This is a genomic window from Marinobacterium aestuarii, assembly GCF_001651805.1.
Taxonomy (GTDB): Bacteria; Pseudomonadota; Gammaproteobacteria; order Pseudomonadales; family Balneatricaceae; genus Marinobacterium_A; species Marinobacterium_A aestuarii.
In genome coordinates this window covers 3,340,479-3,397,610 of the sequence record NZ_CP015839.1, presented here as the reverse complement: position 1 = coordinate 3,397,610, position 57,132 = coordinate 3,340,479, and the positions used below count along the sequence as shown (strand labels likewise).

General features: G+C 59.0%; 51 protein-coding genes (2 of these 51 running past the window's edge). 27 read left to right on the top strand and 24 right to left on the bottom strand.

From position 1 onward, the window contains the following. Positions 1–482, bottom strand: partial view of a hypothetical protein gene (locus A8C75_RS14835; protein WP_067383988.1) — the 5' portion only. It extends 109 nt beyond the left edge of the window; the window shows 482 of its 591 coding nt (coding positions 1–482); it begins with the start codon at positions 480–482; the stop codon falls past the left edge of the window. Between the two features lie 307 nt (positions 483–789). Here A8C75_RS14835 and ftsH point away from each other — a divergent pair, with 307 nt between their 5' ends. Continuing rightward, positions 790–2,670 (top strand): ATP-dependent zinc metalloprotease FtsH, encoded by a 1,881-nt coding sequence (gene ftsH / locus A8C75_RS14830; protein ID WP_227819939.1) that lies wholly within the window; start codon positions 790–792, stop codon positions 2,668–2,670. Positions 2,671–2,879: 209 nt separating this feature from the next. Next, positions 2,880–3,248: an SPW repeat protein gene (locus A8C75_RS14825; RefSeq protein WP_067383982.1), complete on the top strand. Its 369-nt coding sequence runs from the start codon at positions 2,880–2,882 to the stop codon at positions 3,246–3,248. A gap of 169 nt (positions 3,249–3,417) precedes the next feature. Here A8C75_RS14825 and A8C75_RS14820 read toward each other — a convergent pair whose 3' ends face one another. The 5 genes from A8C75_RS14820 to A8C75_RS14800 all read right to left on the bottom strand — a co-directional run bounded on the left by A8C75_RS14820 (position 3,418) and on the right by A8C75_RS14800 (position 8,048). Beyond that, positions 3,418–3,906 carry an STAS domain-containing protein gene (locus tag A8C75_RS14820; protein WP_067383979.1) on the bottom strand — a complete coding sequence of 163 codons (489 nt, stop codon included), beginning with the start codon at positions 3,904–3,906 and terminating at the stop codon, positions 3,418–3,420. A gap of 1 nt (position 3,907) precedes the next feature. Further along, positions 3,908–5,038, bottom strand: a complete 1,131-nt coding sequence (locus A8C75_RS14815; RefSeq protein WP_067383976.1) for a PP2C family protein-serine/threonine phosphatase — start codon at positions 5,036–5,038, stop codon at positions 3,908–3,910. Continuing rightward, entirely contained in the window at positions 5,007–5,414 is a 408-nt protein-coding gene (locus tag A8C75_RS14810) for a response regulator (RefSeq protein WP_067383973.1), read from the bottom strand. Before A8C75_RS14810 ends, A8C75_RS14815 begins: the two co-directional genes overlap by 32 nt. A gap of 16 nt (positions 5,415–5,430) precedes the next feature. After that, positions 5,431–6,912, bottom strand: a complete 1,482-nt coding sequence (locus A8C75_RS14805) for an ATPase domain-containing protein (protein ID WP_067383969.1) — start codon at positions 6,910–6,912, stop codon at positions 5,431–5,433. Positions 6,913–7,109: 197 nt separating this feature from the next. After that, complete coding sequence (locus A8C75_RS14800) at positions 7,110–8,048, bottom strand: LysR family transcriptional regulator (RefSeq protein ID WP_067383965.1); 939 nt, start codon at positions 8,046–8,048, stop codon at positions 7,110–7,112. Positions 8,049–8,203: 155 nt separating this feature from the next. Between A8C75_RS14800 and A8C75_RS14795 the strand changes: the two genes are divergently transcribed. Next, positions 8,204–9,667: an NAD-dependent succinate-semialdehyde dehydrogenase gene (locus tag A8C75_RS14795; protein WP_067383961.1), complete on the top strand. Its 1,464-nt coding sequence runs from the start codon at positions 8,204–8,206 to the stop codon at positions 9,665–9,667. Next, positions 9,637–11,040 (top strand): aminotransferase, encoded by a 1,404-nt coding sequence (locus A8C75_RS14790; RefSeq protein ID WP_335624663.1) that lies wholly within the window; start codon positions 9,637–9,639, stop codon positions 11,038–11,040. The genes A8C75_RS14795 and A8C75_RS14790 overlap by 31 nt, the downstream gene beginning before the upstream one ends. Before the next feature lie 715 nt (positions 11,041–11,755). Here the strand turns inward: A8C75_RS14790 and A8C75_RS23145 are convergent. Together A8C75_RS23145 and A8C75_RS14785 are read right to left on the bottom strand one after the other, a co-directional pair. After that, entirely contained in the window at positions 11,756–12,070 is a 315-nt protein-coding gene (locus A8C75_RS23145; protein ID WP_084784090.1) for an HNH endonuclease, read from the bottom strand. Between the two features lie 96 nt (positions 12,071–12,166). Then, positions 12,167–12,973, bottom strand: a complete 807-nt coding sequence (locus tag A8C75_RS14785; RefSeq protein ID WP_067383955.1) for a hypothetical protein — start codon at positions 12,971–12,973, stop codon at positions 12,167–12,169. A gap of 366 nt (positions 12,974–13,339) precedes the next feature. On the opposite strand from A8C75_RS14785, the gene A8C75_RS14780 reads away from it, so the two are divergent. Continuing rightward, entirely contained in the window at positions 13,340–13,573 is a 234-nt protein-coding gene (locus A8C75_RS14780; protein ID WP_067383952.1) for an META domain-containing protein, read from the top strand. Between the two features lie 45 nt (positions 13,574–13,618). On the opposite strand, the gene A8C75_RS14775 is transcribed toward A8C75_RS14780, so the two are convergent. The 3 genes from A8C75_RS14775 to A8C75_RS14765 form a co-directional block, all read right to left on the bottom strand. Continuing rightward, positions 13,619–14,326, bottom strand: coding sequence for a sulfite exporter TauE/SafE family protein (locus A8C75_RS14775; RefSeq protein ID WP_067383949.1), 708 nt, complete (start codon positions 14,324–14,326; stop codon positions 13,619–13,621). Between the two features lie 46 nt (positions 14,327–14,372). Continuing rightward, complete coding sequence (locus A8C75_RS14770) at positions 14,373–15,836, bottom strand: amidohydrolase family protein (protein ID WP_067383946.1); 1,464 nt, start codon at positions 15,834–15,836, stop codon at positions 14,373–14,375. A 101-nt stretch (positions 15,837–15,937) separates the two neighbouring features. Further along, positions 15,938–17,308, bottom strand: a complete 1,371-nt coding sequence (locus tag A8C75_RS14765; protein WP_067383943.1) for a uracil-xanthine permease family protein — start codon at positions 17,306–17,308, stop codon at positions 15,938–15,940. A gap of 367 nt (positions 17,309–17,675) precedes the next feature. Between A8C75_RS14765 and A8C75_RS14760 the strand changes: the two genes are divergently transcribed. Together A8C75_RS14760 and A8C75_RS14755 are read left to right on the top strand one after the other, a co-directional pair. After that, positions 17,676–18,719, top strand: coding sequence for a LacI family DNA-binding transcriptional regulator (locus tag A8C75_RS14760; protein ID WP_067383940.1), 1,044 nt, complete (start codon positions 17,676–17,678; stop codon positions 18,717–18,719). 157 nt (positions 18,720–18,876) lie between these two features. Continuing rightward, a complete protein-coding gene (locus A8C75_RS14755; RefSeq protein WP_067383937.1) occupies positions 18,877–19,350 on the top strand; it encodes an META domain-containing protein in 474 nt (157 codons plus the stop codon). Between the two features lie 24 nt (positions 19,351–19,374). Here the strand turns inward: A8C75_RS14755 and A8C75_RS14750 are convergent, their stop codons facing one another. Further along, on the bottom strand, positions 19,375–20,745 hold the full coding sequence (locus A8C75_RS14750) for a formimidoylglutamate deiminase (RefSeq protein WP_227819938.1): 1,371 nt from the start codon (positions 20,743–20,745) through the stop codon (positions 19,375–19,377). Between the two features lie 163 nt (positions 20,746–20,908). Between A8C75_RS14750 and A8C75_RS14745 the strand changes: the two genes are divergently transcribed. Both A8C75_RS14745 and hutG read left to right on the top strand, forming a co-directional pair. Beyond that, positions 20,909–21,493, top strand: a complete 585-nt coding sequence (locus A8C75_RS14745) for a HutD/Ves family protein (protein ID WP_067383934.1) — start codon at positions 20,909–20,911, stop codon at positions 21,491–21,493. A gap of 176 nt (positions 21,494–21,669) precedes the next feature. Next, entirely contained in the window at positions 21,670–22,461 is a 792-nt protein-coding gene (gene hutG, locus A8C75_RS14740; RefSeq protein ID WP_067383931.1) for an N-formylglutamate deformylase, read from the top strand. 138 nt (positions 22,462–22,599) lie between these two features. Here the strand turns inward: hutG and A8C75_RS14735 are convergent, their stop codons facing one another. After that, positions 22,600–23,493 (bottom strand): AraC family transcriptional regulator, encoded by an 894-nt coding sequence (locus A8C75_RS14735; protein WP_067383928.1) that lies wholly within the window; start codon positions 23,491–23,493, stop codon positions 22,600–22,602. Between the two features lie 345 nt (positions 23,494–23,838). Between A8C75_RS14735 and A8C75_RS14730 the strand changes: the two genes are divergently transcribed. The 9 genes from A8C75_RS14730 (at position 23,839) to xylB (ending at position 35,086) form a co-directional block, all read left to right on the top strand. Beyond that, positions 23,839–25,152, top strand: coding sequence for an ABC transporter substrate-binding protein (locus A8C75_RS14730; RefSeq protein WP_067383920.1), 1,314 nt, complete (start codon positions 23,839–23,841; stop codon positions 25,150–25,152). A 204-nt stretch (positions 25,153–25,356) separates the two neighbouring features. Continuing rightward, a complete protein-coding gene (locus A8C75_RS14725; protein ID WP_227819994.1) occupies positions 25,357–26,199 on the top strand; it encodes a carbohydrate ABC transporter permease in 843 nt (280 codons plus the stop codon). A gap of 9 nt (positions 26,200–26,208) precedes the next feature. Then, positions 26,209–27,042: a carbohydrate ABC transporter permease gene (locus A8C75_RS14720; protein WP_067377134.1), complete on the top strand. Its 834-nt coding sequence runs from the start codon at positions 26,209–26,211 to the stop codon at positions 27,040–27,042. Positions 27,043–27,112: 70 nt separating this feature from the next. Next, positions 27,113–28,222, top strand: coding sequence for an ABC transporter ATP-binding protein (locus tag A8C75_RS14715; protein WP_067383917.1), 1,110 nt, complete (start codon positions 27,113–27,115; stop codon positions 28,220–28,222). 138 nt (positions 28,223–28,360) lie between these two features. After that, complete coding sequence (locus A8C75_RS14710) at positions 28,361–29,836, top strand: mannitol dehydrogenase family protein (protein ID WP_067387354.1); 1,476 nt, start codon at positions 28,361–28,363, stop codon at positions 29,834–29,836. Positions 29,837–29,838: 2 nt separating this feature from the next. Further along, positions 29,839–30,519 carry an HAD family hydrolase gene (locus A8C75_RS14705; protein WP_084784258.1) on the top strand — a complete coding sequence of 227 codons (681 nt, stop codon included), beginning with the start codon at positions 29,839–29,841 and terminating at the stop codon, positions 30,517–30,519. A gap of 35 nt (positions 30,520–30,554) precedes the next feature. Further along, the gene (gene tal, locus A8C75_RS14700) at positions 30,555–31,547 is read left to right on the top strand and encodes a transaldolase (RefSeq protein ID WP_067383911.1); all 993 of its coding nucleotides are present in this window, start codon (positions 30,555–30,557) and stop codon (positions 31,545–31,547) included. Then, positions 31,544–33,589: a transketolase gene (tkt, locus tag A8C75_RS14695; protein WP_084784088.1), complete on the top strand. Its 2,046-nt coding sequence runs from the start codon at positions 31,544–31,546 to the stop codon at positions 33,587–33,589. Before tal ends, tkt begins: the two co-directional genes overlap by 4 nt. Before the next feature lie 3 nt (positions 33,590–33,592). Continuing rightward, positions 33,593–35,086: a xylulokinase gene (gene xylB, locus A8C75_RS14690; RefSeq protein WP_067383905.1), complete on the top strand. Its 1,494-nt coding sequence runs from the start codon at positions 33,593–33,595 to the stop codon at positions 35,084–35,086. A gap of 30 nt (positions 35,087–35,116) precedes the next feature. Here the strand turns inward: xylB and A8C75_RS14685 are convergent, their stop codons facing one another. The 3 genes from A8C75_RS14685 to A8C75_RS14675 form a co-directional block, all read right to left on the bottom strand. Further along, positions 35,117–35,587, bottom strand: a complete 471-nt coding sequence (locus tag A8C75_RS14685) for a Crp/Fnr family transcriptional regulator (RefSeq protein ID WP_067383902.1) — start codon at positions 35,585–35,587, stop codon at positions 35,117–35,119. Positions 35,588–35,644: 57 nt separating this feature from the next. After that, the gene (locus A8C75_RS14680; protein WP_067383899.1) at positions 35,645–36,460 is read right to left on the bottom strand and encodes an MBL fold metallo-hydrolase; all 816 of its coding nucleotides are present in this window, start codon (positions 36,458–36,460) and stop codon (positions 35,645–35,647) included. Positions 36,461–36,572: 112 nt separating this feature from the next. Beyond that, complete coding sequence (locus A8C75_RS14675) at positions 36,573–37,181, bottom strand: TetR/AcrR family transcriptional regulator (RefSeq protein ID WP_067383895.1); 609 nt, start codon at positions 37,179–37,181, stop codon at positions 36,573–36,575. Between the two features lie 108 nt (positions 37,182–37,289). On the opposite strand from A8C75_RS14675, the gene A8C75_RS14670 reads away from it, so the two are divergent. Then, positions 37,290–38,471, top strand: a complete 1,182-nt coding sequence (locus tag A8C75_RS14670; protein WP_067383892.1) for an efflux RND transporter periplasmic adaptor subunit — start codon at positions 37,290–37,292, stop codon at positions 38,469–38,471. Beyond that, the gene (locus A8C75_RS14665; RefSeq protein ID WP_067383888.1) at positions 38,468–41,587 is read left to right on the top strand and encodes an efflux RND transporter permease subunit; all 3,120 of its coding nucleotides are present in this window, start codon (positions 38,468–38,470) and stop codon (positions 41,585–41,587) included. Before A8C75_RS14670 ends, A8C75_RS14665 begins: the two co-directional genes overlap by 4 nt. A gap of 10 nt (positions 41,588–41,597) precedes the next feature. Here A8C75_RS14665 and A8C75_RS14660 read toward each other — a convergent pair whose 3' ends face one another. Next, positions 41,598–42,257, bottom strand: a complete 660-nt coding sequence (locus A8C75_RS14660; protein ID WP_067383884.1) for a YoaK family protein — start codon at positions 42,255–42,257, stop codon at positions 41,598–41,600. A gap of 200 nt (positions 42,258–42,457) precedes the next feature. On the opposite strand from A8C75_RS14660, the gene A8C75_RS14655 reads away from it, so the two are divergent. The 4 genes from A8C75_RS14655 (at position 42,458) to A8C75_RS14640 (ending at position 45,087) form a co-directional block, all read left to right on the top strand. Continuing rightward, entirely contained in the window at positions 42,458–42,919 is a 462-nt protein-coding gene (locus A8C75_RS14655) for a methyltransferase family protein (protein ID WP_067387353.1), read from the top strand. A 72-nt stretch (positions 42,920–42,991) separates the two neighbouring features. Then, on the top strand, positions 42,992–43,783 hold the full coding sequence (locus A8C75_RS14650) for an EcsC family protein (RefSeq protein ID WP_227819937.1): 792 nt from the start codon (positions 42,992–42,994) through the stop codon (positions 43,781–43,783). 310 nt (positions 43,784–44,093) lie between these two features. After that, positions 44,094–44,375: a sll1863 family stress response protein gene (locus A8C75_RS14645; protein WP_227820020.1), complete on the top strand. Its 282-nt coding sequence runs from the start codon at positions 44,094–44,096 to the stop codon at positions 44,373–44,375. Positions 44,376–44,562: 187 nt separating this feature from the next. After that, positions 44,563–45,087 (top strand): gamma-glutamylcyclotransferase family protein, encoded by a 525-nt coding sequence (locus A8C75_RS14640; RefSeq protein WP_084784087.1) that lies wholly within the window; start codon positions 44,563–44,565, stop codon positions 45,085–45,087. Between the two features lie 24 nt (positions 45,088–45,111). Here the strand turns inward: A8C75_RS14640 and A8C75_RS14635 are convergent, their stop codons facing one another. Both A8C75_RS14635 and gltA read right to left on the bottom strand, forming a co-directional pair. Further along, positions 45,112–45,894: an FMN-binding negative transcriptional regulator gene (locus tag A8C75_RS14635; protein ID WP_227819936.1), complete on the bottom strand. Its 783-nt coding sequence runs from the start codon at positions 45,892–45,894 to the stop codon at positions 45,112–45,114. A gap of 23 nt (positions 45,895–45,917) precedes the next feature. Next, complete coding sequence (gene gltA, locus A8C75_RS14630; RefSeq protein WP_067383870.1) at positions 45,918–47,189, bottom strand: citrate synthase; 1,272 nt, start codon at positions 47,187–47,189, stop codon at positions 45,918–45,920. Positions 47,190–47,990: 801 nt separating this feature from the next. On the opposite strand from gltA, the gene A8C75_RS23140 reads away from it, so the two are divergent. Continuing rightward, a complete protein-coding gene (locus tag A8C75_RS23140) occupies positions 47,991–48,320 on the top strand; it encodes a TspO/MBR family protein (RefSeq protein ID WP_084784086.1) in 330 nt (109 codons plus the stop codon). Positions 48,321–48,522: 202 nt separating this feature from the next. On the opposite strand, the gene A8C75_RS14620 is transcribed toward A8C75_RS23140, so the two are convergent. Next, on the bottom strand, positions 48,523–49,563 hold the full coding sequence (locus tag A8C75_RS14620) for an IS5 family transposase (RefSeq protein ID WP_067383867.1): 1,041 nt from the start codon (positions 49,561–49,563) through the stop codon (positions 48,523–48,525). Positions 49,564–49,747: 184 nt separating this feature from the next. Between A8C75_RS14620 and A8C75_RS14615 the strand changes: the two genes are divergently transcribed. Beyond that, positions 49,748–50,029 carry a hypothetical protein gene (locus tag A8C75_RS14615; protein ID WP_067383864.1) on the top strand — a complete coding sequence of 94 codons (282 nt, stop codon included), beginning with the start codon at positions 49,748–49,750 and terminating at the stop codon, positions 50,027–50,029. Positions 50,030–50,797: 768 nt separating this feature from the next. On the opposite strand, the gene A8C75_RS14610 is transcribed toward A8C75_RS14615, so the two are convergent. After that, complete coding sequence (locus A8C75_RS14610; RefSeq protein WP_067383861.1) at positions 50,798–52,051, bottom strand: IS256 family transposase; 1,254 nt, start codon at positions 52,049–52,051, stop codon at positions 50,798–50,800. Positions 52,052–52,709: 658 nt separating this feature from the next. Here A8C75_RS14610 and A8C75_RS14605 point away from each other — a divergent pair. Further along, the gene (locus A8C75_RS14605; RefSeq protein ID WP_067383858.1) at positions 52,710–53,450 is read left to right on the top strand and encodes a hypothetical protein; all 741 of its coding nucleotides are present in this window, start codon (positions 52,710–52,712) and stop codon (positions 53,448–53,450) included. 170 nt (positions 53,451–53,620) lie between these two features. Here the strand turns inward: A8C75_RS14605 and A8C75_RS14600 are convergent, their stop codons facing one another. The 3 genes from A8C75_RS14600 to eno all read right to left on the bottom strand — a co-directional run. Further along, on the bottom strand, positions 53,621–55,243 hold the full coding sequence (locus A8C75_RS14600) for an NADP-dependent glyceraldehyde-3-phosphate dehydrogenase (RefSeq protein ID WP_067387348.1): 1,623 nt from the start codon (positions 55,241–55,243) through the stop codon (positions 53,621–53,623). A gap of 352 nt (positions 55,244–55,595) precedes the next feature. Further along, positions 55,596–56,357: a triose-phosphate isomerase gene (gene tpiA / locus A8C75_RS14595; RefSeq protein ID WP_067383856.1), complete on the bottom strand. Its 762-nt coding sequence runs from the start codon at positions 56,355–56,357 to the stop codon at positions 55,596–55,598. 35 nt (positions 56,358–56,392) lie between these two features. Continuing rightward, on the bottom strand, positions 56,393–57,132 hold the 3' portion of the coding sequence (gene eno / locus A8C75_RS14590; RefSeq protein WP_067383853.1) for a phosphopyruvate hydratase. 556 nt of this gene lie beyond the right edge of the window; the window shows 740 of its 1,296 coding nt (coding positions 557–1,296); the start codon falls outside the window, past its right edge — the gene reads right to left on this strand; the stop codon is at positions 56,393–56,395.

Below are 57,132 nucleotides of genomic sequence, written 5' to 3'. Positions count from 1 at the left end.
GCGCTGAAATTCAGCTCCTTGCAGGCACCCAGCGCAAGAGGTGTCAGCCAGGACACCACAGAAACTACCGAGGCGCTCAGCATGGCCATCTGTCGGTGTCGGCTGCAGCCATGGAACAGAGTCTTGCCAATCCGGGCTTCTATATGGGGCAGGATGAAGTGGTGAATCAGCATGCCGTTCAGGGTCAGAATGGCGACGATAATGATTTTCGCCCAGACCTTTGGGTTCTGCAGACCCTGTTCGAAATAGGCGAGATAGTGCAGCAAATAGCCTATGCCTGACACCCAGAGCAGGGCCAGTCCCAGGCTTACGACGCGGGTTGACTGGCGCAATATATCGAATTTTTCCCGGCTTATGCTGCGCCTGTGGAAGAAATTGAAAATGATCAGATCCAGCAGCAAGGCGCCGCCAATGCCCAGAGCCAGGCCAAACAGGTGGGTGATCTTGATCAGGGTTTTCAGCTCGAAATGGATATCAAACATATCTGCCTTCTGTGCTTTTGCGCTTGCTATTGTTTTTTTAAATGGACTCAGCGCTGCCAGGTGCGGCTCGTCCATGAAGGCGGCAGCAAACTAAGGCGGGAAAATATACAACAATAAAAGAATAATGCAAATCGTTATCGTTTAGATTCAATATCAATTTAATCCTTGGTTATAAGGCTTGTAAGTTGATTGTGACCGTTGCAGCGCAATAGGCGGATTCGCTGTCAACTACACTGACAAGATCAGTGTTATCACAAAAAAGTACATTCAAATGGCCGACAAACAGCCTGGTAATACACCGTCAGGAATGAGCCCAGTGCTGGGGCCGAGTTCCGGTGCGCGCCTGATCATCTGGTTCCTGACGGCCTTGTTGCTCTCCTTTTTCTGGCTTGATACGGCAAAACGCCAGCATCAGGCCGATCTGTCCTATACCGCCTTCAAGGATAGGGTGCGGGCTGAGCAGGTGGTCAGCATTACCTTGCAGGGGCAACAGGTCAGCGGCACCTTTAGAAAACCTGAGCCAGGCTCGCAGGCGACGGGAAACCGGACGGTGAAGCAGTTCGTCACGACTCTGCCACCGATTGACGATCCCGAATTGATGCCATTGCTGGAGCAATATGATGTCGAGGTGCGCGTGCGGTCGGAGAGCGGCAGCTGGTGGGTGCGATTGCTGATCGGGCTGGTGCCCTGGCTGCTGATTATAGGTCTGTTCTGGTATGCCAGTATCAAGATGCAGGAGCGCATGATGGGTGGCAGCGGTGCCGGCGGGATTTTTGGCTTTGCCAAGTCCAGGGCCAAGCGGTTCGAGAAAGGGCAATCCAGAGTGACCTTCGACGATGTTGCCGGACTGGAAAATGCCAAGCAGGATCTGTGCGAAATCAGTGACTATCTGCGCGATCCCAGCCCCTATCGACGCCTGGGCGCCAAGATTCCGCGGGGTATTCTGCTGATGGGACCGCCAGGCACCGGCAAGACATTGCTGGCCAAAGCTGTGGCCGGCGAAGCCAATGTGCCCTTTTTCAGCATAAGCGCGTCCGAATTTATCGAGATGTTCGTGGGGGTCGGGGCATCGCGGGTGCGGGACATGTTCCAGAGCGCCAAGAAAGAGGCGCCTGCCATCATCTTTATTGATGAGATTGATTCGATCGGGCGCGCCCGCGGCACGGGGCTCGGCGGTGGCCACGACGAACGGGAGCAGACACTGAACCAGATTCTCAATGAGATGGACGGTTTCGAGCCCCATGAAACGGTCGTGGTGCTGGCGGCGACCAACAGGCCCGACGTGCTCGATGCCGCCCTGATGCGACCGGGGCGTTTCGATCGCAAGGTGACGCTGGACCTGCCCGACAGGCCGGCGCGCCAGGCCATTCTGAATATTCACGCCCGCGGGGTGCCGCTGGCGGGCGATGTGGACCTGGTGCGCCTGGCGGCACTGACCGTCGGTTTTTCGGGGGCGGACCTGGAAAATCTGATCAACGAAGCGGCGCTGCTGGCCGGGCGCAAGGGCAAAAGCGAGGTCGATATGCAGCTTATGCTGGCAGCGCGGGACAAGGTCGTGCTCGGCGGGCTGCGCGAGATGCTGCTGAGCGACGACGAGAAGCAGCTGGTGGCCTTCCATGAAGCCGGTCATGCGGTGGTGGCCAGCCTGCTGCCCCATGCCGATCCACTGGACAAGGTCACTATCATTCCCCGCGGGCACGCGCTGGGCGTGACCGAACAGATTCCCGCAGCCGAGCGGCACAATTTCAAGCAGAGCTACCTCTATGACCGCCTTGGCGTGATGCTGGGCGGTCGCAGCTCCGAAAAACTGGTCTTTGGTGAAGTGAGCTCCGGCGCCGAGGAAGACCTGAAGCAGGCCACCCAACTGGCGCGCCATATGGTGACGCACTGGGGCATGAGCGAGAAGATCGGCCCGGTCGCCTTCCATCGCGGCGAGGAACATATATTTCTGGGACGTGAAATGGCGCAGCAGCGGGACTTCAGCGAGCACACCGCCGAAGTGATCGACGACGAAGTCAGCATGCTGCTGAAGCATCGCGAGGTCGAAATCGGGCAGTTGCTGAAGAATAACCGTGCCCTGCTGGATGCCGTGGCCAAGGCGCTGCTGGAAAAGGAAACCCTGGAATTTGACGAAATCCGCGCCCTTATTGATGCCTGCCCCAAAGCGACTCCTGGGGCAGGAAAATAGCCCCGGTTGCAGGGCTGAAGGCCGGGCGTTTGCCGCCGGGAACACAGCCATGTGATCCGATGTCATCAGTAAAGAGAAGGCATTGAAAATCCAAAAAATATCCCCTATCAGTTAAGTAAAGGAGGTTAATTGGATGTCGTAATGACCGTTGAAAAGGGACGGATAATTTCAGGATCCAATGGAACCGATTAACGCGTGGGAGGTGTTCCATGAATATCGAACAGTTCAAGGCACATTGGCGTGACTGGCTGATGTTGCTGTTTGGGGTCTGGCTGGTGATATCACCTTTCGCCCTGGGCTATGGCGCAACGGATGCCATGATGGTGATGTGGAATCCGGTGATCGTGGGCGTTGCCGTTGTTGTTTTCTCCATTGCCGTACTCAGGAAAACACAGGTGTGGGAAGAGTGGGTACTGCTGGCACTGGGTGCCTGGCTAATTGCCGCCCCCTTCCTGCTGGGATACGCCACCATGCCGGCTGCGATGTGGAATAGCATCATTGTCGGCCTACTGGTAGGCGCAGACTCGGTATGGTCTCTGGTGGTCATGCTGGGTCGCAGTGGTCATAAGACAGCCTGATTATCCAGCCTGGGTGCAAGATCGGCCTATGGCCGGCCATCGCGGAACCTGCAGGGCGGCAAGGGACGCCCCCTGCAGGTTCCGCAACCTGAATGTGCGCTTTTATAGCGCGCGCCAGTTGATTGTTATTTCTATCTTCCATGTAGCCGTCTGTTCAGGCTGAGAGGCGTCAGCGGGGCTCGTCCTGCAGCGCATCAATCAGGTCTCTGAACAGCGCTTTATTGCTGTCGTTCACTTCGCTCAGAATGCGATGGGCTTCCAGTATGGTGGCTGCCATGGCGTCCGCGGAGGTGGTATCCGCGGATAGCTGTTGCAGGGGGGCCGCGTCCTCGGGGCCTTGCTCGCAGATGGTAAAGATACCGTAGAAACCCAGGCTGTCCAGCAGCTGGTTGATATCCGGATTGTTACAGACCAGCACCGCCTTGCTGTCGAAACGCGCGTGCATGAAACTGGCGATCTTGGCCAGCAGCCCGAGCATGGTGCTGTCGATGGATTCTGTCTCGGTCAGGTCAATCAGAATGTTATCGAAGTCCTGTTGCTTGAACAGGCGTTCGAGAAAGGCATTGAAGCTTTCGCTCAGGGTATAGCGCAGCTCGCCAACCAGTTTCAGGACGTAGGTGCGCTCGTGTCTGGCGTAGAAGATAGTGCCTGTAGCCATCTCAACTCCGCTTTTGGATCATCAGGAAGGTTATATCGTCCGGCAGGCTGTTCTCCTGGGTCAGTGCCAGCTCCCGGACCAGGGCGGCGATAGTCGTCGAATCATTGCTGATTAAGGATAGCAGGAACCCTAGCTTGTCCCTGAGCCGAGGCTGGGGCAACACCTCCAGAATGCCGTCCGAGATCAGGGCCATGATGAAGCCTGGTGGCAGTTGCAGCTCGACGGTGTCGTAGCTGGCAAACTCGAACAGGCCCACTGGCAGACTCTTGATGCCGACAAAGTCAGCCCTGGTTCCGTCGAAGAGGATGGGGAAGGGAAACTGGCCGCCCTGACTGTAGCGCAGCCGGTTGTCGTCCAGGCCGAGTACGCCGAAGAACATGGTCATGTATTTATCCAGGTGCCCGCCCAGGAGCTTGTGATTCAGGCGGTCGAGGATTTCGCCAGGACGCAGTATGGCACTGTCACGCCCCTCCCGGTGATCCTCCAGATAGCGGGCCATGTAGCTTTTGAGCAGCACGGTGACAAAAGCCGACGAGACCCCGTGCCCCGATACATCCGCCATGTAGAAACCGAGGTGTCGATTATCGATGGAAAAATAGTCGACGAAGTCGCCACTGAGATAGGCCGAGGTAATCAGCCGGTGGCTGAATTCGTAAGGACCGATGTGCTTGTGGTTTTCGGGCAGCAGCTGGAACTGGAGGTGGCGGCCGCCTGATTCGTCGTCCTTCATGCGTTGCAGGTTCTTGTGCAGTCGGGTATTGACAGCTTCCAGTTCCAGTGACAGCTGGCGAATATGCAAAAGGTTGTCCAGCCGTACCACCAGTTCCATTTTCTCGACCGGGCTGGCGATGAGTTCGTCGACGCATTGCCGGCGCAGACCTGTGATCAGGTGACCGTGGCGTTGCGAGATGACCACGAGAAAGGGCAGGAACAGGGGGCGTTCCCGTGCCTTGCGGGATTCGACCTGCTGCCAAAGCCGGTTCAGGGCGGTGGCGTCGAGAATACAGAGGTCAAAGTTGTCGGCCAGCAGCACCTGGGCATCACCCGCGAGTACCCGGTAGTGGGGCTCTAGCCATTGGGCCAGCAGGCGCCGGTTTTCCTCATGGTCCAGGATTAAAAGAATCTGCTTCATCGCGATGCCTGCAACAGCCGTTCAGGATCAGGCGCAGTGTCTTTTTTGTCGTCGGTTTGGCCAGCACATAGCGGGCGCCATGGTCGTATCCCCGGTGCTGGATGCCGGCGGCCTCCCAGCGGGAGGCGAGGACGAGGTAGGGGAGCTGCTTGCGCCGCATGTGGTCGCAATGACGCCAGATCGATTGGTCAAAACCGGTGATGTCCACCACCGCCATTTCAATGCGCTGTTCAGCGCTTAGCGCTCGATCGAACTCTTCCAGGCTGGTGACGGCCAGGATTCGATAGCCATCCTGGCTCAGAAATTGTACCAGCAGATCCAGGTTGCGTCGGTTGTGATTGACAGCCAGGATCAGGGGCGCGTCTTCAGAATTCATTCAAACCGCCCTCCGGCTAGGTCAGTTGCACCTGGCTGCTCAACAGGCCGCGCAGGCGGGTCAGCGGCTCGCTGAGTTTGAGGCCATCGGGAGTGATCTGGACTTCACGCAGGGTTTTTTCGAAGTCTCCCACGCGTTTTTTGATAACGCCAATGGCTTTGCGCAGTTCGCCGTTGAGCTCCAGGTAGCGCAGGAAGATGATGTCGTCGGCCAGGTAACTGATACCGATTTCGGATATATGGAAGTCTCCACTGAGGGTCTTCAGTTCGTTGATCAAAATGGTGCTGACACCCTTGCTCTTCAGATAGCGGGTCAGGGCATGCAAGTGGCTAATGAGGTCTTTGCCCCGCAGGCTCATGCGATAGCCGGCCACACTGTCTATCATCACGATGCGGGTATTATTTTGCTCCAGATCCCGACATACCAGGCGGGAGAACTCATCTGCGGTAAAGCTCAGTGGCTCGATCGGTACCACCGACAGCATCTGACTTTCTATCAGCGGGCGCACCGCAAGGTTGATGGCCTCACAGCGTCTGAGCAGCGACTCCAGGCCTTCCTCGAAGATATAGACCACGGCTTTTTCCTGCCGGCTGGCCGAGGCTTTCATGAACTGCATGCCGACGGTGGTTTTGCCCACGCCGCTGGGGCCGGTCAGGACGGTGGTCGTACCCCGGTCCAGGCCGCCATGCAGCAAGGCATCCAGCTCCGCAATGCCTGAGGCCGTCAGTTCGCCGGTAAAAATCGGGGCCAGTCCCTCGCGCTGGAGATCAGGCACCAGTACCGGTGAAACCTCCATGCCCCGGGGGGTCAGGCGAAAGCTATGGTGACCCATGCGGAAACTGGAGCCGCGCATCTTGGTGACGCAAAGGCTGCGCTCCATGTCATTGCATTCCAGCTGAATAATGCCGTCGCACATGAACTGCAGGTCGTCATCGGGTGCCTGTTGACTGCTGTCCGACGTGAATACCACAGTCGCGCCCGATTCACTCAGGTAGCGCAGGAAGGAAAACGCCTGTTTGTGGAATTCCAGGCTGTCGGTTGACAGGTAACGGAACTGGGTCAAGGCATCGAGAAAGACACGGGTGGGCCGGATTGCCTCGACCTGCTCTATGATTTTGCGGGTGATCGGCTCGCGTTCCACCTCGGAGGGGTGGAAGATGTCGTAGCTCTGGTCTTCGGTAAAAAACTCGGGCGCCGGGCTCAGGTCCAGAAACGAGATGCCCTCAAGGTTGTAGCCGAGCGAGGCGGCATTGCTGCGAATCTGCTCCTCGGTCTCGCCCAGGGTGACAAACAGGCAGGGCTCGCCCTGCAGGGCCCCGGCGGTTAAAAAGTGCAGGCCCAGAATGGTTTTGCCCGTGCCGGGGGCGCCCCGTATCAGGTAGGCGCGCTGCGCAATGAAGCCTCCGCCCAGTATTTCCCCCAGCCCGGGGACCCCGGTGCTAAGGCGTTCGATTTGCGCCTCAGTGCATTCAGTGAAATTCGCGACCTTGTCTTCCATTTTAATCCAGCTCCAGCTTGATTAAACAGAGACCGCCCTGTCCGGCGGACCCCTATTCACTGGTTACAGCAAGTACCTCGCTATGCCTTGCCAAAGCCCTGTTGAGGGTCAGCAAGTACCCATAAATTAGAACCGGGCGACCGGGCGCGGTTCCACCGCCGTAATGTTCTTAATTGGCTGCAGGCGGTCGACGTTGCCTATCCGACCTTTTTCGCCAGGGCGTCCTGCAGGCAGGCGAAGAAGGCATCCACTACCAGGTTGCGTTCGGTGCGGGGCTTGGTAATGGCGTAGAAACTGTTGCTGTAGCTCAGTTCACTTTCCAGCAGGGGCTGCATTTCCGAGCCCCAGCCCCAGTTTTTCACCAGATGGCGTGGCAGAAAACCCAGATAGTGGCCGGTCAGAATCAGGGTGGCGCGGGCCTCCTGGTGGTGGGCACTGACCTGCTTGTTCCAGCCGCTCATGGCCGGGTGCAGCTCACGACCCGGCAACAGGCGAGGGGACTCCACAAAGCGGTAGGCCTGCAGATCTTCCAGCCGGATATCCGCCTCACTGCGGCCGTGCAGCGGGTGGCCGCGGCTGCAATAGAGTGACATCTGTTCATCATACAGCTTCAGGCTTTTGAGCCCCGGCATGTCGCCATGCAGCACAGTGATACCGATCTGCACCCGGCCATCCATCACCGCCGGCACCACATCGTCTGAGGCCATGGTGGCGATACGCATGCGCACATCCGGGGCCTTGTCGGCGAAACGGCCCAGGGCATCCACCAGAAAGCTGCGCGGCAGCCCCAGCATGTGTTCGGCGCAGCCCAGATCCAGCTGACCCATGATGCGGTCGTGGGACTGGTTCACCCGGTTGCGAAACTGATCCAGCGCGGACAGCAGCTCCTGGGTTGCCTCGTACACCACCTTGCCCTGTTCGGTGAGGCCAAAGCCTGCACGGCCCCGTTCACACAGGCGCATGTCCAGACGTTTTTCCAGATCCGCCATATAGTTGCAGATGGTGGAATTGGCCAGATTGAGTTCAACCTCGGCGGCGGTAAAGCCGCCACAGTCAGCTACAGTTTTAAACACTCGCAGCAGCCGCAGGTCCATGTCGGCCAGCTGGCCGCTGATTGCTGTTTTGCGCTTGCCCATAGTGTATTCGGCCTGAGTTAATGTCTTTGCATATATAAATGTATGATTCTTTAAATCATCATATTAAGCAAGGCTAGCCTGTCCTATAAATGAAACCCTGAATTTGCCGGCGCTCCCCAGGGCGCCTGCCAGCCACACCATGAGGCGACGATAACATGAGCATTACATTGCAAGATCCCAGCCTGCTGCAGTCCCAGGCTTACATCAATGGTCAGTGGGTTGACGCCGACGATGGCGCTACCTTCACCGTGACCAACCCGGCTAATGGCGAACACCTGGCGGATGTGGCATCGGTGGGGGCGGCTGAAACCCGCCGTGCCATCGAGGCGGCAGAGGTTGCCATGCAGGACTGGAAAGCCCAGCCGGCCAAGACGCGTTCGGCTGTGCTGCGTCGCTGGTTTGAGCTGATCATGGCGAACCAGGAAGATCTGGCGCTGATCATGACACTGGAGCAGGGCAAGGTACTGGCGGAATCCCGTGGCGAAATCGCCTACGGCGCTTCCTTTGTGGAGTGGTTCGGTGAAGAAGCCAAGCGCGTTTACGGCGATGTGATTCCGTCACAGAGTGACCGTCGCTCCATCGTTGTTAAGCAGCCGGTGGGTGTGGTTGCGGCCATTACGCCCTGGAACTTCCCCAACGCCATGATTTCGCGCAAGGTTGCACCGGCGCTGGCGGTGGGCTGTGGCATCGTGGTCAAGCCTGCGGCCGAAACGCCCTTGTCTGCGCTGGCCATGGCCGTGCTGGCGGAGCGTGCCGGTGTGCCGGCGGGTCTGTTCAGCGTGCTGCCGGGTGCCGATGCACCCGCCATCGGCGGCGAGATGACCTCCAACCCCATCGTCAAGAAAGTGACCTTTACCGGCTCCACCCCGGTGGGCAAGCTGCTGATGAAGCAGAGTGCCGATACCGTCAAGCGCACCTCCATGGAGCTCGGTGGCAACGCGCCTGTGATAGTGCTGGATGATGCGGATCTGGATGCTGCGGTGAATGGCGCCATTGCCGCCAAGTATCGTAACTCCGGCCAGACCTGCATCTGTGCCAACCGCATTCTGGTGCAGAGCAATATCTATGATGCCTTCGTGGAAAAATTCACCGCCAAGGTGAAAGGATTCCGCCTGGGCAACGGTCTGGATGCAGACGCTACCCACGGTCCGCTGATCACCGCCAAGGCGGTGCGCAACGTGCAATCCCTGGTGGATGATGCCGTGGCCAAAGGCGCGCGGGTTGAAACCGGCGGCCAGGTCGATGCCCTGGGCGATCACTTCTATCAGCCCACGGTGCTGAGCAATGTGGTGGCGGGCATGCGTGTGGCGCGGGAAGAAATCTTTGGCCCGGTGGCGCCGATCTTCCGTTTTGACACTGAAGCCCAGGCCATCGCCATGGCCAACGATACCGAATTCGGTCTGGCGGCCTATGTCTTTACCCGCGATGTGGGCCGTGTATGGCGCGTCAGCGAAGGTCTGGACTTCGGCATGGTCGGCGTCAACGAAATCGCCCTGGGGTCGGATGCCACGCCTTTCGGTGGCATGAAACAGTCCGGCCAGGGCCGTGAGGGCTCCAAGTACGGTCTGGACGATTATCTGGAAGTTAAATTCATCTGCATGGGTGGACTGGACCGCTAAAGGCCCAGAGTAGGAGCACAGACATGAGTTCAATTATTTACCCAACGACCAATTTCACCGCCACCGAGCAGCTGACTATTGAGCGCGGCGAAGGGGTCTATGTTTACGACACTAATGGCAAACAGTACCTCGAAGGGCTTTCAGGACTCTGGTGTACCTCGCTGGGCTACGGCAACCGGGAACTGATCGATACCACGGCGGAACAGATGGGCAAGCTGGCCTTTTCCCATATGTTTGGCGGCAAGACCCACAAGGTCGGCATGGAGCTGGCCGAGAAGCTGACCGCAATGGTACCTGTCGATAACGCGCGGGTGTTTTTTGGCAGCTCGGGCAGCGATGCCAATGACACCCATATCAAGATGCTGCGGTACTACTTCAACGCCATCGGCAAGCCGCAAAAGCGCAAGATTATTTCCCGCGAGCGCTCCTACCACGGCGTGACTGTGGCGGCGGCATCCCTCACCGGTCTGCCGGTTAACCAGACCAATTTCGATCTGCCAATCGATGCGCTGGGCATCCTGCGCACCGATGCGCCGCATTATTACCGCGGCGCCCTGGCCGGCGAAAGCGAAGCGGATTTCGTCACCCGTATCACCAACAATCTGGAACAGCTGATTCTGCGCGAAGGGCCCGACACTATCGCGGCCTTTATCGCCGAGCCGATCACCGGTGCCAGTGGCGTAATAGTGCCACCGGCCGGCTACTACCAGAAGGTGCAGGCAATTCTCGACAAGTACGACATCCTGTTCTGGGCCGACGAAGTGATCACCGGCTTTGGCCGTACCGGCAATGATTTTGGCTGCACCACCATGGGTATCGAACGCCCGGCGCTCATGACCTTGGCCAAGCAGCTGTCATCGGCCTACATGCCGATCAGCGCCTCGGTGATTCGTGGCGATCTGTACGATGCCATGGTTGAGCCGAGCAACAAGCTGGGTGTGTTCGGGCATGGCTATACCTATTCAGGCCATCCGGTCGCCTGCGCCGTGGCCCTGAAAACCCTCGAGATCTACCAGCGCGACGATATCTTTGGCCGTGCCGCCCGCATGGGTGAGTATCTGCAGCGCCGTCTGGCGGAGTTCCGTGATCATCCGCTGGTGGGTGAGGTGCGCGGCAGCGGCTTGATAGGCGCCCTTGAGTTGGTGGCCGACAAGGCCAGCGGCAGGGCCTTTGACGGCGGTGCCGTGGGTGCCTTTGCCCAGCGTGCCTGCGAGCAGCACGGTCTGATTACCCGGGCGGTAGCCGGTTCCAGCATTGCCTTCTGCCCGCCGCTGATCATCAGCGAAGCCCAGATCGACGAACTGATCGAGAAGTTCGGCAAAGCCCTGGCCGATACCCAGGACTTCGTCACCCGCGAACGGCTGGTGGCTTGATCACCTCAGCCTGAAAGGTTGAACCGCACCCGACGCCTCCGGGGGCGGTTATGCTGTCAGATCGGTTTTGCATCCCGATCATCCTTTGCCGCCGAACGTCCGTTCGGCGGTTTTTTTATACAGGGACGTATTTATCCTGCGAGTGCATGGATGCACAGGAGCAGGGGTACAGGATGTACGGTATGCCACGGGCGCAGGGATGCGCAGGAGTGGCGATGTACAGGATGTATTGACCACTGCCACGTTGTATTACCTGCCTGATACTCCTTTTGCGCCTTTTTGGCGCGTTACTTTCTTTGCTCGCGCGAAAGAAAGTAACCAAAGAAAGCGCGCCCCAATGAAGCCTATTGGCTGTGCTCTGAAGCCATTGTGCGGAAGCCGGCCTTCAAGGTGAAGAGCCGGCACATCCATGTGCTAATCAGGGGCGATACAGTCCCTGTATCGCCCCTTCGGGCCTGATCGCAAAATGCCCTCAGTGCTCGCTGGCTCCATAAGGGGTAGCTGGCCGTTCTGCTATATTGGCGGGTCGGTGATGTTGAGTTCCTACTGGGCAAGTCAAGACATCGAAACATTTCTGCGGCACCAGCAGTGCCAGAGGCGGAAAACAACTTCGACCAAAAGTGACTCCCATTCCTTGAACCATACAGGTGACTCCATAGGCCCAATAAATAGGTATACTGTCCCCGGAACTGCGCTGATTTCTTTAAGAACAGCACTACAGCCCATTTTCAATAGCTTGTTTGATTACTGGTGCCACAGTTTCGGGCGTAATGCCTCGTTCTTTGCAATATGTTGTTTTCAGCCAAGCTGACAGTTGTTTCTGGCCCTTACTTGCATTGCAATCACAACAACAGAGTGCAATGTTATCTCTTGTGATTATGCTGGCATCATTGATGATATGCTCCCAGCTTGCCGTAGATTTTTTTGAGACTTTTATGGATTTTAATTCACTACCGCAATAGACGCAGACTTTATCTATTTCACGGACTTCCATTTCCAGCCAGTCAGGAATATTCCAATTATTCGCCATCGTGAAGGTCGTCCTCTTGCCACTTAACGACCAGTTCAGCGGATCAAAATTGGCGCAGCCAATTTTGATCCGATGCAATTATTTGTTATGCCGTTTTCACGGCCACTTTCTCTTTCTAAGCACGTACTGGCGATCATCCCACAACCACTCCAAAAATTCTTGCATTTGAGGAAATGCAGGAAATTGTCCTAGGCCATAAGCACCATAGCTGATCTGTGCCAGCAGATCTCTGAGTGGTGCAAGTAGCTTAATGATGCGTAACACAGCAAAACGGGTCGATTGCTCATGCAGCCCTGGCAACGAAAGCGCGTCGGATGTAGACAGTGGGCGCTGGTCAAGTCCATGCATGAGCGTGAACGTAATATCATCAATTTGACTCACGATGAGCCCTGCTTGGCTGAGAATCTTATCCTTCTGTCTTTGCGGTACATCTTGCGCAAGGATAGCAACGATCAGTTGATTCAATCGAACCAATGGATCAGGGCTTGTGTGTGATGCGCTTAAGGCATCCAAATTGTGATAGCGCGTCGCACGTGCGAAATCGCTGAGCAATCGAAGGAACTCGTTATCTATTGCGTCCAATTGTGTTCGACCGGGAATTAGAGAGTTCGTACTGACTCCAATCCGCTCACACTCGTCGTAAAGATCAACGATGTGATGCCCTCTAGCCTGTAATTGCTTTTTGGTTGGGACGGCCAGTTGATGATTTAGCATATGATCGATAATCACAATCGCTTTAAGCAATCGCTCGAAACCAACTGATAGGTTAAACAAGGACGTATAAAACGCGCCTTTATTATGCACATGAGCTGAGCGTAGTTCCGTCAGCCCATTCGTGAGCGATGAACTGATTAGGTAGCCCTCTTGCTGCAACAACAAAAACGATGGAGGGAATTTTGGCATACTCGAATTACTCACAGTAAGGTATAAAAGCCTCTTTAATGAGGTATACGACCTAATAATATCTATAAGGTATATCTTTCCTTAATATTTCAGACCAAAAGGTATACCAAAAATTGGTTGTATCTGCACGACCATTCTCTTGATTCTTATACAAACGCGAGGTAATTACCAGCGGTCAGGGTAAGGCTGCACAGATTATGCAGTAGAGCTACTGACTGCTGGCGTTCTAGAGCAGACAATGTCCGCTTTGGGTCGAAGGACTAAACCGCTCAATACACTCACCGCCAAGCCACTTTTGCCCGGCTATCTCTGTGCTGATCGGTCAGACCAGCGAGTTTTCGCTTCCGTGCGCAGCACAGCGGCGTGATGCAGGAGAGGGTGGCGACCAACCCCGGCAGTTCGATTGCGACTGGGGGTAGCGATGGCAGGCTAAAAATCGGGCCCATCGCCACGACGATGATGGCCTGCCTGCCGGGCTCCCTGGATTCCGTTTACGGCCAGGCATTGGAGACGGTGGAAAGCTTTAGCGTCGAAGGCGGTGAGCTGTTGCTGGGGCTTGAAGGCGAGGGAGGAAGATTGCGTTTCAGGGCGGCGCCCTGAGTACATCACTGGCTTCCCCGGCGGGGGAGCCAGTGATGTACTGGCCTAATTCAGCAGTACAAAAAAGCCTGAAGTGATCGCAAACAGCATCACGAAGTTGCGCAGAAAACGGCCGTTGATGGATTTGTGTACCCAATGGCTCAGTAGCATGCCGGCCAGCAGGGCGGGCAGCAGCCAGAGCATGGGGGTGATGCGGGCCGACTCCAGGTGACCGCTGCCGGCCAGCACGGCCAGGGAAACGACCTCGCCGATCAGGAAGCAGAGCGCGACCGAGGCCCGCAGCGTTGCCACCGGCATATGCTGATACACCAGCGCCAGGGGCGGGCCGCCAATGCCGGTTGCCGTTTCGGTGATACCGGTGATCACGCCGGTGGAGACGAAAGCCCGCTTGCCGGGGGAGAACACTGGTGCCAGCCAGGTGGCGACCGAGGCGGCAATGGTCGATACACCGATCAGAATATTCAGGTAGTTGAGTGGCAGTACGATCAGCACCCAGAGGCCGCCAAAGGTCCCCAGTACCCGTCCGAGCGTAATCCATTTGGTGCCCATCAGATCAATGGCCTCGCGTTCGCGCCAGGCAACGGCGGCATTAAGGGGCAGCATCAGTACCAGCAGGCCGACCGGCAATAGCGATGGCTGCAGTATGCCCAGCACCGGGGCGACGATAAGCGCAAAGCCCATGCCGGTGCTGCCCTGTATAAAGGCGCCGCTGGCCACCGCCAGCGCCAGCCAGCCAAAAATGTCCGGGTTCATAGGAGGCATTTATCCTGTGTTGCAGATTGAGGAAAGCATCTGAGTATCAGCCGCTGCATGCTGCGGCAAGGGTCTCGCTCGGGCCTTGGCTGCCCGGGTGCCGGCGGCTGCGCTCGGCATGCTGTTGCCGGTGCTGATCCGAGAAGCTGTGGATTTTCTGGATCGGGGCGCCGGCAACACCGGCTTTGGCTTCTGCGCTGACCTGGCGCATCAGCGCCCGGGCGTCCCAGTCCAGTGGCCAGCCCTGCCATAGCCGCAGTTTGCCATCGACAAAGACCCCCTCGATCTGGTCGCGGTTGGCCAGGCGCACCAGCTCCCAGCTCAGGTCCCAGGAGGGCACCATCTCCGGCACTTCCAGGTCGATCAGCAGGAAGTCGGCCGCCCGGCCGGCGGCAATTTCGCCGGTTTTGCGGCCCAGTCCGAGGACGTCGGCGCCGCCCAGAGTGGCCTTCTCCAGCCAGGGCCAGCCACCGCCGCAGGATGAGTCGCCGGCGGCCATGCCGAAGGCAAAGCGCTGGGCGGCCTCGGCGTAATCCATCAGGCGAAAGCCATCACTGCGGGTGCCATCGGTGCCCAGTCCCAGGCGGATATTGAAGGCGTGCATCAGTTCGGCCTGGGCCACGGCATTGCCTTTCCAGGCACTGGCCACCGGGTTGTAGGAGACGGCGGTATCGGTCTGCTGAATCATGCGGATTTCTGTCGGCGTCAGCAGGGTGGCGTGGGCCAGCAGTGTCTGGGGGCCCAGAGCGCCGGCGTGATACAGGTGTTCAACGGGACGCTGGCCGCGCTGCTCCAGTGAGCGTTCAACCGCCACCAGGTGTTCATTGGCATGGGTCTGAAAGATGATGCCGGCTTCACGGCACAGGGATGAAATGGCGTGCAGCATCTCATCCGTTGCAATCTCGGGAATGGGAATGGCCAGGGAGGGGCTGACCAGCTGGCCGGATCCTTGCCAGGCACTGATATGCCGGTCAGCCCTGGCGAGGATGCTGCTCTTGTCCAGCAGGGTCGTGCCCTGCTTGTCATTGCAGACCATGCCGAGCACGCAGCGAATGCCGGCTTCCTCGGTGGCGCGGGCAATGCTGCTCAAGGCTGCGGCCGAGCGGGTGCCGGCATCGCAGACGGTGGTAAAGCCGCCGCGCAGGGCTTCCAGCGCCGCCAGCTTGCTGCTCAGATAGAGGAAATCTTCATCAAGGCTGGCTTCCAGCGGCACCCAGATACGGCGAAATATCTCCGACGGTTCGCCAAACACCAGCGCCTTGCCAAAGGCCTGGGTCAGGTGGTGATGGGTATCGATAAAGCCGGGCATGATCAGGCGGCCAGGCAAGGACAGCAGCGGTACACCGGGCGCCTGGCGCTGCAGCTCGGCGACGCTGCCGACGGCGCTGATGTTCCCCTGGCTGACGAGGAGGGCCTGACCCTGTACCGGCTTGTCCCTGAGCAGAAGCCACTCGGGGGCCAGAATCTGTTCGGGCGCGTTAAAATTGTCGGGGGAGTAGGGGGCTGTCATTGGCATTCCACCAGTGTGTTCATTGAAAGTATGTAGCGGGCCGGGCGCCGACGGGACCTGGGTCCCGCCGGTGCCTTGGCCCTGCGGGTATCCGAGCGGGATCAGTTCTGCGACTGTATGTTCTTGTCCAGCGGCGCCAGCTCAGGTTCAGACTGCGGCGCAGACTGGGTGTGATGAAAGATCGCGTTGAGTACCGCAGCCGTAATGGCACCGGCGGCGACACCGTTGCCCAGGAAGGCGGCGATGCCGGTCGGGAAGTTGCTGTAGGCGCCCGGCACCAGGATGGGAAACAGGCCTACCGCCAGGGCAACCGCGACCACGTACATGTTGCTGCTGTCACGCAGGTCGGTACGGCGCAGCATTTCAATGCCCATGACGCCAACGATGGCAAAGAGCACCAGCCCGGTACCACCAATCACGGCATCGGGGATGACCTGAATCGCGCTGGTAAAGGGGGCCAGAAACGAAATAACAATCAGCATGCAGCCGGCCGCCACAGTGACCCAGCGTGAGCGGATGCCGGTTGCCTGCACCACACCGATATTTTCGCCGCTGGTGATGATCAGCGAGGTACCAAAGAAACCGCCCAGAAAGGAGATAATGGCATCACCGCGGATGGTGCGGGCAACGTCCCGTTCCTTGTCGAGCTCCTTGCCGACCACTTCGCTGATGGCCACGGTCTGACCGGTGGCTTCCACCATGGAGATCATGCAGAAAATCATCAGCGGCAGGGCGGCGATAATATCAAAGGTGGGCATGCCAAAAGGCAGTACCTCGGGTACGCCGACCAGGGGTGTCAGGCTGAAGTTCTCGGTATGCATGGCGCCGATCAGGAAGGCGATCAGGGTGCCGCCGATCAGGCCGCCGAGAATGGCCAGCTGCTTGAATATGCCCGTCAGAAAGCGCGCCATCAGTACCGTCAGTGCGATGGTTACAAAGGCCAGGAAGATATTGCCGGGATCGGCAAAATCAGCCGCTTCAGGGTTTCTGCCGACGATCAGCAGGCCCAGAATTTTCACCAGGTTGACACCGACCAGCAGCAACATGGTGCCTATGACCATGGAGGGGAAGAACCTCAGCAGGCGCTTGAACACCGGCAGCACGATAAAATAGAAGAGCCCGGTCAGAATGACCGCGCCCGATGCGGTTGCGGCGTCATACTGCTGTGCAATCTGAATAAACAGAATGATCGGGGCGCCCCCCGGCAGCATGATAAATGGCAGACGGGAACCAAAGCCCGCGTAGCCAATGGACTGCAGCAAGGTGCCCAGGCCGCAGATCAGAAAGGTGGCGCTGAGCAGGCTGGCGGTGAGGTCGGCATCGAAGCCCAGGATTCTGGACATCAGGAAGACCGAGGCGATGGGGGAGGCGGCCATGACCAGCACGTGCTGCAAACCGAAGGCGAGCAGTGTGCGTAATGGCAGCTTTTCATCCACGGGGGCGGTCTTGCCCACGGTATCTGTGTTTAACATTTTGATTTTCCTTTGTATTTATTGTCGGTGTTAAGGCATCAAAGCATGTGGCTGCAGGGCACTGACCAAATCGATTTGGGGTTAAGATAAAAAATTCCCCGTATCTCTTTCCGGCAGAAAAGCAGATACGGGGTCCTGAAACCCGGAAACCTAAAGGCTAGGCATGCATAAATCGATTTGGGTTGCATATTGTCGTGGCCTAAATCGATTTGGTTAACGTAACTCCCTTACTCACTTCTGTCAACTGCTTCTGTTTCAAGGCGAGGGAGTATCGAATCCTTCTGGGGCCCAGGGATTCCAAATCGATTTAGAACGGCCGCGGCTTCGAGTATACTCAGACGCTGTGCAGCCTGAGTTCGAGTGCCCCATGTCTGAATCCCCCCTGCGGGCCCCGGCCCGTTTGACCATTGCCGATGTTGCCAGGGCGGCGGGCGTTTCCCGTACCACCGTCTCCCATGCGCTGAATGATCGCGGCCAGGTGGACCCCCGGACGCGGGAGAAGGTGAAGCAGATCGCACAGCAGCTGGGCTACCGTCCCAACCTGCGGGCGCAGCGATTGCGCACCGGCAAGGCCAACTCCATTGCGCTGGTATCGTCTATGCCCTTTTCAGTGGCCGGTGGCCCGTCGCGGCTGGGTTTCATGATGGAGATCGCGGGTTCTGCCATGGAAGCTGCGCTACGGCAGGGATTGGCGCTGGTGCTGGTGCCGCCGCTGGATGCGGCAGAGGCGCTGCTGGATGAGCTGGATATCGATGGCGCCGTGGTGATTGAGCCGGCGGCCCATGATCGCAATGTGACCCAGCTGCAGCGTCGCGGCGTACAGGTCGTGTCCATCGGTCGCCAGCCGGAGGGGGATCAGGCCTTGCCCTATATCGACCTGCAGGGCTACGAGACCGGTCGCATCCTGCTGCAACACCTGGCGGAGCAGGGGGCCCTGAAGACCGCGTTGCTGATTGGCACCCAGCCGCGTCATTCCTACGTCGATATGGAGCAGGCGTATCGGGATTTTGCCGGCGCACGGGAGATGCCTGTCATCATCGTACGCGCCGAAGAAGCCGGCGGCGAAAGCGCCGGTCGCGAGGCATGCCGGGCGTTACTGGAGAATCACTTAGGTATTGATGCGATCTGTGCGCCTGTGGATGCCTTTGCCGTCGGTGTGGTGAAGGAAATTCAGGCCAGGGGGCTGCGTGTGCCCGAGGATATTCGCGTGGTAACCCGCTACGACGGCCTGCGGGCCCAGAGTTGCCAGCCGCCCCTTACCGCGGTCAATCTGCATCTGGACGAAATTTCCGTCCTGGCCATTGACCTGCTGTTCGAACATATCAATGGCCAGGTAAAACGCAGGGTCGTCACCGGCCCCGCACCCAGTCTGGTGGTGCGGGCATCCTCGAGTACTGCGGCTGGCGCTTGAGTTCTGTCCTGCAGTCATATGTCCTGACATTTAATGATCTTACCCAGCAACCCACTGCGACCCGCAGAGGTGAGCTAACCCAAACCGTACTAAGGTGCTTGTGTAGTGAGCCGGCCCGAGTGCCGCTTTGTGGAAACTCAGTGAAGGAGTCAGACGTATGTTAAACAGCGTGACGCTAAGAGCCTTTGGTTTGGCAGCGGTCATTGTGTTGGGCGGCGGTTGTGCGCAGCACAGTGGCGTGATGGAAGAGGGCGTGATGCAGCAGGAGACCTCGACTGATCCCGCCAGTGCCCAGGGCGTCAGCTGGCAATGGCTGTCCAAGACCACTCACAAAGAGATGCTCGAGGTGGCGCAGCCGGAGCGCTATACGCTGGTGCTGCAACCGGACGGCCGGGTGCAGGCGCAGTTTGACTGCAACAAGGGTCAGGGTAGCTACGAAATGAGCGCTGGCAGGCTCAATTTCGGTCCTATCGCCACGACCATGATGGCCTGCGTGCCGGGCTCGCTGGATTCGGATTTCGGCCGGGCGTTGCAGCAGGCCGAAAGCTTCAGGGTTGAAAACGGTGAGCTGCTGCTGGGTCTTGAAGCTGAGGACGGTACGTTGCGCTTTAGAGCCGCGCCCCTCCACTAATAGTGGCGCAGCGTTGTTCAGCTGTCAGGCGGCCAGCAGTGTCTTGAGTACCTGCGCGAAATGAGCGGCGCTGGTTTCTTCCCGCGGGTGATGGCCCTCTTTTACTACCCATTGCCCCGCGACCATCACATCTTTCACCAGGTTGCTGCTGCTGGCGAACAGCCAGCGATTGAGCAGTGCATCGCCCTGGGCGCTTGCAAGGTACGGATCCTTGCCATCCAGCACGATCAGATCGGCGCGTTTGCCGACGGCCAGGGTGCCTATGGCCTGTCCGGATGCCTGAGCGCCGCCGGCCAGGGCGGTATCGTAAAGTGTGCGGCCAATCATGGGGGTGTCCTGGCGATACAGACGGTTGCGCTTCTGGTCCCGCAGGCGCTGCCCGTATTCCAGCCAGCGCAGCTCTTCAACCACGCTGAGGGAGACATGGCTGTCCGAGCCGATGCCCAGGCGCCCGCCCTGGGCCAGGTAATCCGTCGCCGGGAAGATACCATCGCCCAGGTTCGCTTCAGTCGTTGGGCATATGCCAACCACCGCCTGGCTGCGGGCCATCGCTGTGACTTCTTCCGCTGTGGCATGGGTCGCGTGCACCAGGCACCAGCGTGCATCCACAGGTGCGTTCTCGTACAGCCATTGCAGCGGCCGGCGCCCGCTCCAGGCCAGGCAGTCGTCGACTTCCTGCTGTTGCTCGGCGATGTGTATATGGATAGGGCAGCTTGTGGTGTCGGCCGCCAGCACCTGGGTGATCTGCTGCGGCGTGACCGCACGCAGCGAATGAAAACAGAGGCCGGCGGACTGGGTAGGGAGCGTCGCCTGGTGTGAACGAATGGATTCCAGCAAACCGAGGTAGCTGTCGCTATCGTTGATAAAGCGACGCTGCCCGGCGTGGGGCGCCTGGCCACCGAAGCCTGCATGGCTGTAAAGCACCGGCAGTAACGTCAGGCCGATACCGCTGCTTTGCGCCGCCCGGCTGATCCGCAGGGCCAGTTCCGCCGGCTCATTGTAGTGCTGGCCCTGCGGGTCCTGATGCACGTAGTGAAACTCGGCGACGCTGGTGTAGCCGGCTTTGAGCATCTCGATATAGAGCTGACAGGCGATGATCTCCAGCTGTTCCGGCGTGATGCGGCCCACCAGTTTGTACATCAGTTCGCGCCAGGTCCAGAAGCTGTCCTGGGGGTTGCCGGCCACTTCCGCCAGGCCGGCCATGGCGCGCTGGAAGGCATGGGAGTGAAGGTTGGGCATGCCCGACAGTACGGGGCCTGTGAGGCAGTGGGCCCCGTCAGCGCTCGCCTGGGTCTGGATATCGCGGATAAAGCCGTCGGCTGCAACCTCAATGCGTACGGCATAGGCCCAGCCCTGGGGCAGTAATGCACGTTCGGCGTAATAGGTAGGCATCATGATTCTCACAGTGTCAATGTATATACATAGATATATACAGATGTTTTCGAGGTGCGTAAACTGCTATGTTTTGCGCTGTCATCCGGTGCTTGATGATACCGCCGCTCCATCTGTATCGGCCTTGCTCAGGGGCATTTCACTGTCTGGAAGGAAGCTTTGCAGCATGATTAAACTGTTACGCATGGCGGATTACCCCCGCATGCCCTGGAAAAATGGTGCCGGCACCACACTGGAGATCATGCGCGATGCGGGCGCAGATCTGGATGGGTTTGGCTGGCGCGTTTCGATCGCCGATATAGGCGCGGCGGGGGCCTTTTCGTCGTTTGCCGGCTACCAGCGCATTATCAGTGTACTCGAGGGCCAGGGCATGTGCCTGAACGTCGACGGTGTCGATTCCCGCCCCCTCGGTGTCTTTGATCCCTTTGCATTTGCCGGTGACAGCCAGGTGGACTGTCGCCTGCTGGAGGGCGCAATTCGCGATTTCAATCTGATCTATGATCCACAGCGCTACAGCGCACGCCTGCAATGGCTGCGCATCGAGCAGCCTGAGAGGCTGTTCAGCTCGGCGGCGACCCTGCTGCTGTTGAGTGCCGGCGAGGGGCTGCGGGTGAGCCGACAAGGAGAAGCCTGCGGTGCTCTGGCCCGCTACGATTGTCTGTGTATTGCCGGCGAGCAGCAACTGTTTGAATTAACGCTGTCGGCACAGGCCGCCGTGAATTGTTGCCTGATTGAGCTCAGGCCTTTGTAGGAGGCTTGTCACAGAATGCAAAGGGGGTTGTGTATTTCCTGGGTGGAAACCGGCAGGCTCTCGCAGGGCCTGTTGCGTGCATGTCTTATTGTATATACATTTAATCTTTGAGCGCTGGACACAGCCGGCGGCAGCATCCTGGCGCAGTAACATCCGTATTATTGGGGAGCTATTCCATGGATAACGTTTTGAATTTTACCCCTGGTCGTGTGCCGCTGCTGATCAGCATGCCGCATCCGGGCACCTGTCTGACGCCGGCTGTTGCGGCGGGGCTGGTGCCGGAAGCGGCTTGCCTTGCCGATACCGATTGGCATATCGCGCAGCTGTACGATTTTGCCGCGGAGCTGGGTGCCAGTGTGCTGGAAGCACGTTATTCCCGCTATGTGGTCGACCTTAACCGTCCGGCGGATGACACGCCCTTGTACGCTACGGCCACCACCGGGCTTTTCCCGGATACGCTGTTCGATGGTCGCCCGCTGTTCCGGGAGGGTCTTGCGCCGTCGGCACAGGAGCGCAGCCGTTATCTGGATGACATCTGGACCCCATACCACCAGACTCTGAATGACGAACTGCAGCGCTTAAAGGCTGAATTTGGTTATGCGCTGCTGTGGGATGCGCACTCCATTCGTTCGGAGGTGCCGCGTCTGTTCGAGGGCCGGCTGCCGGACCTGAATCTCGGTACCAACAGTGGCACTAGCTGCGATCCCGCACTGGCGGCACAGCTGCAGGCCTTGTGTGCGCAGCAGAAGGATTACAGCCACGTATTCAACGGTCGCTTCAAGGGCGGCTATATCACCCGTCAGTACGGCGATCCCCAGGCGGGCATCCACGCCGTTCAGCTGGAGCTGGCGCAATGTACCTATATGGATGAAACCGAACCCTTCGGCTTTCGCCAGGACCTGGCGGCCCCCACCCAGCTTCTCCTGAAAAGTTTGCTGCAGGCAGCGCTGGGCTGGAAAGGGCGCTGAGCCTGGAAAAATTTGGCGGCCATGTACCGGGTCTTGTGCCGAGTGGAGGTTTGGCGGGTGATACCGGTCGAGTATCAGCCAGCCTCCGGGGCATCGAGTCCAGGCTTGTGGGTCAGGCGCGCCCTGGTAGACCTTCTGTCAGTGCCCCGTGGGCGTCAGCTTGCGGTAGTCCGACGGCGTCATGCCCTTGAGTGCCTGAAAGCGGCGATTGAAGTTGGAAATGTTGCTGAAGCCCACATCGAAGCAGATCCCGGTGATGGGCAGGTCGCTGTGGGCCAGCAGATCGCAGGCCCTTGTAATGCGCAGGCTGTTGATGAACTCCACGAAACGCCGTCCGGTGGCCTGGCGGAAAAACTTTGAGAAATAGGTTGGCTGCATGGCCAGATGCTCGGCAACTTCTTCCAGACTCAGATCCCGCTTGTAGTGCTCGACAATGTAATTCACCGCCTGGTTGACCCGATGCTGATTCTTCTCGCCGCCCAGGCGCTGGTACTGATCGCTGGACAGCAGGTCGTACTGATCGGATTCTGCCAGCAGGCTCATTAAACTCAAAAAGGCCGCCAATCGTCTGAGGCCTTCGGTTTGCGATATTTCCTGCATAAGCGCACTCACCTGGTTGATCAGCGCCGGGCCCTGAAACTGAATGCCGAATCTTGAGCGCTGCAGCAGGGCATCCAGGGAGGTGATCTCCGGAAAGACCCCGCGGGCGGACTGAATCAGTTCCTCGGTAAAGGTAACGACCCTGTCGCGTTCATCGAAGGTTTCAGCGTTTTCGGTCTGGCTGATCCAGTTATGGGGCAGGTTGGGGCCGGTCAGTATCAGGTTGCCGGGGTAGAAATTACCAATGTAGTCACCCACAAAGACCTTGCCCGAGCTGTGCGTGATCAGGTGCAGCTCATACTCGTGATGGTAATGCCAGCGCACCAGCGGATGGGGAAAGCCATGCTGGCGGTACAAAATCGAGCTATGTTCATTAGGGGTAATTAGCTCATAGGCAGGAGCGACCTTGCGGACGGGGCTTTGTTGGGGCATGGCTTGATCGGGCCTCCTGCGGTGCTGTTCTGAACGAGAGTCAGGCTACTTTAATGTGATTAACCTGTACACTTTTAAGTGGCGTATGTTTGAGCAGTATGTTTTTAATTTGTTGATAATAATGACTATATTTTATTTATTGGCTTTGTTTTATCCGGAGTTAAAATAAACAAAGTGCAAAAAAGTATAGAAATTGAGTGGTTTTTGCATTTGTTTTGATCGGCACTCAGGCGTGTAATGGACTCACCCTCGCTCCCCGCTGTATCGGTTGCAGATACAGGGGGAGAGTACACAAGAAAGATAATAACAAGGCTGATCAGTGCATCAGCTCAGGAGTGTAACCGAATGAAACAACGTCTTATTCCCAGCCTGCTTGCATCCTCCATTGCCCTGGCATCCCTGGGCGCCAATGCGGCCACTGTGACCATCGGCACCGTCAACAACGGTGACATGATTCGCATGCAGGAGCTGTCCAGCGCCTTCGAAGCAACCCATCCGGACATCACGCTGGAGTGGGTGGTACTGGAAGAGAACGTGCTGCGTCAGCGCCTGACCACCGATATCGCCACCGGCGGCGGTCAGTTTGATGTCATGACCATCGGCATGTACGAAACCCCGATCTGGGGCAAGAAAGGCTGGCTGGCGCCGATGGACAATCTGCCGGCGGATTACGATGTGGCGGATATTTTCCCGTCCGTGCGTAACGGTCTGTCGTCCGAAGGCACCCTCTATGCCCTGCCGTTTTATTCCGAAAGCTCCATGACCTATTACCGCACCGATCTGTTTGAAGCTGCGGGCCTCGCTATGCCGGAACAGCCGAGCTGGGATCAGGTGCGGGACTTTGCCAAGGCGCTGCACAAGCCTGAGCAGGAGCAGTACGGTATCTGTCTGCGCGGCAAGGCGGGCTGGGGCGAGAACATGGCGCTGGTCAGCACCATGTCCAATGCCTTTGGCGCACGCTGGTTCGATGAGCAGTGGAAGCCTGAGTTCGACGGCGCAGAGTGGAAAAACACCGTCAGCTTCTATGTCGACCTGCTGGGCAACTACGGTCCTCCAGGCGCGTCCTCCAACGGCTTTAACGAGAACCTGGCGCTGTTCAACTCCGGCAAGTGCGCCATCTGGGTTGATGCCACTGTGGCAGGCTCCTTCGTGACCGATGCCGCCCAGAGCAATGTGACCGACAGCGTCGGTTTTGCCCTGGCGCCGCAGCAGGTGACGACCAAGGGGGCCGGCTGGCTCTGGTCCTGGGGTCTGGGCATTCCCGCCAGCTCTGATGCCAAGGACGCCGCCACGGCCTTCGTGACCTGGGCGACCTCCAAGGAGTACAGCCAGCTGGTGGCTGAGAAGTTTGGTATTGCCGCCATGCCGCCGGGCAGCCGTGCATCGACCTATGCCAATGCCGAGTACATGGCCGCCGCGCCTTTTGCGGCCAGAACCCTGGAGTCCATGGACCGTGCCAACCCGGATGACTCGACGGTCAAGCCTACGCCTTATACCGGCATTCAGTTCGCGGCCATTCCTGAGTTCCAGTCCATTGCCACCCAGGTCGGCAAGCTGGTATCCGGTGCCCTGGCGGGCAGCATGACGGTCGAAGAAGCCCTGACCAGCTCGCAGTCTGTGACTGAGCGCGAGATGAAGCGCGCCCGCTATTACCAGTAAATGGTTAAGCTTTAAGCCTTAAGGCGCAGGACCCCGCAGGCAGGCACCGCTCGGTGCCCGCCTGCCCTGTCGATCCTCCGAATAACTACAAAATGAGCACTTCCCATGAGCATCTCAAGTCTGCAAGCCGAGGGGACGGCTGACGCCTCGGCGTCGCTAACCGTCAAGGCGGAAAAACGCCGACAGAGCCGTCTCAGCCTGGCCATGGTGTCACCGTCGGTGCTGGTCCTGCTGGTCTGGATGGCGGTTCCGCTGGCCATGACCCTGTATTTTTCCCTGATTCGCTACAACCTGCTGTACCCGGGCGATAACGACTTTGTCGGCCTGGAAAACTTTACCTTCTTTCTGACCGACGAAGGCTTTAGCGCCGGCATGACGAACACCCTGCTGCTGGTGTGTTCGGTACTGATTATCAGTGTCGTCGTCGGGGTCCTGATTGCGGTGCTGGTGGACACCCCCTTCTGGGGCCGCGGCATCGTGCGCGTGCTGCTGATTTCACCCTTCTTCATCATGCCCACCGTGAGTGCGCTGGTGTGGAAGAACCTGCTGCTGCACCCGGTGTCCGGGGTCTTTGCGGCGGTGTGGCGCTTTTTTGGCGCCCAGCCCATTGACTGGTTTTCCACCTATCCGATGGAAGCCATCATCATGATCGTGTCCTGGCAGTGGGTGCCCTTCGCCGTGCTGCTGCTGATGACCGCCATGCAGTCACTGGACCAGGAACAGAAGGATGCGGCCCGCCTGGATGGCGCCGGCCCCGTCTCCATCTTCTGGCACATCACCCTGCCGCACCTGGCGCGCCCGATTGCCGTGGTGGTGATGATCGAGACCATCTTCCTGCTGTCGATCTTTGCCGAGATCTTTACCACCACCGGCGGTGGCCCGGGCTACGAGACCACCAACCTGGCCTACCTCATATATAGCCAGGCACTGCTGCAGTTCGACGTCGGCCTGGCCTCGGCCGGTGGTCTGGTGGCGGTACTGCTCGCCAATGTTGCTGCCTTCATTCTGATAAGAATGATTGGCAAGAACCTTACAGACAAGGCTTAGGAGGTCGTGATGCTGACATTAAAACAAGGTCGCCAGCTGCAGACCGTTCTGCTGGGTGCGCTGGCCTGGCTGGTGGCGCTGTGCATCTTCTTCCCGATCTTCTGGATGATACTGACCAGCTTCAAGACCGAGATCGATGCCTTCGCCACACCGCCGCAGCTGTTCTTTACGCCGACGCTTGAGAACTACCTGGAAATCGACCAGCGCAGTGACTACTTCCACTTCGCCTGGAACTCGGTGGTCGTATCCTTTGGGTCGACCCTGCTGGGCATGCTGCTGGCCGTACCTGCAGCCTACTCAATGGCGTTTTTCGAAACCAAGCGCACCAAGTCGACCTTGCTGTGGATGCTGTCCACCAAGATGCTGCCGCCCGTCGGCGTGCTGGTGCCCATCTACCTGCTGTTCAAGGATGCGGGCCTGCTGGATACCAAGACCGGGCTGGTGATCATCTACACCCTGATCAACCTGCCGATCATGGTCTGGATGGTGTACACCTATTTCAAGGAAATTCCCAAGGAAATCCTCGAAGCGGCCCGCCTGGATGGTGCCACCGCGCTGCAGGAGATCTACCGGGTGCTGCTGCCGATCAGCAAGGGCGGCCTGGCCTCCACGGTACTGCTGTCCCTGATCCTGAGCTGGAACGAAGCCTTCTGGTCGCTCAACCTAACCGCCTCGTCGGCCGCCCCGCTCACCGCCCTGGTGGCGTCCTACTCCAGTCCCGAAGGGCTCTTCTGGGCCAAGCTGTCCGCCGTATCGACGCTGGCCTGTGCGCCTATTCTGATCTTCGGCTGGCTGAGTCAGAAACAGCTGGTGCGCGGTCTGTCCTTTGGCGCCGTGAAATAAATAACAACAACACGCTGAGCAACGCCGCCGTGACGATCCCGGCGGCGTCCAGAAACACGAGGATTTTCCCATGTCTGATCTGACGATTCGCAACCTGAAAAAAAGCTTCGACGACATCCACATCATCAAAGGCATCGACCTGGACATCAGGGATCACGAATTCGTCGTCTTTGTCGGTCCCTCGGGCTGTGGCAAGTCGACCCTGCTGCGCCTGATCGCCGGCCTGGAAGAAGTCACCAGCGGCCACATCCACCTGGACGAGCGCGACATCACCGACGTGGCCCCGGCCAAGCGCGACCTGGCCATGGTATTCCAGAGCTACGCCCTCTATCCCCACATGACGGTGCGCAAGAACATGTCCTTCGCCCTGGACCTGGCCGGCATCGACAAGGCCGAAGTCCAGCGCAAGGTCGACGACGCCGCCAAGGTACTGGAGCTTGGCCCCCTGCTGGAACGCAAGCCCAAGGCCCTGTCCGGTGGCCAGCGCCAGCGCGTTGCCATAGGCCGCGCCATAGTGCGTAACCCCAAGGTGTTCCTGTTCGACGAGCCGCTGTCCAACCTTGATGCCGCCCTGCGCGTACTGATGCGCCTCGAACTGGCGCGGCTGCACAAGGAACTCAACGCCACCATGATCTACGTCACCCACGACCAGGTCGAAGCCATGACCCTGGCCGACAAGGTGGTGGTCCTGAACGCCGGGCGCGTCGAGCAGGTGGGCTCGCCGCTGGAACTCTATCACCACCCGGTGAACCAGTTCGTGGCGGGCTTTATCGGCACGCCGAAAATGGCCTTCCTCAAAGGCACCGTCAAGGCGGTCAGCAGCAGCGACCTGACGGTAGCCCTGGAGTGCGGCCCGGAGTATCAGCTGCCGCACCAGAGCACCCGCCTCAAGGTCGGTGATGACATCACCATGGGCATCCGCCCCGAGCATATCGACGTGGTCGCCAGCGATGCCAGCCCGTTCAAGGTACGCCTGGATGTCACCGAACACCTGGGCGCCGATACCTACTGCTACATCAAGCTGGGCAATGGCGAAATGATGACCGTGCGCGCGCCTGGGGATTTCAGCGCTGACTACGGCCAGCACGCAGCCCTGATCCCGGACCTGTCCCAGGCGCACCTGTTCGATGCCGATGGCAAGACCATCCCGCGCCCGCGCACCCAGACCCAGGTTGCCTGAAAAGGCTTTAGCCACAGGCATAGCGACAAATCCGTCCGGGTGCTGGGCGTGACTCCTGCCGCCCGTACAGCCGAATTCTGCTTAGCCGAGCTCTGCTGGCCCGAACAGGGCCGCCCTTGGCCTGAGGTAACCCATATCATGAAACTGAATGCTGAAAATCTGTCATCGCTGCCTGCCAAAGTACTGCGCCCAGGCTATGAACGCAGCCTTGTGCGCCAGGGCATAGTGCACATAGGCGTGGGCGGCTTTCACCGTGCCCACGAGGCGGTATATACCGAAATGCTGCTCAACCAGGGGCAGGCGAATGACTGGGGAATCTGTGGCGTGGGTCTGCGCGCAGAAGACAGGGCCATGCAGGCGGCGCTGGCGTCCCAGGATTACCTCTACACCCTGGTCGAGCTGAGTGATGGTGCCGATACCCCAGTGCAGGTCATAGGCGCCATTGGTGACTTTATGCTGGCCGACGAGGGCTGCGATGCCCTGATTGCAAAGCTGGCGTCCCCCGACACCCGCATTGTCTCCCTCACCATTACCGAGGGTGGCTATTGCACCGATGACAGCAGCGGCCAGTTCAATGCCCGCTTGCCACAAATTCAACACGACCTTGAGCATCCCCAGGCGCCAAAGACAGTGTTCGGCTTTTTGGCAGCAGCGCTGATGCGTCGCCGCAATGCCGGTATCGCCCCCTTTACCCTGATGTCCTGTGACAATCTGCCCCATAACGGCGATGTTGCCCGCAAGGCGCTGCTGGGGTTCTGTGCCCTGCGTGACAGCGCGCTGCACGACTGGGTGGCCGCCAATGTCAGCTTTCCCAATGCCATGGTGGATCGCATTACCCCCATGACCAGCGATGGTCACCGTGCTCAGTTGCAGGCGGATACCGGTATTGAGGACAGCTGGCCGGTGGTGGCCGAACCTTTTCTGCAATGGGTGCTGGAGGACAAGTTCTGTAATGGTCGCCCCGAGTGGGAGCGGGTCGGTGTGCAGTTCACCGATGATGTGACGCCCTACGAGGAAATGAAGATTGGCCTGTTGAATGGTGCTCACCTGGCCATGGCCTATCTGGGTGCACTGCTGGGGCATGAGTTTGCCCACGAAACCATGCAGGATACGCAGCTGCGTGACTATGTGCGCCGCTATATGGATCAGGATGTCACGCCGCTGCTGGCCGCAGTGCCGGGCATTGATCTGAACGACTACAAGGATACCCTGATAGAGCGTTTCTCCAATACGGCCATCTGTGATCAGGTCAGTCGGCTTTGTTCCGACGGCTCGTCCAAGTTTCCCAAGTTTGTGCTGCCGACCCTGCTGGGGCAGATCGCACAGGGCAGGGCGCTGGATCGAACCGCGCTGATCATCGCCGCCTGGTGTCATTACCTGGGCGGTGTGGATGAAAAGGGCAAGAGTTATCCTATTCCGGATCCGCGCGCGGCCTGGCTGGCCGAGGCCATCAGTGATGGGGATAAACTCACCGACAACTTTCTTGCGCTGGAAGACGTATTCGGCCAGAAAATCCCGCAATCCGCGGCCTTTAAAGAAGCCTTCCAGCGTCAGCTGGAGCGGCTGCAAACTCTGGGTGTACGCGCCACCCTCGCAAAAGTGATGGCGGAGTGATGATGCAACAGCAATTTCGGGCTTGCGCGATCTTTGATATGGATGGCTTGCTGATCGACTCAGAGCCACTCTGGCTAGATGCCCAGCAAACCCAGCTGCGCGAACTCTATGATCTGGAGCTTCCCGACGCTGAGCTGCGGGCGTTTCAGGGCACCAGCACGGTGGCATTTTGCAGCGTCATGGCAGAACGCCACAGTGCCCGGGGCGTCGATGCAGACAGGCTGCTGGCAGCGATGCTGCAACAGATGCAGAGCGCCATTGTCCGCGCGCCTCTGATGCCAGGGGCGCTGGCGTTGCTGCAGCGCCTGGCACAGCTGGATATTCCCATGGCAATTGCCTCTTCATCGCCGCTGGCGTTTATCGAGGCGGTGGTACAGACCCATAAGTTGCCCGTAACGGTGCTTGCCTCAGGGCTTGAGGTGCCGCGCTCCAAGCCCCATCCGGCGGTGTTCGAACTGGCCGCCACACGTCTTGGTGCCCGTGAGCCTGGGCACTGTCGCGTATGGGAGGATTCGGTCAATGGTGTTATTGCTGGCCGCGCCGCCGGCATGCGGGTGATCGCCGTGCCGGATCAGGCTCATCCGCAGCCGGACCAGTTCGCCATTGCCCACCACGTTCATGCATCGCTGCACGACAGTCTCGACGCCGATGGCCGCGTGCCTGTGCTGTACGACGCACTCTAATAGCTAGCGACTCAACCCAATTCATGAGGGCCCCGATGGCCAATTTGCTGCAACAACTCAAACAACAGAGCACCGTGGTGGCCGATACCGGCGACCTGGACGCCATCCGCCGTTTTTCACCCCAGGATGCTACGACTAACCCCTCGCTGATTCTGCAGGCCGTGCAATCCGGCAACTACGATGCGCAGGTGCAGGCCATTTTGCACCAGGTGCGTGATCATGCCGGCAGTCTGGATGCGGCGGTAGACGAAGCCTGCGACCGCCTGGTGGTGGCGCTGGGGGCCATGATCCTGGCCCAGGTGCCGGGGCGGGTTTCCACCGAAGTGAATGCACGGCTGTCGTTCGATACCCGGGCCAGCCTTGCCAAGGCGCGCCGGCTGGTCGAACTCTATGCAGAGGCGGGCATCCCGCGTGAACGCATCCTGATCAAGCTGGCGTCCACCTGGGAGGGTATCCGCGCCGCCGAAGTGCTGGAGAAAGAGGGCATTCAGTGCAACCTTACCCTGATCTTCAGCTTTGCCCAGGCCCGCGCCTGTGCCGAAGCCGGTGTCTATCTGATTTCGCCCTTTGTTGGCCGCATTCTGGACTGGTACCGCAAGGATGATCCGGCTCGCACCTATGCCCCGGCGGACGAGCCGGGTGTGCAGTCGGTACAGCGCATCTACCGCTATTTCCGCCAGCTTGCATACCCCACAGTGGTAATGGGGGCGAGCTTTCGCAACAGCGGCGAGATTCTGGCGCTGGCAGGCTGCGATCGTCTGACCATCAGCCCCAAACTGCTGGATGAACTGGCCAGCACCGAGGGTGATCTGGTCGTGGCGCTGGCCGACAGTGGCGCGCGCGCCGAGCGTCCGGCACCGCTCACAGAAGCAGATTTCCGCTGGGACATGAACGAAGATGCCATGGCCACCGAGAAACTGGCCGAGGGTATTCGCGGCTTCGAGGCGGACCAGCGCAAGTTAGAGGCCCTGCTGCGTGATCAGCTGGCGGCCATTCAGACGCTCGGCCGTGCGGGAGAGCAGGCATGAATATGGCGGCTACAGAGCTGAATCGCCGCACACTCGCCAATGCCCTGCGGGTGCTGAGCATGGATGCGGTGCAGCAGGCAGGCTCCGGTCATCCCGGTGCCCCCCTGGGGATGGCGGATATCGCCGAAGTGCTGTGGCGTGATCAGCTCCGGCACAATCCCGCCAATCCCGCCTGGCCCAATCGCGACCGCTTCGTGCTGTCCAACGGCCACGGTTCCATGCTGCTGTACAGCTTGCTGCACCTGAGTGGTTATGACCTGCCGATTGAAGAGCTGAAAAACTTCCGTCAGTTGCATTCACGCACCCCAGGCCACCCCGAATACGGTTATACACCGGGGGTCGAGACCACCACAGGCCCGCTGGGGCAGGGGCTGGCCAATGCCGTGGGCATGGCGCTGGCTGAACAGATTCTGGCGGCGCAGTTCAACCGCCCTGACCACGACATCATCAATCATCACACCTATGCTTTTGTCGGCGACGGCTGCCTGATGGAAGGTATTTCCCATGAGGTCTGCTCCCTGGCCGGTACCCTGGGCCTGGGCAAACTGGTGGTGGTCTATGACGACAATGGCATCTCCATCGATGGTGAGGTTGAGGGCTGGTTCAGCGACGATACGCCAGCGCGCTTTCGAGCCTACGGCTGGCAGGTAATTGAGGCAGTGGACGGCCATGATGCCGCGGCCATAGCGCGCGCGCTGGTTGTGGCGCGGCAGGAAACCGCAGCCCCCACGCTGATCTGCTGCAAGACCACCATCGGCTTTGGTGCGCCCAACAAGGCCGGCAGTCATGAATGCCATGGTGCTCCCCTGGGCGCTGATGAAATCGCGGCGACCCGCGCAGCGCTCGACTGGCCCCATGGGCCCTTCGAAGTGCCGGATTCGGTCTACGCCGACTGGGATGGCCGCGCCCGCGGTGCTGCGCTGGAGCAGGACTGGCAGCAGCGACTCGAGGCTTATCGGACCGCCAACCCTGCGCTTTGCGCAGAATTGGAGCGGCGCCTGGCCGGTGATCTGCCGGCGGACTGGGATCACTTGCGCAACGATTTGATCGAGCGCACCCAGCAGGCCGCCCGCACCCAGGCCAGCCGCAAGAGCTCGCAGTTGCTGCTCGAAGCCCTGGGGCCCGTATTGCCGGAATTGCTGGGGGGCTCGGCTGATCTGGCGCCGTCCAACCTGACCCAATGGGCGGGTTCGGTGGCGGTCACGGCGGATGCGCCTGCAGGCAACTACATCCACTATGGCGTGCGCGAGTTTGGCATGAGCGCCATCATGAACGGTTTGGCGTTGCACGGCGGCTTTATCCCCTACGGCGGCACCTTTCTGATGTTTACCGAATACGCCCGCAATGCCGTGCGCATGGCGGCGTTGATGGGGTTGCGCACTGTCTTTGTCTATACCCACGACTCCATTGGTCTGGGAGAAGATGGCCCGACGCATCAGCCCATTGAGCAGATTCCGAGCTTGCGGCAGACGCCGAATCTGGATACCTGGCGCCCCTGTGACGACACCGAAACCGCGATGGCCTGGTGCTGCGCTCTGGAGCGGTCCGATGGCCCGAGTGCCCTGGTACTGTCGCGGCAGAATTTGCCGGCCGAGGCTCGCAGTACACTTCAGGCACAACAGATTCGTCGTGGTGGCTATGTGCTGCGTGACTGTGCCGCAACCCCTGAGCTGATTCTGCTGGCGACCGGTTCAGAGGTCGCCCTGGCCCAGGCCGGTGCCGATGCCCTGACCGCCGCTGGCGTGGCGGTACGAGTGGTATCGCTGCCCTGTGTAGAGCGTTTTGAACGCGAGGATCAGCGCTACCGTGACGCGGTGCTACCGCCCAATGTTCGAGCGCGCTTGGCCATCGAGATGGCGCAGCCGGATGCCTGGTATCGCTACGTTGGCCTGGATGGCGCTGTTATGGGCATCAGCAGTTTCGGCGAGTCGGCGCCGGCGGATGACCTGTTGCAGCACTTTGGCTTTACGCTGCCGCACCTGCTTGAAAAGGCGCAGGCGGTGCTGGCTCTCAATGGCAAAACCGCAGCAACAGGGGCATAGGCCATGTATCTGGGCATTGATTGCGGTACCCAGGGCACCAAGGTGGTGATTCTTGATGCCGAGCAGGGGCATATTTGCGGCGAGGGTTATGCGCCCCATGCGCTGATCAGCGACGCCAATGGCCGGCGTGAACAGGCGCCGCAGTGGTGGATCGACGCTTTTGAGCAGGCTTACCGGCAGGCGCTGGCCCAGGCCGGTATCGATAGCCAGGCGATTCGCGGCATAGGTGTGTCCGGGCAGCAGCATGGTCTGGTCGTGCTGGACGCCAGCGGTGCCGTGATACGCCCGGCGAAGCTCTGGTGCGATACCGAAACCGCGCCGCAAAATGCCGAACTGCTGGCGCTGCTCGGCGGCGAAGAGGGCTCCCGGGCACGCCTTGGCTTGACGCTGGCCACCGGCTATACGCTGTCCAAGCTGCTGTGGCTCAAACAGCACGAACCTGAAACCTTCGGGCGTATCGCCCATATTCTGCTGCCCCACGATTACATCAATTACTGGCTGACGGGTGAAATCGCCGCCGAATATGGTGATGCCTCAGGCACCGGTTATTTCGATATCCGCAGCCGGCGCTGGGTGCCCGAAGTGCTGGCGCTGATCGCCCCTGATGGTCAGCTGGAGCGGGCGCTGCCGCCACTGCGTGAAGCGCATCAGGCGGTGGGGTTTGTACGGCCAGAGCTGGCCGCACGGCTGGGGCTGGGGTCGCAGGTGCGGGTCTCCAGCGGCGGTGGCGACAACATGATGGGGGCCATAGGCACCGGCAATATGAGTGCAGGCATAGTGACACTGAGTCTGGGCACCTCTGGCACCCTATATGCCTTTAGCGATCAGACGCCGGGGCAGGAGGGCTCGGGGTTACTGGCGCCTTTCTGCTCGTCGAGCAATGGCTGGCTGCCGCTGATCTGCACCATGAATCTGACCTCGGCCGCCAATGCGGTGCGTGAGCTATTCGGCCTGAATCTGGATGATTTTAATCGGGCGGCGGCCAAGGCGCCCATCGGTTGCGAGGGTATCACCCTGCTGCCGTTCTTCAACGGCGAGCGGGTGCCGGCGCTGCCGAATGCCAGTGGCAGCCTGCTGGGGCTCAACATGCAGAACCTGACGCCGGCGAATCTGTGTCGTGGGGTGCTGGAGGGCACCAGTTTTGGCCTGCGCTACGGGCTCGACCTGATGCGGGACGCCGGTATCGAGGTGCGGCAGATCCGCCTGATTGGCGGGGGTGCCAAAAGTGCGCTCTGGCGTCAGATGATCGCAGATATTATGCAGGCGCCGGTGATCTGTCCCCGCATCGGCGAGGCTGCAGCGCTAGGGGCGGCCATTCAGGCGATTTGGTGTGACGGTCATGCAAAGGGGCTGAGTGTCTCGCTGGAGTCCCTGTGCGAGCGTTATGTGGTGCTGGATGAAGACAGCGGCCTGAATCCTGATCCTGAGTCGGTGCTTGCCTATGAGGCCGCCTATGCCCGATATCGGCAGTCGTTGTCTGCGCGGCACGGGCTTTAAGCATCCAGCTTAAGGCTCATGGCTTAAAGCTTACTGCGCTTTCTGGCTCTGCAGCCCGGCCTTGAACAGCAGGTCGTTTACGTCGCGCAGGCGCCGGCTCAGTTCACGGCCCAGGTTCATGTAAATCATGGTGAACTGGGCCGGGTCCTTGCCATAGAGCTCCTGCAGGTCGGTGGCGGAGAGTTCGATGGCGCTGCAGTCCTCCAGCGCCCGTACGCTGGCGCTGCGCGGGCAAAAGTCGATCAGGGCCATTTCGCCAAAGCAGTCCCCCGGGCCCATGGTGCTGATGCAGTATTCACGGCCCTGCCAGTGGCGCAGAATCTCCACCTTGCCGCGCTCCAGCACGAAGAGTTCTTCGGCCTTGTCGCCCTCGCGAAAGAAAAAATCGCCGGCCGCGCACTGCTCGGTACGGGTGCGCTGCAGCAGAAACTCCAGCATTTCGTCGGTAATACCACCAAAGATCGGCATCTGCTGTAACAGGGATAGCTGTGTGTGAGTCATGGCGCTTGTCTCTTGTCTGCCTCAGGGGCCTGTCGTGCAGTCTCCCTTGGCTTATGTTCACAACTGCAGTACCAGGCCTTCGCGCGCGACAACCGAGCCTGGCCTGCGTTTCTGCAGTTCGGTGTCCAGTTGTTGCAGTTCGGCGTCGGTGCGCTCGGGAGCGTGGTGGAATACCACCAGCCGGCGCACACCGGCCGCCTCGCACAGCGCCAGACCCGCTTCCCAGGTGGAATGTCCCCAGCCACGGTGGGCCGGATAATCGCTGTTGTTGTAGGTGGCATCGTAGATCACGATATCGGCGTCACGGATAAGGCGCACAAGAGCCTCGTCCTGACCCTCGGCCGGGTGCTCGGTATCGGTGACATAACAGAGTGCACGCCCGTCGTATTCGATGCGGTAGGCGGTGGCGCCGTCGGGATGGTTCAGGCCGCAGGTCAGCACCCTTACCGAGGTGGACACTGCAAGGCTATCGCCGACGTTAAAGTCCTCAAAGCGGATGTGGGCTGCCATCCGGTGCAGCGGTACCGGGAAAAACGGTGCCTGCAGATATTGCTGCAATGTAGCTTCAATACCGCCGTTGCAATTGCCGGCCCAGATCCGCAACCGACTGCCGGCATCGTAGGCCGGGGCAAAGAAGGGCAGCCCCAGAATATGGTCGTAGTGCAGGTGGCTCAGTAACAGGTCGGCATCAATGCTGCCTTTTAGCTGCTGGCCTAGGTGCTGCAGGCCGCTGCCGGCATCGAGAATAAGCAGGCGCTCGCCCGCGCGCACCTCCACGCAGGAGGTGTTGCCGCCATAGAGCAGGGTATCCTGCCCGGGGCAGGGTATGGAGCCGCGCACGCCCCAGAATCGAACCTGGAAATCGCCAGCCATGGTTGCCTCAGCCTGTTTGTCGTCTGCTATGCAGTGTAGGCGCTGGCACAGGAAAGGCGTGGCGGGGGGGACAAACCGCAGCGGTGGTGCCGGGGCTAAGGCGCGGGGTCACTCAGGCGGCATAGGCCCGCAGGAACATCTGTACGCAGTCTTGCACATAACGCTGGTGTTCGGCGTCGCTGAGCAGACCGCCGGCATTGAGTTCCAGCCGCATGCGCTGTTCGCCGTGGACCATATTGAGAAACTGCACCGCCGCGAAGCGCGGCTCCGGGACCCGCAGCTGCCCACGGCTGTCGAATTGTTGCAGTAGCTGGCTCATCAGGCCGATCACCCGTTCGGGGCCGGCGGCGAAAAACAGCCGCGACAGCTCGGGGTAACTTTCCGCCTCGCTGATGCAGGTGCGCGATACCTGGATCGATTCCCGGGAGAGCAGCAACCTGGAAAAATTTTCGGCGATATTGAGCAGCTGCGCCGGCGTATTGTCACCGGGTTCGAACATGGCTGCGGTCAGGTCGTGGGCGACACACTTGCATCCCACGGCATCGACAAAAAGGTCTTCCTTGTTGCCGAAATGGCTGTAGACCGTCTGTTTCGACACGCCGGCCTGGCGGGCGATCTGATCCATACTGGTGGTGGAAAATCCCTGCTCGGTGAACAGCTTCATCGCCGCATTGAGTATCAGGATACGTTTTTCTTCACTCTTGGTTCTGGCTTTGCTCATCGGGCACCATAAATCATACTGGACAGTCTAGTTTAACAAGCCTAGACTTCCGTTCATTACTAGACTAGACAGTCCAGTCTTTCAAGTTCATCAGCGGGCGAATGTAACATGAATACCCGGCAAGTTGTCTCTTTAAAGGCGGGTGCACGCCTGCGATCGCAGGCCCTGCGCGGGCTGCTGTTCCTGGCGGGCACGGGGCTGGTCGCGACTCTGGCCGGTTGCGCGGATTCCGATGCCACCCAGGCGGCCCCCGCCAATTATCATGTTGCCCGCAGTCAGGTGTTACAGCAGCAGCCAGGTTACGCGCTCAGGCGCACCTTTATCGGCAAGGTGCAGGCGCGGCAAAGCGCCAGCATCGGTTTCGAGCAGAGCGGCAAGGTGGCAAAACTGCTGGCCGATGAAGGTGAAACCGTGCTCAAGGGCGCTGTGCTGGCGGAGCAGGACACAGAACTACTGCACATTGAACGCCAGGAGCTGCAGGCCCAGCTGCAGCAGACCCAGGCGGATCTGGCGCTGGTGCAGGCCAACCTCAAACGACTGAACTCCCTCAACAAGCGCGGCTTTAGCTCCGAGCAAAGCCTGGATGAGCTGCAGGCACGGCAAAAGGGTCTGCAGGCCACCCGGGCGCGGGTGCATGCATCCCTGGCCGCCAGTCAGCTGCGCATTGATAAATCCACCCTGAGGGCACCCTACAGCGCCCAGATCAGCCGCCGTCTGACTGACGAAGGCGAGGTGGTCGGTGCCGGCAGTCCTGCGTTTACCCTGTTGCAGAGCGGCCCGGCCGAGGTGCACGTCGGTGTGCCGGTGGACATGCTGGAGCAGTTGCACGCGCAGCAGCAGCTGGATGTGCGCCTGGGCACACGGCAGCTGAGTGCACGTCTGCTGACCAAGGGCTTTGATGTGGACCCCATTACCCGCACCGTATCGCTGCGGCTGGAACTGCCGGCCGGTGCCTTATCTGTGAACGGCGAACTGGCCTATCTGGCGCTGGAACAAAGTTTCCAGCAGCCCGGCTACTGGGTGCCACTGAGCGCACTGACCGACGGCCTGCGCGGGCTCTGGAATATCTACAGTCTGGAGCCCCAGGCGGAGGCCGGGCTCTATGAGCTGCAGAGTCGCGATGTTCAGGTGCTGCATGCCACCGCCACCGATGCCTACGTGACAGGCGCGCTGGCCGATGGCGAGCGGGTACTGAGCGCAGGCCTGCAGCGTCTGGTACCGGGCCAGATCGTCAAGCTTGCGGCTATCACTCCCACGGCAACGGCACCTGTGGCGGGCCCTGAGTCATGAGGCGCCTGCTGCAGAACGGCCGCCTGCTGACACTGCTGGTGGCGGTGCTGATTGTGGCGGGCGTAGGCGCACTCACCACCTTGCCGCGCACCGAAGACCCGCGCATTCTCAACCGCCAGGCCATCGTTATTACCCATTTGCCGGGGGCCAGTGCCGAGCGGGTCGAGGCCCAGGTGAGCGAGAAAATCGAAAACGAACTGCGCACCCTGGCCGAGATCAAGCACCTGACCTCGACCTCCCGCCCCGGTATTTCGATGGTCAAGATTGAACTCAAAGACAGCGTGACCGCCCCCCGGCCTATCTGGTCGCGCACGCGGGATCTGCTGGGGGATGTGACCTCCCTGCTGCCGCCTGGCGCCAGCAAGCCGGAACTGGACGATGACCGCGGCTATGCCTTCACCAGCCTGATCGCCCTCAAGTGGCACGCCACAACCGAGGCTGATCTTGCCATCCTCGGGCGCTACGGCAAGGCGCTGCGCGATCGCATGCGCGCCCTGCCGGGCACTGACTTCGTGGATCTGTTCGGCGAGCAGGACGAAGAAATTCTGGTGCAGATCAATCCGCATCTGGCCAGCAACCTGCACCTGACGCCGGCCCAGATTGCGCAGCGCATCCAGGGCGCCGACGCCAAGGTGTCCGCAGGCCAGCTCAACAATGATCACAATCAGCTGCAGGTGGAGCTCGCAGGCGCGCTGGACTCACTCGATCGCATCCGCCAGATTCCTCTGGCCAGTGATGCCAATGGCTATCTCTTGCGCCTGGGGGATCTGGCCGAGGTACGCCGCAGCCTGAAATGGCCCGAACAGGAGCTGGCGATCATTGATGGCGAGGCCGCCGTTGTGGTGGCGGTGCGCATGTTGCCGGATTTGCGCATCGATCGCTGGAGCGCTGCGCTGCGGGCGGACCTGGCGCAGTTTTCCGAGCAGCTGCCGGGCAATATAGAGGCCGAAATCCTGTTTGATCAGAACCACTATACCGAGCGTCGTCTGGGCGAACTGGTGAACAATATCCTGCTGGGGTTCAGCCTGATTGCGCTGGTACTGCTGGTGACCCTGGGCTGGCGTTCGGCACTGATCGTTACCTTTTCCCTGCCGCTTACGGTGCTTTTTACCCTGACAGTGATGAAATATTACGGTCTGCCGATTCATCAGATGTCGGTGACCGGGTTGGTGGTGGCCCTGGGCATCATGGTGGATAACGCCATCGTCATGGCCGATACCATCGCCCAGCGCCGGCGCCAGGGGCTGAGTGCCATTGAGGCGGTTATCCGGTCCCTGCGCCACCTCTGGCTGCCGCTGCTGGGCTCGACTCTCACCACCATTCTGGCCTTCATGCCCATAGTGCTGATGCCGGGGCCGGCGGGGGAGTTCGTCGGCGGCATTGCCCTGAGCGTGATCTTTGCACTGATTGGCTCCTACCTGATTTCCCACAGCGTGGTGGCGGTGCTGGCCGGGCGTTTTCTGCGCGCAGGTGATGCCAGTCAGACGCACTGGTATCAGCAGGGCGTGCAGCTGGACGGGCTGGCGCGGCTGTTCCGACGCTCGCTGCAAATCGTGCTGCGTTTCCCCAGGATGGCGATCTTGCTGCTGTTTCTGATTCCGCTGACCGGCTTTATCAGCGCCGGCCAGCTCAAGGAGCAGTTTTTCCCGCCCTCGGACCGGGACATGTTTCAGATCGAGATGTATCTGCCGGCCCAGACCAGCATCGTCGAAACCCGTCGTGTCAGTGCCGAGGTCAGTGCGCTGCTGCAGAATACGCCCGGAGTCGATTCGGTGCAGTGGTTTCTGGGCAACAGCGCGCCGGCCTTTTACTACAACATGATTGGGGGGCAGCAGGGGGCGCCGAACTTTGGCCAGGCGATGGTCAGTACCCACGATTTTCGCATCGCCAACCGCCTGATTCCGCAACTGCAGCGCAAGCTCGATGATCTGTTGCCCGAAGCGCAGATCCTGGTGCGCACGCTGGAGCAGGGGCCGCCGTTCAACGCCCCCATCGAACTGCGCCTCTATGGCCCCAATCTTGACCAGCTGCAGGCTCTTGGTCAGCAGGCGCGTGAGGTGCTTTCCAGAACCCAAGACGTGATTCACAGTCGCGCGACCCTGCAGCCGGGGACACCCAAGGTGCGGGTAAGGGTCGATGAAGCAGCGGGTCAGATCAGTGGCTTCACGCTGCAGGGCATGGCTGGCGCGCTTCAGGGTACGCTCAGCGGTGTCACCGGTGGCAGCATTCTGGAAAGCACCGAATCGGTGCCGGTGCGGGTGCGGGTGGGCAATGAAGAGCGCCGCGAATTGCAGGATCTGGCCAACCTGAGCCTCACCTCACCCCGTGCCGGCGGCAATATACCGCTGTCGGCTCTGGCGAGCCTGGAGCTGGAGCCCAGCCGTGGCGCCATTCCAAGGCGTGATGGCCAGCGCGTTAATGTCGTGGAGGGCTATCTGCGTGCAGGTGTGCTGGCCTCGGTCGCACTGGCGGAGTTCCGACATAATCTGGAAGACGCCGGCTTCCATCTGCCTGCGGGCTATCGTATGGAGTTTGGCGGTGAGTCGGCTGGGCGCAACGATGCCGTAGGCAACCTGATGGCGAGCCTGGGCGTGATACTGACCCTGCTGATCACGGTGGTGGTGCTGTCATTCAATTCGTTTCGCATCAGCATGCTTATTTTTCTGTCGGCGCTGCAGTCAGCGGGGCTCGGTTTGCTCAGCGTTTACCTGTTCTCATACCCCTTTGGCTTTACCGTGATTATCGGTCTGCTGGGGCTGATGGGGCTGGCGATCAACGCCGCCATCGTTATTCTGGCCGAACTCAAGGCCGATGCCCTGGCGGTGCGGGGAGACCCCGCCGCAATTGTGCACGCGGTGCAAAGCTGCAGCCGCCATATTGGCTCCACCACTATCACCACGGTGGGGGGCTTTTTGCCGCTGATCCTGGCTGGGGGTGGTTTCTGGCCGCCGTTCGCCATTGCCATTGCCGGCGGCACTGTGCTGACGACTCTGCTGTCGTTCTACTTTGTACCGGCGGCGTTCATGCTGATGGGACGCTACAAGGCGTTTGATGTTGCCGGCGGTGAGCCGCAGCAGAGCCCGGTGGATGGGCGCACACTGCAAACTTTAAACTAGTCGCCACCGCTCAGGCGGGCTTTCTGATGCCATAGAAGTGATACAGCAGCGCCAGTGCGAAGCAGATAAATGCGGGTGCGGCCAGGGCATAAAACTGCAACTGGGCGTAGAGCAATGCACCCGTGACGCCGCCGGCGACAAAGCCGGTGATGATCAATATCAGCAGCAGCGCCTTGCGCCGGTCAAAGCGTTCGCCCCGAAGTGTTGCGCCCAGCATGATGCCCAGATCGGTGAAAATTCCGGTTACGTGGGTGGTGCGGATGATGGCGCCGCTGTAGGTCGTCGCCAGGGCATTTTGCAGGCCACAGGCGGCGGAGGCGAAGTAGTGGCCCAGCACCGAACCCTGGTTGAGAAAATAGATTGCGATCAGCAAGCAGGCTCCTTCAATAAGGAGCAGCGAATCATAGTGCCGGCCGAGCTTCAGGGATGGGCTGGATATGAGAAAGCCCGACAGCGCAGCTCCCAGCAGAAAGCTCAGCAGTACCGCCGCCAAATGCAGGCTGGCACTGGAGGCACTTGCTAGCTGTGCCCCCAGCAGGGTGGCGGTACCCGACAGGTGGGAGATGGACTGGTGCGCAAACCCCAGCAGACCCACGGCGTTCACCGTGCCCGCGAGCAGTGCCAGCATAAAGGCGCCCAATTCAATCCAGCGGGGCAGTTTTGAGATCATGGATCCATCCTTGCGTGAGCGATAACAGCTTTCGGAACTGCGGTGCAGCTTGTATGCCGAAGAGGGCAACTATTTTAACAGCCCGGATGCAACAGTGTCGCATGGGCGGAGTCGGTACGGGGGGCCCCGCTACTCTTAGCTATTGTGATAAATGCCCTTTGTGGCATTAATACTGGATGCCTTGAATGGAAGGGAACAACATGATCAATCTAGAGCTCAAAATACCGCCCGTAGCTGTGGTGCTTATCTGTGCTGTGCTGATGTGGCTTGTGGCGGTGATTTTGCCGCAGCATGGCCTGGCCGATACTATTGCCCGCGTTGTCGGCGTTATTTTTGTGGCGCTCAGCATGCTAGGCGGCTTTTTGGGCGTAGGGGCTTTTCTAAAGGCCAAGACTACGGTTGATCCGTTGTTGCGGTACAAGACATCCTCGCTGGTGACTTCCGGCATCTATGGGGTCAGTCGTAATCCGATGTATCTGGGGATGCTGGGTCTGTTAATCGGTTTCGGTTTTTACCTTGGCAGCCTCTATTCACTGAGCCTGTGTGTCGGCTTTGTATGGTACCTGAACCGCTTTCAGATTGAGCCTGAAGAGCGGATGCTGGCAGCACAGCTCCCTGAAGAATTCGCCCGTTACCAGGCCAGGGTACGGCGCTGGATCTGATACGCCAGGGCCCCGAAAACCCGGCACAAAAACCGTATTATCTTCTGAGTGGCCAAAGGAGTGCTTATATCGATGTCACTTGAATCAATGTCGCTGACTGCAGAGCACATCGAAGAGCTCAAGAGCGCCAAGCGCTTGCTGGAAAACCCGGGCATAGCCGCGCGCCTGTCTAACTCGCTGGCCACGCCTATTGATCGGGCGATAAAGCTGCTGCCAGCGGCGGCTCATAAAACCATTATGGCGGCGGTCACCAAATCCCTGGAGACGGCGCTGCGCACGGCCCTGTTTACCCTGGGAGATAGCCCGCAACCGGCGTCCAATTTGACCCACAGGGCAACAGTTGCGCTCAGTGGTGCCGCGGGGGGCGCTTTGGGTCTGGCGGCCCTGGCCATTGAACTGCCGGTTTCCACTACCATTATGCTGCGTTCGATCGCCGATATCGCACGGGGTGAGGGCGAAGACCTGAAGCAGGAAGAAGCCCGGCTTGCCTGTCTTGAGGTTTTTGCGTTGGGGGGGAGCAGTGACAAGGATGATGCGGCCGAGTCTGGCTACTTCGGTGTTCGGGCCGCGCTGGCGTCCGCCATTACTGAGGCTGCGAGCCATGTCGCCTCCAGGGGCGCGGTCAAGGACGGCGCACCGGCGCTGGTGCGGCTTATTACGCAGATTGCCGCGCGCTTCAGCATTCCGGTAACGCAAAAAGCGGCTGCACAGGCCGTTCCCATTATAGGGGCGGCGGGCGGCGCCATGATCAACACGCTGTTCATCGGCCATTTCCAGGATATTGCCCGCGGGCATTTTACCGTGCGGCGGCTGGAGCGTATCTATACAACTGAGCGGGTACAGGCGGTATACGACGATTTGTAGTCTGCTGGGATATTAATATGCCAATAACCGCTGGTGGCGTCGACCGCGTTTTGCGGGGCCGGTGTGGGAACTTGCTGCAGCGCAAGCTCGCAGGCACGGCGCTGTAAGGACATGAATAGCGACTATCCTTGAATCGTTATGCGGTGAATTCTAGCTCGCCAGTTCGGATTCAGGCCGACCCGGCGGGGTTAAAGCGGTTACGGATGCCGGTCGCCAAACAGGCGATGCGCGAAACGGCAGAGGCTGTTATCCCATTGCTACCCCCGTTCAGAATTACCCTTATCACCTGAAAAGGAGACTGATTGTGAATATGAAAGAAGCTTACGAGAAAAAGATGCAAGCCCAGCTCGATGAATGGGATGCTGACATTAAAAAGCTCAAGGCGCAGGCGGACAAGGCCAGGGCTGATGCCCAGCTTGAATACTTCAAGCAGATTGAGGGACTGCGTGAGCGTCAGCAGCGGGCGCAGCAGAAACTGACCGAAATCCAGCAGGCCAGCGATACGGCTTGGGAAGATCTCAAAGCCGGCGCTGAGAGCTCCTGGGACTCGCTCGCTGATGCCATGCGTGCGGCCAGATCCCGTTTCAAGTAAGGCCAGGCCTTGCTCTTGAAATGGCAATCGTTGGCAGGGCGGTCAGCTATATGCCGGGACCGGGATCAGAAACCCCGAGTGCGGGAACGATGCAAAAGCTTGTCATACCCGGATGGGATCAGCGGGGGCTGACTGTTGTGAAGTCACGGCAGTATGGTTGAGTTACGAGCCGTTAATGAGGGGCGCTATGTTCTACTTTGCCTATGGATCCAACCTGTCGGAACGGCGCCTGCGGGCCCGCATATCCTCGGTTCGAAAAGTCGCCAATGGCGTGCTCGCAGGACACCAGCTGAGGTTTCATAAAGTCAGCCAGCGGGACGGTTCAGCCAAATGTGATGCCTTCGACACAGGCGTTGCCCGGCATTTTGTGCTCGGGGTGCTGTTCGACATATCGGCACCGGACAGAGCCCGCCTCGACCGTTATGAAGGTCTGAACTGTGGCTATGAGGCCAGGGATATTCTGGTTCGGCTTGATGATGGATCAAGTGTGGCTGCCTTTACCTACTGCGCCACCCTTATAAATCCGGCAGTGCGCCCTTTTGACTGGTACCTTGAGCATGTACTCAGAGGCGCCCGGGAGCATGGCTTTGCGCACGCCTATATCCAGCAGATCGAGGCCATCGAGTGCGTCACCGACCCCGATGCAGCACGCTGTGCCAGGGAACGGGGCATTTACTGCTCGTCAAAGCGCGCTGCTAGCCGGGGGATATAGCCCGGCCTGAGCCGCGCGGCCGGGTTAATTCTCAGTTGCAGTGATTGCCGGAGTAATCGCCTGTTTCTGGCTAGCGGATTTCACCAGCTCAGCTATTGTGCGGTACTGATCCCCGCTCTCGCCGGACAAGCCGGCAACAACGCCGCGCCTGTTGCGTTCTGGCTGATTCTGGCTGAGTTTCCACTGGCCGGTGATGGCGCTGATTTCTATTTCCAGCCCGACAATGGCCGGCAACATTTTTTGAATGAACTCTTCGGGTGCGTCTGCGGTTGACCAGGGCCTTTGCTGCCCGGCTTCATGCTGGTCTGTCAGGCGGTTGATCATTGCCAGCAACCAGTCCTTGTCCTGGATATAGGACATCACGCCTTTGACATGGACCACGACATAATTCCATGTCGGTACGGCTTTGCCCGTTTCCTGCTTGGTTGGATAGTGGTTGGGCGAGATATAGCAGTTCGGACCATTGAACACGACCAGCACGTCGGATTTGTCTGGGAGCGTTTTCCATAGGGGGTTTGCCCTGGCGATATGGGCCTGAAGCACGGCCTTGCCATCCTTCTCGCATAGCAGTACAGGCAGATGGTTTGCTTCCAGACCGGATGCCGAGTGGGTCATCAAGGTTGCGAAGGGATACTCACGGATCAGGCCTTCCAGCTGCGCACGATCATTCTGTTGGAAGTTCTTGGGGTTATGCATGATGAATCCCGCTGGCAGCCTGTGGGTTTTTCCGCAGTAGATCAGTGTTAAGTCCGGCAGGCTGCTAATGCCTTGTGTCCGCCGGGCCACAAGCTGCGCATAATCGCGCACTTGCAGCCGTTTTTCCAGCCAGCTTAATAATCCCGCTGCTTGACGCCGGTATAGAGCTGGCGTGGCCGGCCGATACGGTTCGGGCTGCTGTGAAATTCACTCCAGTGTGAAATCCAGCCGATGGTGCGGGCGACGGCGAAAATCACGGTGAACATATTGGTGGGGATGCCGATGGCATTCAGAATGATGCCGGAGTAGAAGTCGACGTTTGGGTAGAGTTTGCGCTTGATAAAGTAGTCGTCCTTCAGTGCTATCTGTTCAAGCTGCCGAGCTATTTTCAGCAGCGGATCATCGGATTTGCCGAGTTCCTTCAGCACCTCATCGCAGCTGGCCTTCATCACCGTGGCCCGTGGATCGAAGTTGTGATACACGCGGTGACCGAAGCCCATCAGGCGGAAGGAATCATCCGGGTCCTTGGCGCGCTTGATGAACTCGGGGATACGGGATTCGTCACCGATCTCCTGCAGCATGCTCAATACCGCTTCGTTGGCGCCGCCGTGGGCGGGGCCCCAGAGCGCGGCTATGCCGGAGGCAATGCAGGCAAAGGGGTTGGCGCCGGAGGAACCCGCCAGGCGCACGGTGGAGGTCGAGGCGTTCTGTTCGTGGTCGGCGTGCAGCATGAAGATACGGTCCATCGCCTTGGCCAGCACCGGGTTGGGTTTGGAATCCGAACAGGGTGTACCAAACATCATGTGCAGAAAATTCTCGGCATAGGCCAGGTTGTTGCGCGGATACATGAAGGGCTGGCCAATCGAGTACTTGTAGCACATGGCCGCCAGGGTTGGCATCTTGGCAATCAGGCGAAAGGCGCAGACTTCACGGTGATGCGGATCGCTGATATCCAGTGAGTCGTGGTAGAAGGCTGAGAGGGCGCCGACACAGGCGACCATGATCGCCATCGGGTGCGCATCGCGGCGAAAGCCCCGGAAGAAGTAGGTGATCTGTTCGTGCACCATGGTGTGGTTCATGACGATATTGACGAACTCCGCTTTCTGCTGCGGGCTCGGCAGCTCGCCGTTGAGTAACAAATAGCAAACCTCCAGATAGTCGGACTTCTCGGCGAGCTGCTCGATCGGGTAGCCCCGGTGCAGCAGTATGCCTTTGTCACCGTCGATGTAGGTGATGCCGGATTCGCAGGCGGCGGTGGAGACGAAACCGGGGTCATAGGTAAAGATTCCCATGCCGCTGAGCGAGCGAACGTCGATGACGTCCGGGCCCAGGGTGCCGGAATACACCGGTAATTCGATCGGTGTATCGATACCGTCGACGATCAACTGTGCTTTTCTGTCAGTCATGGAGTGCGCCTCGGAGGGTCAGTTTGGGTGGTCGTAAGGTTGCTCGTATGGATGCAGTGGCTGCCATTGCTTAGGTTATTTTAGTCGGGAATTGGTGGGTTCTCGCAGGTGCCTGGAATAGGCGTGCCGGCGCAGGGGCTGCGGTTTTGTCGAGTCTGTATTTCGCGTCTTGGTGACCTGCTTTCCTTGTTGCGCGACAAGGACTTTTTACAAGGGGACGCGGGCAAGGCTCTTTACCTTGAAGAATGCACCGCCCATCAGCCGGCCTGCGGCGACACTGCGCGCCGGAATGATGCTCCGGACGCTGGCCTTCAAGGTGAAGAGCCGGAACCCCCTGTTCCTAATCTGCATCTCGGCAGGCCCCGTCTCGCTCCTGCGGGCCTGATCGCACACTGACCTCAGGGCTCGCCGGCATATGGCCATGGATGGTCGGTAGCCAGAGAATGCAGGAGCAATTCTCTGCTCATAAGGGGAGTCGAAACCGTTCTGATATTCCCGCTGCGAACGGTTAATATGGCCTCGTCGAAGTGGACAGGTACATAAACCGTCTGCTCGAACTCAGAGGTTTTGCCCCGTGTCCCGGAATTCGCAGACTCATCCTCGAAATTAGACCGGGGCTCACTTCCCGGAATTCGCAGGCTCATTTCATATATGGTCTGGCTACAGGCTGCAACTCGTAGGTAATGAGCGCAGCGAATTCCGACGTCCGCAGTGAGGCTGTGGAGTACGATGCTTCAGGCTCCGACGGAGTAGGTGTTCCATATTGAGCGTCAATAAATAAAATCGTCAGCGGAGATTCTGATGCGGTCACTGTTAAAGCAGATGCTGGGGCTTGTCGGCTGGCTGGTTGTGAGCTTTGCGGCGGCTGCCGTTGGAGCCGTGGCTTCGATTCAGGCCAAGCCTTTTTACAGCCAGCTTGCCCAGCCGGACTGGGCACCGCCGCCAGGGGTATTTGGCCCTGTGTGGACGGCTCTTTATGCCCTCATGGCCATCGCCGCCTGGTGGGTATGGCGTTTGCTGTCTGTCAGGGCGCACGACCTTGAGGGGGCAGACCGCGCGCCTCGAGCCGTCTGTCGGGCTTACCCGCACGACTGCATGGATGCAGGGGCTAGGACTAAGCTGGATGCCTGAGCCGAGTAGACCTGTGTTAAATCCGACAGTCAGCCAAGGGCACCTCGATTAACCGATGATTTTCGCTGAATTGAGCAACAGCTCTACGGCGACGACAAAAACAGGGTAATTTCCCCGGCAAATGAAGGTTTATTTCATCAGTTTGATGCCTATCCGTGGTTCGAATCACGCCTGCTGGGCGCCATTCGACCCACGGCGGCCATCAGAAAGCCTCGATTCGGGCTCGGCGTAAATACACCAACCGCTTCAGGTTGTAGCAGGTCGCCATCATCGTCATTTTTATGTTCGCCCGTGCCTGACCGATGGTGCGTATCAGCATGCCTCCCATCTGCTCGATGGCCCCGAACACATGCTCTACCCGGGCGCGGATCTTGGCGATGCGGTGGTTGCGCCGTTTCTGGCAGTCGGACAGTGGACGGTTACGCGCCCCTTTGCGTTGAATTTCAGGGCGATTGCCACGCTGCCTGAGATCCGCCTCCCGCGCCTGGCTGGCATAGCCGCGATCGGCGTAGACATTCCGGCTGGTGTTATAGGGATCCAGTACTTGCTCGAAGTGACGGCTGTCATGCACCGAGGCGGTGCTGGTCTCAATTTCGCGGATCACCTTATAGCGCTTGTCTACATTGATCGACAGCTTATAGCCGAAGTGGCTCTTGCCATGTTTCTTGGTCCAGGTGGCATCCAGGTCCTTCTGACGGCGCTGGGCCGGCTTCCAGTCGGCGGGCGTGGCCTGCTGCTCGATGATGTCTTTTTCATGACTGCGAATACGCTGTTTGGGCGCAGGGACCAGGGTCGCATCGATAATTTGACCGCCGCGCGCAATATAGCCCCGGCGCATCAGTTGATCCGCTACACCGTCAAACAGGGCTCTGGCGCCGGCTTCACCGATCCGGTTCTCAAATGTCCAGATCGTGGTGCGGTCCGGAATATTACTGATCTGCGTGAGTCCGCAAAAGCGCTGGTAACTCATGCGGTCCAGCAGTTGGTATTCCATCTGCTCGTCGGACAGGTTGTATAGCCGTTTGAGTACCAGAATTCGCACCATCGTCTCCGTCGGGAAGGGAGGCCTGCCACCCTGCGAGCTGACCGGACGCGGCGCAACTTGATCAACGGCCGCCGCCAGGGCAGAAAAGTCGATGTGCAGATTGATCTCCGCCAGCGGATCGCCCAGGCGGTCGATCTTCTCCCGGTGCTGATCGGCGGCAAACAAATCGGTCTTGAGGGCGCTGCGTAGCTTCTTCATCGGTGTCAGTCCGTGGCTGTATCAGACGCTGTGAATTTTACCCAAGGGTACAGCTGGTCGGCGAGGTTTTTCGAGGCGCCCCCAAGTAAAGTGGTACATTTCTGTTCCAGAAAGCCGCCAACTTCATCTGGCCGGAGTTTGATACGCTATATTTTTACTGTTTAAGTGGTTTCAAGGATTCTGTATGAATGTGGATAAAGCTAAAAAACGAATTGCGAAACAGGTAAATAAAGGTTTTAAAGGTTATCCTCAAATTACATTGAAGTACTTTGGAAAGAGTTCTGATTGTGCTACCGAGGTAGTTATTCAATTTACTTTGGAAGAAGGTGCTGAAGTTCAAGAGGAACGGTTTGTGAGTGAAACTGACGCCAGAGAAAATGAGGTTATTCAATCTGCCTTGCTCAAAATTATTGAGCGCGCTAATGCTAATTCGGTAATGGAAATTGCAGGCACCTCAGTTCTTTGATGTTATACCCTAAATGTTCTGTTATTAATCTGGCGGGCAAGTAGGTTCCCCGTGTGTATCAAGTAGATGGGTAGCAGGGTAGTTCAATGACATGGGTGGAACTTTATATTTTTCGTCATTGGCGGGAGTGGGGTATTTTCTTCGAAAAGCCGTACATTACAACCAGCCACGGTGACCTTCTGCCAATCACAGGTTGTGATTATTAGTCTCCTTTTCTGTAGGTTGAATTTTTCTGCTTGTTTGGGGGCAGGGTCAGGTCTGTGGTGGTGGGGGGCGATCCCGGCCCACAGATTGTCGGGTACTGTGTGCGCCAGCGTACCGTACGGTTGAAATTGGAAGGGTAGAGTAAGGGCTAGAGCGTAATGGTTCGTTCTTAGCACTTATTGCAATCTTTTGACCTAAAAGAAGGTAAATTCCATGAACAGCATCGTCTACCTCGTCGGCGCAGTCGTAATTATCCTAGTCATCTTGTCGTTTCTCGGCCTGAGATAAAGTATTGAGATGGCTCAGGGGGCTGGGCTCAAGCTAGCTTCCCCTTGAGTCATGGCAGTTCTTGAGTACGCCACTGCCCGGTTATCGCGGGCTGGAACGTAGCGCAACCAAGTCGAAGGCGGAGATAACTTCGGCGATATAAAATATGACTCCGGGATACGCGGCCCCTGCTTGAATTTATTGGCATCGAAATCGCGCTGGTGCCAGATCGCCAACAGCAGGGTTTCGACCAGTGTTCGTCGAGGAACGAGTTATTGTCAAATCTGGTGTACGGCGTCAGGCGGCGTTCCTGTCTGACTGATCCTTTACTTGCTCACCATCCTTGAACTTCACGTTGTTGACCACGAGGGTCAGCAGATTAAATCCCTTGATCCGTTTCCAGTTTTTCTGTGCCGACTCCAACAGCTTGTAGACCATCGCCAGCGTCGTGTCCCTTGAGCCGCAGTTACGCGTCCGCTTGGTGCGCAACCTTACCGTGGCGAAAGTCGATTCGATCGGGTTAGTGGTCCGGATATGCACCCAGTGCTCCGCCGGGAAGTCGTAGAACGCCAGCAGCTCTTCCCGGTCCTTGGCCAGGCAATCCATGGCTTTGGGGTACTTGCTACTGAACCGGGTCAGCGCCCGATCAAATGCCACCTTGGCCGCGTCACGCGTCTCGGCCATCCAGATATCGTGAAGCGCTTCTTTCACTTTGGGTTGCATGGATTTGGGCAGCTTGTTCAGTACATTCGCCGTCTTGTGGACCCAGCAGCGCTGGTGCCGGCTGGCAGGATACGTTTTGGTCAGTGCTTTCCAGAACCCCAGTGCGCCATCGCCAATCGCCAGCTTCGGCGCGGTTTCCAAGCCACGCTCGCGCAGACCCTGCAGTAACTCCTCCCAGCTTGCCGTCGACTCCCGGTAGCCGTCTTCTACCGCAACCAATTCCTTGCGGCCGTGCTCGGTGACGCCAATGATCACCAGCAGGCAGAGGCGATCATCCATCCGGACGTTGCTGTGCACGCCGTCGGCCCACCAGTACACATAGCGCGAGCTCGCCAGGTCCCGTTGCCGCCATTGCTGGTGCTCTTCGAGCCATTGGCTCTTGAGTCGGGAGATCGTATTGGCCGATAGCCCCTTGGCCTGATCACCCAACAGCGCGGCCAGTGAGTCCTGAAAATCTCCGGTGGAGATGCCCTTCAAGTACAGCCAGGGCAACAACTCCTCGACACTCCGGGCCCGCTTCAGGTACGGCGGCAGTAGCGCGCTGTTGAATCGAATCCCGGAGCCGCTTCGGTCCCGCACCTTGGGCACCTTGATCTCGACATCACCGAGGCCGGTCTGGACGGTACGTTCAGGCAAATAGCCATTGCGAACCACGGCCTGGCGGCCATCTGGGAGCCGGGATTCGGCGTGCTGATTCAGAAGCCCCTGAAGCTCGGCTTCGACGGCTTGTGCGATCAGTTCACGTGCCCCTGCACGCAATAGCTCGGTCAGCGGATCTACTGCCTGTGCCTCTGGTTGTGAAAGAGCCCTCAGGGTAAAATCGGTCATGGCGTATCACCTCTGTTGATTGAGATCTTGGTCGTGATCAATCAACAGGATACGCCATCCCTCCTATCTCCCCGTACACCAGAAATCACCATAACTCTCGAGGAACACTGCTTTTCAAACAGTCCTGCAGCGCTAGTATATTGTCGATCGTCCGGCTTCGATCTGCGGTTTTCCAGAACTTCAATTGCGAGCGAAAGGGCATGTCGACCGCCGTTTGCGGAATCTGAAATCCTGCTAAAAAATCGGTTGGCCAAGGCCCAGTGTAGTCTGATAGCAGCGTAGTACGAGCCGGGCAGTGGGTTCCTGATTATCGTTTTTTCGATAATAAGGGCGCCGGACTCCCGGTGTTTGTCAGGGGCGTTGTTGGCTGTGCGGTTGTATTTCTGCATGGCTTTCCGAGCTTTAGTTTGAAACGAATCGAATCAGGACGATAGTGCTACTGTCGGCTCGGTGCTGTTAGTGCTTGTCTGCTAATCGATGCATCAAGTTCCCGGCACGTACTTTCTGCACATAGGATCTATCTGCCAATAGATCCTTTTCTGCTGCAGTAGATCAGTGTTAAGTCTGACAGGCTGCTAGGCTGCAGATATAGTGGATGACTGTGTCGGGTGTGTGTTCAATGCGGCGGGTCGGCTGTCGAGGCGGAGGTTTTGCAACGATGGATGCCTTTATTCGATTTGTGGAGCAGTGTGTGCATCTTGCTGCGGCGCTGGTGTGGCCGGCGGCAGTGCTTGTTGTGCTCTATTACCTGCGCGAGCCGGTGGGTCGGTTGCTGGATGCTTTGTCGTCCCGCATCGGAGATCCTGGTACCGATGTCTCTATCAGCAAGGAAGGTCTGGAGTTCAGATCCCGGATTGAATCGCTGGAGGTCGATCAGGAACAGACGAAATCGCTGACGCTGCAAGCGCTGGGGGTGTCGCAAGAGCCTGGTTTCAGGGCATCAAAGGCGCAGAGTCAGCAGCTTGATGCCGAGCTGTTAAGGTTGGCGAATGAGTACCTGATGATCGAGCACAAGGACTGGTCGCAGCGGGTGAATCTGAAAGATACCGCTGCTCTGAAGATGGCGGATATCGTGGTTACGAAAGACGTGGCGCGAGAGCTGCTAATTCAGCAGCAGAATGAAGGGCTGATTCTGGCGCTGGCCGCCGCATCCCACACGCTGCCAGAGGCCGGTGATTTGGAGCTGTTGATGCGAGTTGTCGATCAAGTCACCCGACTGCATGTTAAATACCGTATCGTGATGGCCATAGGTCGCCTGTTCGATAAAGGTGTCGCCGATACGTCTATGGCGGAGCCTGTGTTCAAGATGCTGACGGCCTTCAGGCAAGGGGCGGATCAGTCACTGCTGAGTCGTATTGCCTACACCGAATCGATCATTAAGCGTTGCCTGGGGAATTGATGCCCAGCAAAAAAGACAACTTTCTCCTTACCCCTGCACGCTGATCACGAATCACGAATCACGAATGCCAAAAGGCCCCGCCGTAGCTGAACACCAGGGCGGGGCCTTTTTTGCATCATTCCGACTGTACCGTCGCGGCGCTCAGAGGCTGACGCCGAAGGGTTAAGCCATCAGAAGATATAGTCGGTCGACAGGAAGCTGGATTCGCGGTCGCGGATAATGCTGCCGATCAGTGCCTTGCTGTCCGCAGTATCTTTTGCCGCCACCAGGGTGCGGATGGAGAAGACCCGCAGGGCGTCGGAGACCGACAGGGTGCCTTCGGCCGAGTCCTTGCGGCCGTTGAACGGGAAGGAATCGGGCCCGCGCTGGCACTGGGCGTTGAGGTTGATGCGCCCCACCTGATTGACGCAGGCATCGATCATGCGCGCCATCTGTTTGGCATCGCGGCCGAACAGGCTGAGCTGCTGGCCGAAATTGGAGCTGCGCACATACTCGACTACTTCGCTCAGGTCATCGTAGGGCACGACCGGCACTATGGGGCCGAACTGCTCTTCGTTGTAGACGCGCATTTCGGCCGACACCGGGTACAGCAGTGCCGGGCAGAAGAAGGTTTCCAGGGTTGTTCCACCCTGTTCGTTCATGATTTGGGCACCCTTGCTGCAGGCATCCGCCAGCAGGTTGGTGAGGAACTCGGTCTTGCCGGGTTCAGGCAGCGGTGTCAGAGTCACGCCAGCCTCCCAGGGCATGCCGGCCTTGAGCGTTGCCATCCTGGCGACGAAGCGGCTGACGAAGTCATCGACGATGCTGCGGTGTACGAAGAGGATTTTCAGGGCGGTGCAGCGCTGGCCGTTAAAGGACAGCGAGCCGGTCACGCATTCATTGACGGCGTTATCCAGATCGACATCGGGCAGCACTATGCCGGGGTTCTTGGCATCCAGCCCCAGGGCTGCACGCAGGCGGTGGGGTTTGGGGTGCAGCTTTTTCAGATCGCTGGCGCCCTTGTTGGTACCGATAAAGGCGAATACATCCACCTTGCCGGATTCCATCAGCGCACCCACGGTTTCACGGCCACGGCCGTAGATGATGTTGATCACGCCGGGCGGGAAGCTGTCGCGGAAGGCTTCGAGCAGCGGGCGTATCAGCAGCACACCGAACTTGGCCGGCTTGAACACTACTGTGTTGCCCATGATCAGGGCCGGAATCAGGGTGGTGAAGGTTTCATTCAGCGGGTAGTTATAAGGACCCATACACAGCGCCACGCCCAGCGGCACCCGGCGAATCTGGCCGAGGGTGCCCTGTTCGTTTTCGAAGCGGCTTGAGCGTCGATCCAGTGCCTTGAGGGCATTAATGGTATCAACGATGTAATCACAGGTACGGTCAAATTCCTTTTCGGAATCGGCCCGGTTCTTGCCAATTTCCCACATCAGCAGACGCACGACGGCGTCGCGTTGTGGTTTCATTTTATTTAGGAAATTTTCAACGTGTCCGATGCGCTGCGCAACCGTCATGGTAGGCCAGGCACCCTGACCCAGGTCGTAAGCGCTAACGGCGCTGTCCAGTGCCTGCAGGGCGGCATCAGCATTCAGCAAAGGGGTGCTACCGAGGATCGCCTGCTGCAGGGTGCCGTCGGGCTGGCGCAGGAAAATCGGGCTCTTGACCGGTGCAAGATCCCCGTCCCACTGGACAAGTTCGCCATTGACCAGGTATTCGCGCTGGGTGATCGGGCCTTCGGCTTGAAACTCTGCAGGTATATCCGCTGCGGCGGGAAAGAGTTGAGACAGGTCCGTGGTCATGATCATTGCCCTCCATAAAATAGGTGAGTTAAACCGCAGGCGCGTGCCGTCTGCTGGTTGGAATGTAACCGTATTTTGCCGTGCGGTCGATATTATTTACGTATATTTACGTAAATAATTATTTTTAGAACCAACGCATGAAGGTCTTGAGGTGCAGCTGCTGGCGGGTAAACATCGCCCGCTTTAATCGACCGCTTGTAGTTGGAAGCTACGCCCGCAAGGGTGTGGAGCTGACCCGGCGCAGGGCTTGTGCCTGTGCCTGTGCCGGGTGCAGGTTGAGCATTCTTCTGACAGACAGGAGTCCTGAAAGAGCAGTCGAGCTGCTTAATCACGCTAGCTCTTAGCTGCCCTCTTAGTTGTGCAGCGCAGCGGCCTGGCAGATGGCTGCAAAGGCGGCGGCATCCAGGGATGCACCGCCGACCAGAGCGCCGTTGATATCGGCCTGGGCGAGCAGGGCGGCGGCGTTGTCGGCTTTCACACTGCCGCCATAGAGCAGCGGCAAGCGCTCGGCAATGGCCGCAGACTGGCGGGCAAGCAAGCGGCGGATAAAGCCGTGTACCGCCTGAGCCTGTTCCGGTGTTGCCGTTTCGCCAGTACCGATGGCCCAGACCGGTTCATAGGCAATGACGCAACCTTTGAGGGTCTCGATGCCAAGGCTGTCTATGACGGCCTGCAGCTGGCGGGCAACCACGGTTTCGGTGCTGCCGCTCTGGCGTTCCTGCAGGCTTTCCCCCACGCAGAGCACCGGTATAAGGCCGGCAAGCTTGGCGGCGATCAACTTCTGTGCCGTGTCGGTGTCGGTTTCGCCATAGAGGCTGCGCCGTTCCGAATGGCCAATCAGCACATAGCGGCAGTTCAGGTCCTTGAGCATGCGTGCGCTGACCTCGCCCGTATGGGCGCCAGATTCCTGGGCATTGAGGTTTTGGGCCCCCAGCAGAATCTGGCTGCCCAGCAGGCGCGAGTCAGCCTGGGAGATATAGGGAAACGGCGGACACAATACAATCTGAACGCCCTTGAGATCGATCAGTGCCGGCAGCAGCTGATCGAGCAGTACTTCGTTGGCCGACAGGCTGCCGTTCATCTTCCAGTTGCCGATAACCAGTGATTGCATCATGTTCGTCTCGTTTCCTTTGGCGGAGAAGGGGCGGCTTACGCCTGACCCTTGATTTCTTTCAGGCCCTTGTAGGGCGCCTGACCTGCGAGTTCTTCCTCGATGCGCAGCAGGCGGTTGTACTTGGAGACGCGATCGGAACGGCACAAGGAGCCGGTCTTGATCTGGCCCGCCGCCGTACCCACGGCAAGGTCAGCGATGGTGGTGTCTTCGGTTTCACCGGAGCGGTGCGAAATCACCACGCTGTAGCCGGCATCCTTGGCCATCTTGATCGCATCCAGGGTTTCAGACAGCGATCCTATCTGGTTGAACTTGATCAGGATGGAGTTGCCGATGCCCTTGTCGATGCCTTCCTGCAGGATCTTGGTGTTGGTGACGAAGAGGTCGTCCCCGACCAGCTGTACCTTGGCGCCGATTTTGCGCGTCAGGTAGGCCCAGCCGGCCCAGTCGGACTCGTCCAGACCGTCTTCGATGGAAACGATCGGGTAGGTGTCGGACAGCTGTGCCAGGTAATCGCTGAAGCCTTCGGAGTTGAAGGTCTTGCCTTCGCCAGCCAGGTTGTACTCGCCGTTCTTGTAGAACTCGGAGGCCGCGCAATCCAGCGCCAGGGTCACGTCCTTGCCCAGGCTGTAGCCGGCATTGGACACCGCTTCCTGGATCACCACCAGGGCTTCCTCGTTGGAGCCCAGGTTAGGTGCGAAACCGCCTTCGTCGCCCACAGCGGTGTTCAGGCCGCGGGCCTTGAGCACGGCTTTGAGGGCGTGGAAGATCTCGGCGC

Excerpts from the sequence above, each read along its gene's own strand:
- A8C75_RS14760 (WP_067383940.1), top strand. The coding sequence starts at position 17,676 with ATGTCTGAATCCCCCCTGCGGGCCCCGGCCCGTTTGACCATTGCCGAT.
- A8C75_RS14660 (WP_067383884.1), bottom strand. The coding sequence starts at position 42,257 with ATGATCTCAAAACTGCCCCGCTGGATTGAATTGGGCGCCTTTATGCTG.
- A8C75_RS14680 (WP_067383899.1), bottom strand. The coding sequence starts at position 36,460 with ATGGCTGGCGATTTCCAGGTTCGATTCTGGGGCGTGCGCGGCTCCATA.
- tpiA (WP_067383856.1), bottom strand. The coding sequence starts at position 56,357 with ATGATGCAATCACTGGTTATCGGCAACTGGAAGATGAACGGCAGCCTG.
- A8C75_RS14655 (WP_067387353.1), top strand. The coding sequence starts at position 42,458 with ATGATCAATCTAGAGCTCAAAATACCGCCCGTAGCTGTGGTGCTTATC.
- ftsH (WP_227819939.1), top strand. The coding sequence starts at position 790 with ATGAGCCCAGTGCTGGGGCCGAGTTCCGGTGCGCGCCTGATCATCTGG.
- A8C75_RS14765 (WP_067383943.1), bottom strand. The coding sequence starts at position 17,308 with ATGTTAAACACAGATACCGTGGGCAAGACCGCCCCCGTGGATGAAAAG.
- A8C75_RS14600 (WP_067387348.1), bottom strand. The coding sequence starts at position 55,243 with ATGACCACGGACCTGTCTCAACTCTTTCCCGCCGCAGCGGATATACCT.
- A8C75_RS14645 (WP_227820020.1), top strand. The coding sequence starts at position 44,094 with ATGAAAGAAGCTTACGAGAAAAAGATGCAAGCCCAGCTCGATGAATGG.
- A8C75_RS14640 (WP_084784087.1), top strand. The coding sequence starts at position 44,563 with ATGTTCTACTTTGCCTATGGATCCAACCTGTCGGAACGGCGCCTGCGG.
- A8C75_RS14725 (WP_227819994.1), top strand. The coding sequence starts at position 25,357 with ATGGTGTCACCGTCGGTGCTGGTCCTGCTGGTCTGGATGGCGGTTCCG.
- A8C75_RS14800 (WP_067383965.1), bottom strand. The coding sequence starts at position 8,048 with ATGGGCAAGCGCAAAACAGCAATCAGCGGCCAGCTGGCCGACATGGAC.
- A8C75_RS14810 (WP_067383973.1), bottom strand. The coding sequence starts at position 5,414 with ATGAATTCTGAAGACGCGCCCCTGATCCTGGCTGTCAATCACAACCGA.
- A8C75_RS14675 (WP_067383895.1), bottom strand. The coding sequence starts at position 37,181 with ATGAGCAAAGCCAGAACCAAGAGTGAAGAAAAACGTATCCTGATACTC.
- A8C75_RS14710 (WP_067387354.1), top strand. The coding sequence starts at position 28,361 with ATGAAACTGAATGCTGAAAATCTGTCATCGCTGCCTGCCAAAGTACTG.
- A8C75_RS14665 (WP_067383888.1), top strand. The coding sequence starts at position 38,468 with ATGAGGCGCCTGCTGCAGAACGGCCGCCTGCTGACACTGCTGGTGGCG.
- A8C75_RS14755 (WP_067383937.1), top strand. The coding sequence starts at position 18,877 with ATGTTAAACAGCGTGACGCTAAGAGCCTTTGGTTTGGCAGCGGTCATT.
- A8C75_RS14715 (WP_067383917.1), top strand. The coding sequence starts at position 27,113 with ATGTCTGATCTGACGATTCGCAACCTGAAAAAAAGCTTCGACGACATC.
- A8C75_RS14780 (WP_067383952.1), top strand. The coding sequence starts at position 13,340 with ATGCAGGAGAGGGTGGCGACCAACCCCGGCAGTTCGATTGCGACTGGG.
- A8C75_RS14815 (WP_067383976.1), bottom strand. The coding sequence starts at position 5,038 with ATGAAGCAGATTCTTTTAATCCTGGACCATGAGGAAAACCGGCGCCTG.
- tkt (WP_084784088.1), top strand. The coding sequence starts at position 31,544 with ATGAATATGGCGGCTACAGAGCTGAATCGCCGCACACTCGCCAATGCC.
- A8C75_RS14670 (WP_067383892.1), top strand. The coding sequence starts at position 37,290 with ATGAATACCCGGCAAGTTGTCTCTTTAAAGGCGGGTGCACGCCTGCGA.
- hutG (WP_067383931.1), top strand. The coding sequence starts at position 21,670 with ATGGATAACGTTTTGAATTTTACCCCTGGTCGTGTGCCGCTGCTGATC.
- A8C75_RS14605 (WP_067383858.1), top strand. The coding sequence starts at position 52,710 with ATGGATGCCTTTATTCGATTTGTGGAGCAGTGTGTGCATCTTGCTGCG.
- A8C75_RS14745 (WP_067383934.1), top strand. The coding sequence starts at position 20,909 with ATGATTAAACTGTTACGCATGGCGGATTACCCCCGCATGCCCTGGAAA.
- A8C75_RS14620 (WP_067383867.1), bottom strand. The coding sequence starts at position 49,563 with ATGAAGAAGCTACGCAGCGCCCTCAAGACCGATTTGTTTGCCGCCGAT.
- xylB (WP_067383905.1), top strand. The coding sequence starts at position 33,593 with ATGTATCTGGGCATTGATTGCGGTACCCAGGGCACCAAGGTGGTGATT.
- A8C75_RS14820 (WP_067383979.1), bottom strand. The coding sequence starts at position 3,906 with ATGGCTACAGGCACTATCTTCTACGCCAGACACGAGCGCACCTACGTC.
- A8C75_RS14610 (WP_067383861.1), bottom strand. The coding sequence starts at position 52,051 with ATGACCGATTTTACCCTGAGGGCTCTTTCACAACCAGAGGCACAGGCA.
- A8C75_RS14735 (WP_067383928.1), bottom strand. The coding sequence starts at position 23,493 with ATGCCCCAACAAAGCCCCGTCCGCAAGGTCGCTCCTGCCTATGAGCTA.
- A8C75_RS14805 (WP_067383969.1), bottom strand. The coding sequence starts at position 6,912 with ATGGAAGACAAGGTCGCGAATTTCACTGAATGCACTGAGGCGCAAATC.
- A8C75_RS23145 (WP_084784090.1), bottom strand. The coding sequence starts at position 12,070 with ATGGCGAATAATTGGAATATTCCTGACTGGCTGGAAATGGAAGTCCGT.
- A8C75_RS14785 (WP_067383955.1), bottom strand. The coding sequence starts at position 12,973 with ATGCCAAAATTCCCTCCATCGTTTTTGTTGTTGCAGCAAGAGGGCTAC.
- A8C75_RS14770 (WP_067383946.1), bottom strand. The coding sequence starts at position 15,836 with ATGACAGCCCCCTACTCCCCCGACAATTTTAACGCGCCCGAACAGATT.
- A8C75_RS14685 (WP_067383902.1), bottom strand. The coding sequence starts at position 35,587 with ATGACTCACACACAGCTATCCCTGTTACAGCAGATGCCGATCTTTGGT.
- A8C75_RS14720 (WP_067377134.1), top strand. The coding sequence starts at position 26,209 with ATGCTGACATTAAAACAAGGTCGCCAGCTGCAGACCGTTCTGCTGGGT.
- A8C75_RS14615 (WP_067383864.1), top strand. The coding sequence starts at position 49,748 with ATGAATGTGGATAAAGCTAAAAAACGAATTGCGAAACAGGTAAATAAA.
- A8C75_RS14650 (WP_227819937.1), top strand. The coding sequence starts at position 42,992 with ATGTCACTTGAATCAATGTCGCTGACTGCAGAGCACATCGAAGAGCTC.
- A8C75_RS14730 (WP_067383920.1), top strand. The coding sequence starts at position 23,839 with ATGAAACAACGTCTTATTCCCAGCCTGCTTGCATCCTCCATTGCCCTG.
- A8C75_RS14825 (WP_067383982.1), top strand. The coding sequence starts at position 2,880 with ATGAATATCGAACAGTTCAAGGCACATTGGCGTGACTGGCTGATGTTG.
- A8C75_RS14775 (WP_067383949.1), bottom strand. The coding sequence starts at position 14,326 with ATGAACCCGGACATTTTTGGCTGGCTGGCGCTGGCGGTGGCCAGCGGC.
- tal (WP_067383911.1), top strand. The coding sequence starts at position 30,555 with ATGGCCAATTTGCTGCAACAACTCAAACAACAGAGCACCGTGGTGGCC.
- gltA (WP_067383870.1), bottom strand. The coding sequence starts at position 47,189 with ATGACTGACAGAAAAGCACAGTTGATCGTCGACGGTATCGATACACCG.
- A8C75_RS23140 (WP_084784086.1), top strand. The coding sequence starts at position 47,991 with ATGCGGTCACTGTTAAAGCAGATGCTGGGGCTTGTCGGCTGGCTGGTT.
- A8C75_RS14705 (WP_084784258.1), top strand. The coding sequence starts at position 29,839 with ATGCAACAGCAATTTCGGGCTTGCGCGATCTTTGATATGGATGGCTTG.
- A8C75_RS14795 (WP_067383961.1), top strand. The coding sequence starts at position 8,204 with ATGAGCATTACATTGCAAGATCCCAGCCTGCTGCAGTCCCAGGCTTAC.
- A8C75_RS14750 (WP_227819938.1), bottom strand. The coding sequence starts at position 20,745 with ATGATGCCTACCTATTACGCCGAACGTGCATTACTGCCCCAGGGCTGG.